The organism is Candidatus Enterococcus moelleringii, from assembly GCF_017377575.1.
Classification (GTDB): domain Bacteria; phylum Bacillota; class Bacilli; order Lactobacillales; family Enterococcaceae; genus Enterococcus_A; species Enterococcus_A moelleringii.
In genome coordinates this window covers 115344-170116 of record NZ_JAFREM010000015.1, presented here as the reverse complement: position 1 = coordinate 170116, position 54773 = coordinate 115344, and the positions used below count along the sequence as shown (strand labels likewise).

Sequence of the window (54773 nt, the reverse complement as noted above, 5' to 3'; positions counted from 1 at the left end):
ATGAAGCGAGCAGGAGCCCTACCTACATAGAAAAATAACCCGAGCGCCAAAAATCTCTACTAGATTTCTGACGCTCGGGCTATTTAATGCTGTTTTGAGACGTGACTTATGTCACAGCCTCATCTTTATTTACGTTTATAACCTATTGATTCCCTGACCCATCATCCGACGCTGCTTGGACGCGATCGTAATTGGCAACTAGTTCTTCTTTGTTAAGACCGGTATCCTGAGCGACTAAGCCTAACAAGTAAGAATAGTCCGCACCTAATTGGGCGCATTGATCGTAGTAATTGTACAATTGATCTTCGGTAAATTGTGACTCATCTGCTCCACTCATGCTGATGGTCATTCTGGCAATGTGGGCACACTCTTCACGGGAGTACACGCCGACTTGTGATTGATCTTCTGCTGGTGCCGCTGGTTCAGCAACTGGTTCAGTCACTGCCGGTGCCGGTTGAACCGGAGTGGTCCCAGCATTTGTTGGCGTATTGACGGCTTGCTGATTATTTACAGGCTGCTGTGGATTGCCAGCCGTTTGATTTTGATTTGGTTGTGCTTGGGCACTAGGCTGTGTAACTGCTGCAGCCTGGCTTGATTGGGTTTCAGATGTTTTGCTGGTTTCTGTTTTCTTTTTCGTCTTTGTTGTTTGTTCAACTTTTTTCTCTGTGTTTTTAGCTGTTTCCTTCTCTTTGTTCTGACATGCTCCTAAAACAACCACCATTGATAGAATAACTGCAACCTTCGCGAATTTTTTCATCTTTCCTTGCTCCTGTCTTATTAGTAATTTAGCGTAATGTAATTGTAACATAAGAGAAATATTTGTAAACAGTTTTTTGAATAAATCTACAATTTTTTTTAGCCTCTTTTACATCCGCTGCTGGCAGCTTGCGAAAACATTATTTACTAGATGAAAATAATCTATTTATATACAAAAAATCTTCCTCCCTCCTCTCGTCGATGATTTAACTGATTCAAATAAAAATAACACAGTTATTTAAAGCGAGATAAAAGTTAATTTTTTCTTTAAACTAACACAAAATGTTTTATTTTGCTGAGTATTTCAGATAGAATCAAACCTATCAAAAAATCATACTCATTTAAAAACTATTCCACTGTGTGATTTAAGGGGGTGCGGTGTGAAAAAAGCTACAAAATTGTTCATTGCTACTTTTTTACTGTTTCATACTTTTTATGTTCCAGCATGGGCGGAGGAAACGACCACCAGCAGCACTTCTTCAGCCACCGAAACTTCTTCCAGCCAGAGCGCCCTTGCCGAAACCGAAAGCACCAGCGAAATTCCTGCACTATCTCAAGAAGCATCCACTTCCGCTAGCAGCGAGGAATCGACGATAGCTGCAACTGATGAACCCACTACAGAATCCAGCGAATCCCTTAGCGAAAATGAACCACCAGCAGCCGTTCTGATTGAGCGGGCGGCCGATATTGGCACCGAAGAGAATCCCTATCCGGTAACCACCTTTCAAGAATTGAAGGATGCTCTCAGCGCGCCTTTAGCCAGCGGTCAGACTACCAAATATATTCAGCTGCAAAACGATATTGTCTATAACACGACCTACACCTACATTACTCAAAGTACGGTGATTGATGGAAATGGTCATGCTCTTTTGTATAGCGGTGCCTCTTATGGAACGGCTCATTTCAGTACCAATGCCAATAACATCAGCGTTACCTATAAAAACCTGACCTTTGGCAACGACGCCTATCCCAACAGCACCTATTACGGGATTTTGTTTGTGCAAAACACCAATGTCAATTTTACGGTAGAAAATGTGAACTACACGATCCAAACCGGCAGCCAGCCCTTTTGGGGAAACAACTATGCAGGCAACACTTTGACCTTTAAGGGAACAAATAATTTTTCCTCCTCTGGCAGCTCCTACGGTGGGGAATTTGTGGAAGGATATCAAAACATCATCTTTGCTGAGGATAGTGATACGACGGTTTACAATGACACAACCGGAGCGACGGCTGTTTTCTGGGGGACTAATCTAGTCGTTTCGATGGAAAAAGGCGCGGCGCTCTCAATCGAAGCCAGCAAACAGTATCTTTTTTACGGTGGGGGCACGATGAATATTCAGGAGCAGGGGAATTTTTCTTACAAGGCGATTTATGGCCCAAACGTTAAATCCAACACCGCTTCTTTCGGCAACGTGGGGGTAACCTTGAATTTCGCCCAGGATTCCATCGGGCATTTCACGACGGATGTAAACAGCTTTAGCGGCAGCAACCCTGCCATCAATCTAAATTCGCCAGATTATGTGATTTTCGATGCCACGGATTCGTCAAAACGGGTACTAGGCACCATGAACCCGATCTTTCGACGAACAGATGCCGATGCGTTTACTTATGGCATTGAATACTTAACCGCTAGCGGTCAGAACGTTTATCAGTCGAATGTTAGTCCCAATGCCAGCTGGACAGTTTCGTCAGGCAATATTAGCAACGGTTATTCCGTAGTTTATGCTCGCTATCCTAGTATTACCGACCTTTCGGCAACGCCGGCCACCGATACCGATGTCAGCAGTATCACCGGACAAATCGCAAACGTGGCGCCGGCAACAACTTTAAGCCGCAACGTTCAGTACAAATTGGCGACGCAGCCTTTGTACTCCGGCACAGATATTACTACAACTGCAGCGCAAAGCAGCATTGAACAATCCGGAACTACAAACGGCGTCGTGGAAGCAACGACTGTGACATTGCCGGAAAATGCCGGAGCGACGGGTGAGGTGACGCAATATGCCTTTCAACACTTGCCGGCCGGAAATTACTATTTGTATGCCAAGCTGGATGACCAGCAAATCACCGGCTATACCTTGCAAAGTCCGTGGCAGGAAACCAGCGCTGAGGTTCCCCGGTTTATTCAGGTACAGTTCAATAGCAGCGACCTAGCCTTCGACAGTCCGATCCCGGGGGAATTTGGCAAGTCGCAAAACGCCGAGGCCTATACGATGCGCAACTCGGGAAATGTTCCGGTGGCAGTAACGCTGGATAAGCTTAGCCTGAATCCAGAAAGTTCAGCGAAGATTTCGCTAGTAAATCAATTTATCACCAACGATCAGGAGCTGATCCTGTCTCTGGTGGCTGAAAAAAGCGACAGCGGACAACAAACCAAGCTAGGTCCACTGACAGAAAACGAACCAGTCAGCGGAGACGCTGTGTCATTGAACCCATTTTGGCAAAGTGATGCCCAGGCGAATTTATATCTGACCGGCAACTATTCCGGACCCATGATCGGTCCGCAAAAGGTCAGCTATCAATCAACCTTTTCTGTCGCAGCAACAAATTAAAAGGAGGCACCTCATGGAAGAAAAAAAGAAACGTAAAAAGTGGCTGCTGCTTTTAGCCCTTTTACTCTTACTTATCGGCGGCTACAGTGTCTATCATTACTTTTTCGCAACTGAGCCGCAGGCAATGTCGGTGATCAGCGGGGATTTTTTACCGGAAGGAAAAGATGCCAAGCAAATGTCGGAGGAAGAAATTGCTGATCTGGCCCAGCAAAAAGCTGACGCCAGTAATTTTAATATGATGATTGCCTCAGAAGCCACCATCAGCGGCAGCACCCAGCAAGGCCAGCTGCCGATTAAAAATCCTGAAAGCAATGTTTATCCCATCAACGTCGAAATCAAAGACGACGAAAGCGGCGAGATCATTTACACCTCCGGAGCCATTTTGCCGGGAGAAGAAATCGACCAAATTCAGCTGGATCAACCGCTGGAAAAAGGGACCCATAAAACCACCGCGCTATTTAGCCTGTACGATCCGCAAACCAAGAAAAAACAAGGGGAAGTATCCGCAGGCGTCACGATTTCAGTCAACTAATTTTGGTAACACATTTTATGTTTATATATAGGAGGAAACACACATGAAAAAATTATTAGCTATTTTGTTAACAGCAGGCGTGGCCCTAGGTGCCGCACCTTTCGCCCTAGCAGCAGACGGAACCGAAGCAGGCAGCCAACAAACCATTAACGGCGAATCATCTGCCGATATCCAAATCAACGGAACTCTTGGTGCAGACAATACCGATCCAGAAGCAAAAATCCCTGAAGGCGACGTAAACTGGGTCAACGTCACCGTACCAACCAGCACTATTTTCTATAACACAGCAGATGCGCAAGATATCAAAGCACCAACCTATAACATCGTCAATAACTCAGGTCGTCCAGTGAATGTGACGGCTAACGGCTTCACTGCCGGCAGCTCAAACCCAACACTGCCAAGCGACTTCAACTTGAACCTGGCAGTAACTGGTACTCAAGGCAATGCCGCAACTACGGCTACTACCAGCTTGGTGACGAACGGTGCTTTGGCAGCCTCTGTCAATTCACCATTGATTACACTGGCTAACAAAGATAACCAAATCCAAGCTGGCGATTCAACCGCAGCACCCGTGAACAACAAAGCAACCTTCACTTATACCGGTAGCGCAACAACGGACTCACAGCTGCAATTGAACTACACCTTGAACCTTAAATTCGATGCCGTGCAATGGAACTAAACCATCTTAACGAAGTGTGAGGTTACAAGATGGATAATGAAATTCAAATCTACGGCCGCTTAGGAATCCCGGCTGACGACACCCCGCAAAATACGCCGACCGAACCAGCTGCTCCTTCTGAAGAAACGACGGCGGGGCAGTTGGTGCCTCGGTATACGGTGGAGCAACAACAGACTTATCCTAAGACTGGTGAGACTAATCAAGCTTTCTTTTTCTCGTTGTTGGGGATTTTGATGGTTGTGATTGTGGTTTGGGTGAGTCGGGGGAAAAGAAGAGAGCAAAATCAGGGATGATTTTGCTCTTTTTTGTTTGGGATGATTATGGGTTGTCAACTAAACTGTGGAAGTTAGTCAGCTGAGAGTTTGCTACACATAGAAAATATTGGTGTTTTAAATGAAAAGAAGTATATTCTCATTCTCATTAGAAAATCCCCCTTTTCTGTGGCCTTCTTAAAATATCACGAACTTTTTTAGTAGCAGCTTCTCAACTTTCTGCAAACTTCCTAGTAGTTTTTACTTAGGAGGTAACTTATTTCGAATAAGATTGTAGCTATTACTCTAGTTATTCCATTCTATGTGCGAATTGACCAGAAACTGGTATAAACAAATCATAAATCTTATTCATTTTCTTGTGAATTTTCCATCAACATTGTTTTAGCAATCTTTTTCTTAATGACTTGTTCATAGTCGTTTGAGAATTCATTATAGTACTTACTCTTATTGCGCATGATATAAACAAGAAAGATTACTAAAAAGAAGACTCCGAAAACTATTATTCGAATGAATCCTTTAAAAAAGAATCGTTCAAGTGGAGATATATCCCCAGTAACTGCTTTATTGAAGAATATTTTACTTATCCAACCAAGGGCACCGAAATCTTCTAAAATATCTGAAAAAGTAATTGCAGGATAAAGTAGCAAGGACGTCATTAATATCATAAATCTTGCATTCACCCATTTTTTCTTCAAGTAAAATGGAATATCTTCATCCATGATTTCAATATTTGAAATAATCATAAACCATTCTTTTGAAAACACGAATGATAACACTGCTGCTGCTAAAGGAATAAGCGTCCACCATGACTGCTCAAATAATCCAATAATAATTATAAGTATACCTGTATTTATAAATGTTATTACTGTCCCCAATATATTCTTTTGAACCATCTGCATGAATCCATAAAACATTATAGCTAATCCTGTAAAAGACAACCACAGTGTCAAAATAGAACTAACATTTGGTATTTCTGCCAATTGAAGAATTTGTCCGATAAATAAGGAACTCTCAATACATAAAAGCATTAAAGAGACAGGAAGTTGAATGCTCGATAATTTTTTACGATTTACAAAGAATAAGACTAAGCAAATTATCGGTAAAGCTAGAGTCAAGAATAATCCAAATGACTTATTAACAATAGGTGACATCAAATTGTTACTGACTGCATACCACATATATACTTGGAATCCAAAAATACCAAACAGTATCCATGAGTAATTTTTTTTGATCCATTGTTTCAATTTTATCACCGCCTTTTTAGTTTTTTTCTTTTAGTATAAACGGATCAAAAGCTCTTTATTTCATTAAATAAGAAACCATAGTTACGGTTAAATCTTAGAGCACATCGGTTATTCATTTAAAAATTTCTATGGCTCTAGAGAGCAGATATACTTGTACAGAGATGCATCTTCTAAAAGTTCAAAATTAGAAACCCACAAAATACCACTACAGACGAACAAGCAGCTAGAAAATAAAACTTTCCTAGCCGCTTGTATAATTCTACTAATCTCGCTTAACAACACGATTTAAAATTGAGCTCTTCTCCTGTACCCAAAAATCATTACCCACGAGGATTCACATAAAAGTACAATCAAAAGATACCTATTCTCAGTATTGAAAACTTAAAGAACTAACTAGTATTGATTTCTCACAATTTTTTATAGTATTGTCTAATCTTCAAAGCCATCAAATTCTGCCGTTCTTTTAAGAAATTAGGATAAAAAGCTACTTCACCTTCAGTCAAATCTAAAGGAATATCATTTTCCATCAGATTATTTCCCAATTCTTCAGCTGACTTCATTTCATTACTATAAGCATTATCGTATTTTTGAATCTCGCTAAAATACTCTCTTGGTGAACGATCACTAATCTTATTATTGATCTGATCATGTAAATAAACATAATTTGCCAATTTATTATACATGCTCTTATGGCTATAGCCATGCTTAACTAAGTATGCTTTTGGGAACACATGATGAATCTGAGCTGTTTTCATATCTCGAACAAGTGTCTTAGATAAGAAGCTTTGATTGCCAAGATATTTTTGAGCAAGTGTGTAAAGTGCCCAATCCGGGCTTGTCAATACTGTATTGTCAAACCTACTTGGTAATGTATCTGTCCAAAATACATCAGTTAAGTTCTGTCGCTCAAGTGTTGCAACAAAATCAACTAAGTCTTCTGTTGCTCTAATCCTTTGAAAGTCGGCTGTCCAACGACTTTCGAAACTACCACTGTGACGTTGCGTCAGCAAACTAATAACCAGCAACCGACGAATTAAACTTTTTAAATTTCCATCTTCAACACCAACATCTTTACCACGCAGGTACATTGCATATGCATAGTTGATAGCATTTTGAGAGATAGATATACCGGAATCTTTAAATCCAAGATTCCAAAGAATATCCTGTACAAAATGTTCAAAATTTATTTTTTTAGTATATTTGTCAATACCAACTTCTAGCTTTGCAAAAGAGTCCTCAGCAATCGAAGCTTTGTAATTGCGCTCTTCAAAATCTCGACCAGAAAGTAATGCCACTAAATCTCCTAGCTTCCCACGATTAAACTCAACTAAAGAAACTACTCTCAAAATATCATTGTACGTAGGAATATATGATTCGTTATTATCCGAAGCTATCCACTCAACTTTCTTCCAGTAAGGAGATGAGGAAAAAGCTTTGTCATTTTTTTTGATTTGAGTTAGCCTATCTGATGAGGTAGCTAATTCACAAAAATAATCAATAAATTTACGGAGATACATCCCATATTCATCACCAGAAGTTTTTTCATAAATAGCAATTTTACTCATCGTAAAGTCTGCTTGAGACAGTTTAACACCTGCGTCATTAATACGAATAAATATTTCTGTTACAACATCTATTGGTAAACTCGCATCTAAAGTAATATTTCCGACATCTGAATTCTTGATTTGTTTAAGCTTTTCAATTCGATCGCTAATCAAATCTGCCTCTTCATCCGTTTCAATTCCATTATTATCCAAGTATTTATTTATAAATTTTCGACCAGCATCCATAGCATCCGCAATATCAGTTATCCATTCTTTCCCACGTTCGGTTCCTCTATCACGAACTTTAAACTCTTCAGTTTTAGGATTAAACGAAATGACAATTCGTTCTTTCTTATATTTACTATTAACGATTTCAATCTTATTTAGAGAAGTTGATAAAGCAGTAATCCTCTGTTGTCCATCAATCAAAATCAGACGCCCGTTTGAGCTTATCCCGTCCTTTATTTTCACATCTGGAGATTTCCATGTAATGATATATCCGACAGGATAATTTTTATATAGCGAGTCAATCAAATCGCGAACTTTTGATTTTTTCCAAACAAAGGGGCGCTGAATCTCAGGAATTGCAATATTTCCTATTTGTGCGTCACTCAGAAGATTACCAACCTTGATATTCGTCACAGTGTACTTGTCCACAGTGCTCTCACCTCCTATTCCCTTAACATTTTACATCTCAAATTTCTCATTAATCAACTCTTGCATGGTTCCGTCCTTGGCGTAAGGCACCGTATCTTCTTGGACGAAGTTCTTCCTACTAATTTCTTCATCAAGATTCCCGAAAATAAAGTTTGTTGCGATTTTATAGATTATTTCTGTTGGAGCAAATCCATAAACTTGGTTTTCCAAGATATGTTTAATACGGATTTTGTCGTCAGGAAATTGAGATTTGATTTTCGGACTATTGTACAACTTCTTAACAACTTCTGTGATATATAGCCCTGATTTCATATATAAGTCAGCAAAGGTTTTCGTAGCATCATCATAAATTCCTGGATTTTCTTTTTCTAAGTCTTCCACCATCATTTTTACAACCCATTTTGGTGTATAAATTTGATTGGTTTTTTGGGGTGGGATGTAGTCAAAAATATCTTCGCCTTTTTCATCTTCTACAAAGTAATCCGATAAATCTTCTTTCTTACGCAGAAATTCTTGCACAGATTCATCGAACACTACTTCATCAAAGAGTTGTCCAGCAAAATGATGTGTTTGCCCGTTTTCTTCGTACTCTCCACCATCCCGCAAGAAAATGAATTGATCTACAGTAATACCTGTCACCTCTTGGAATACATGTTCAGGTGTATAATGATCAAAGTTGGCTAACGCTAAATTATTGTCGCCGTAGGCCATAATAAAACTTGGAATCGTACGTGCGAATCCTCGTAATCTTCCTCGCACATCTTCTTCAACTTGTGTTTTAACCCGTTCTTTAAGCTTCTTCTCTTGGGTTTCGACGATTTCTTTTCCAATCTCTGCGACTTTTTTTATTACTTTTTCTTGGATTTCTTTCGTATGTGTCTCGACTGCATCCTTGATTTTTTGCTCATACGTTTCTTGAATTTCTTCTTTTTCCTCGTTTGTTTCAGCTATTATGACTTTTTCTTTGAGTTCCTTTTCTAAACGGGATTTTGCAATTGTATAATCTATATTTGCTCGTTCAACCGTTTCCTTAACTTCATCCTCCATTTTTTTCTCGTTCCGCTTACTCATAGAAGACGTCAACTTATATTCAGATTTTACTTTGTCTAATTCTGGTTTAAAACTTTCTACAACAGCTTTACCAATGCTTGTTGCTAATTTTTCGACTTCTTTTGGTTTTTCAAGCATTTCTTCTGTTGGTGGAAATACTCCGTCTATGACATCAGTGAATTCCGGCGCGTATACTTTTTCTCCGAAAATTGCATCGGTTTTATTAATCACAATTTCTGAATCTACCCTAACAGTACCATCTTCATCTGTTTCGATCTCTTGTGTATCGATTTTTTTAGTATTATCTGCAGTCACTTTCTTCCCAGGTGCAACATAGTCCATATTGTCTAAAATATCTAATGCAGCTTGTGGTGCTTGGAAAATACCTGAGATGTTAGCAAATAACAAATTGCTCATAAAACCACGTTTGACAACTTCGCTTGCTTTAATCGCTTTTGGTATCGTCAATACTTCTGTTGCATCAAGTTCTGTCATTCTGCCTTCACTATCTTCCCCAATAACTGGGAAGAAGTTTAACAAACGTTCAATATTATCTTTACGAACTTCTGTTGTCCCGCCGCCAGAAGCAGTACGAGTAGACAAGTTGTTGGCAAATTCATCAAATATAATCAAGGTACGTTCAGGTGCAAAATCAAATACATAAGCATTTTGTTTTTGATAACGGATTTCTTCACCATTTGTTTTATCAGTCCATACGTAAGGATTTTGAGCACGAAATGCTGCCTGCATGTATAGTGCTGGAGATTTCATATTGCTTAACATCATCACTGCAGTCCATTCAGGAATAGTGACGCCAGTCGTTAATTGTCCAACAGATAAGGTGATCGTTTTATCGTGATTCTTGATTGCATCTTTTACGCGTTTGTAGGAACTATCATTTTTAATTTCGTCGACTGCTTCATTTTTTCCATCCCCTGCAGCTAAAATCACCTCGTAGTTTTCAAAAACAGGATGTTGCTTTAATAGTCTCTGTAATGCCTTCGCGCTGGCAACACGATTCAAAATCCAAAAAGTATGTTTTAACTCATTCCTCAACTTAGGTGTAGAAAACGGGTATTTTTCATTGCAGGTCAACATGTTTAGCCACTTTACTATGTCCGCTTCATGAATAAACCTGCCATCATCTTTTGTGGCAAAAAATTCATTTAGATCAAAAGCGAAATCCACATTCGTTTCATTCTCAAGCTCAAGACCTTGATTAACTTCGTCAGTAATCATTTTAGACATTTGATAAGTAAACATATTTAGTTGCGGTAGATTTTCATAAGGATTGCTTTCTTCACCATTCCAATTTTCTTTCGCCTCTTGCTCATCTTCATAGGACCAGTTAAAAATTTGATTTTCGCTGAAAGATCCTTTTGCAATCGCTTTGAAAGGTGTTCCAGATAAATGTAAAGTGAATTTACGCTTGATTTTGTCAAAAGCCACGTCTGTTTTTAACGTATCTACGCCTTCATGAGCTTCATCAATAATTAGAATATCCCAATCCGTATCAGCCACCCATTTTAACTTGTCGTAACCTCCACCAAAATACATTGACCCCTTTAAGTCCTGCAAGCTTAAAAATGAAATTTGTTTTGCATCATCATGTTTAATCACATATTCAACAAACTCATCACGTGACAAAGGTTCTCTAGTTTTTAATGAGTCTGACTCACTGACAAATTTATAGGTTGTTTGCCAAGCAATAAACTTCGTGAAATCATCAAACCATGAATTCGCAATTGCCGGGCGATTTGTAACAATCAATACATTAATTGCGTCTAGCTTTCGAACTAGATCATAAGATGTTAGGGTTTTTCCAAATCGAGGCTTAGCATTCCACAAAAATTCCCCACTAGGATTTTGCGTCACATATTCTAATGTTTTTTCAACGGCTTTTTGCTGTTCTGAACGTAACTGGTAACTCAGTTTTTGTTCTTTTTGAACTTTTGAATAGTCTTTAAAAACAAATTCTCGATACAAAGCTTCTGCTTTTTCTGGTTCACCATTAAAATAAAACCATTCCGTCCCTTTATTTCTACGAATTCCATTTTTAGATAAATAAGCATGGAAGTCTCTATCTGAAAAATATCCACCACCATTAAAACGAGCTTCATGGTCCCACAATTTCTCTGGCTCAACTCCTGCTGTATGAGTTTGCTCATAGATTCGTTTATCTGCATCACGGTCGGTATAACCAATTTTAATCCAACCATTTAAAGCCGTATTGGTTGGTGTGATATATGCATAGATGGTAGGTTTAATCTCACGTTTCGGTGCGATTTTTGTTTGGATATCCATACTACTCCATCTCCTTCACTTTTGTTTCAATGAAGTTAATTTCTTCTTCTGACAAGCCATACTTAGCATATAGTTGTTGATCAATTTCTGGAATAGATTTTGACCAGTCAATATCGGAAGATTCGGTGAAATCTTGGAGTGGAACATATTTCCAAACACCTCTAGGGTTATCTTGAGTAACTTTTAAAACTCCCAACATGGCTCTAGAAAATTTAGTTTTTAAATACTTTAGTAGACTATTAGCTTGATATTCATCAGAAAAATTCCCAATGTCCATGAATGTATCGGTATGTCCTACAAAAGGCTCTCCAACTAGTGGCGAAGTTAAAACTTCCCCAAAAATACCATTTTGATTTGCTTTAGGCACGAATACGGTCCAATTTTCAAAAGCTTCTGGTGGACTAACTAATTTTTTATTTATCCATTTAAACTCTCGTTTCCCATCTACTCGTCCTAAAAACCGAACATCGTCCTCACTTTGCTTTTCTGTAGAAAAAGCAAAGTCCATCAAAGCAAAAGACTTCGAAATGATTTTACTTTTTGTTCCTTTTCCTTGCATTGACTCAGCTTGCGGAAAAATATCAAAGAAGTCTTTTGAAAATCTATAATTTCCCGTTGGATACACTACTGATGAAAGAGAATCGGGGTTAAGTTTTACTACCTTATGAATAATCGAATTCAATAATTCATAATCTGTAAATACTCCAACACTACCAAATTTTTTATCAGTGTCTCGATAAGTAATCGCTACACCACCTTTTATGACAGTATTGGGAAATACTTCTGAACTTTTTTTATAAAAAGATTCAACTTTAAAATATTCGTCACTAAGCATTTTTCGATTCCATTGTTTAGGGGTTTGTCCAGCATTAAATAAAAATCTAGCTGGTGTTATTAGTAACACTTTGTCAGCGATTCTGTAGGATTCATCCATGAACAAATGATAGATGGGTTCATCTCTAGACTTCCCCTCCTCCTGATACGGCGGATTTCCAATTACTACGTCAAATTTCATTTCATCATCTCCATATACACCTTTTAATTTTTCTTCTATCGAGCTATCCTTATCCTTAATTATTTGGTAACTTGTTAGTTTATCAATGCCAGCTAAGTGATCTAAATTCCATCCAAATTCTTCAAATACTACACGAGTGAATTCGTATGTCATTGGCGAAGTAGCAATAGCAAAGAGGTTCTCTTTCAGTACTTCTTCTGTTATTCCTGCTTGTTTCAATTTACGATACACACAAATTAAGAGCACTCCTGACTTAGAAGTCATATCAAGAATTCTTTTAGGCTGCTTTTTATAATCTTCAATAAAATCTTTTGTAACGAGACTATCTACCATTTTTTGAGCAATCCATACTGGTGTAATTACTTCATTTGCCGATATATTCCCTAATCTTGCCAATTTTTCAGTAATTTCTTCACTTTGCGTTTCACTTCGTAAATCTCCAATATTTTCAATTTTATTATCTAAGGTAGATCGAACAGCAAAGTTCATTTTCTCTTTCATTAACTCTAGAAAATCTTTCTCTATTTCAAGGTGGCGTGCTAACCGCTTGTTCTTATCAAGAGATTCAATAACCTCAGTTAAATTACGTTCATTGGTTGCTGAAAGGAATGCATATAATAAAATGCGTGCATAATACGTCTGCATCTTCTTCTCAATGTCTTTTCGTTCATTCTCCTCATCTGAATCATTATCAGAAGTATCTTGATCATTTGATTGATTCGGTTGCGAAGTTCCCCCTCCATTTACTTTTAAGTCAGTATCCTCTTCATTGTTAGGAGGTATATTGAACCCTTTTTTCCCTCCCAATATCGGCTGTTTAGAAATCACATTAAATATCTCTGGAATATCTAGCACTTCGTAATCTATTAATAAGCTTTTGGCCTCATCAACAATACTTCGATTTGCTGCATATTCACGGATTTGCGCAATAATATCTGTTGGGGTTGCTTGTGTCAGTTTATCTTTGTTTATATAAATGATTGGTGAGTACTGGAAATTTCTTCCTATTGCTTTTTCCTGTTCATCATTACCAGACTTTCCTTTAGAAGCATTAACAACAAGTGCTCGGTCAGATTCAATTTTGAACATTCGACTCGGTGAAAAATCTATTAATAGCGTCTGCGGCTTCATATCTTCTTTCCCGTAAACTTTTTCAGTATTAACTTCCTTAATCTCTTTAATCCACGGTGACTGCAATCGGTAAATAGCCTGATCATATTCTTGAGGACTACTTGTATCTTTCATAAACACCATCGTATCCCATTGTGGAACTGTTGATCCTGTCAGCATTTTATTCACTGTTAACGTAATAGTTTTGCGATTTTCTTTAGCAGCATCGCTGATTTTGTTTTTAATATCAAGAGGGGTTAACTTGGACCTATGACTCGCTACATTTAATATTTCATACGTGTTTAGATTTTTAAAACTCTCTTTCTCACGACGGATTAATCGTTCCAGCGCGTCTGTCGAGTTTTTAAATGGTAGAACAAATACCATATGCTGCGCTAAATTCCCCTGTTTAATCTTGTCGTAATTTAAAAAAGGAAAAATATTTTCATCTTCTTTAGAACCATCAATGGCTTTTAATAGTTCTAGGACTTCATTTTCATGAACAAAATTAGTTGTTCTAGCATAACTCTTAGCCTTACTTTTGGTTCGAAATAATTCATTTAATTCTGCTGATTTACCTTCAAGTTTTAATTTCTCTAGTGTTTTAAGTGAGGACTTGTTAGGAGTGAAAGCGAAACGGATCATTTCTGGGAATCCAAAATAATCATTTTCCCAAGGCTCTTTATCCTCTGTGACAGGATTATCATCAATCCATTTTTGTTTTTCTGCTAGGATATCAGAAAACTGAATTTGTCCGACAATATCCTCTTTATCAAATTCATTACTTAATAAAATTCTATAAGGAGTACCCGATAAATGTAGCTGTATTTTAGATTTTAGCTTTGACACATTTTCAATTGATTCATTTGCCTCATCCACTTCAGGTATCTCAAAATCTGGGTCTTCATTAGGAGCCAACTCGAATGTTTGACCGTAAATTTTGGCCCTTGCCGCGAAATGAGTTTCATCAACAATTAAAAAATCAACTATTTGAGAAAAGAGATATTCATGTTTGGCTTTTACTTCAACTAAACTACCTGCTAAATCTTGAAGAGTTGTAAAAACAACACAGTTTTTATTTGGAGATTTTTTTACGGCTACTTCATTAAACTCGCTAATTTTGAAAAACTTAAAATCTTCGAAGTCCTCATGTGATTCAACTGTTTTTTTCCATTCATCTAAAACATCAGCTTTGCCAGTAACTATTACAGTTAATTTACTCTTTAGTCTTTTCGCCGCCCACATCGCCACATTAGATTTTCCAAAACGCATAACTGCATATAATAATAAATTTTTACGACCGTTTTTTACCGCTTCTTCTATATTTTTAAGCGCTTCTTCTTGGTTTGGTCGAGGTAAGTAATTTTTATCTCTTTTATAATGCTGCTCATACTGGGAGTTATGTTCGTTAGCTTTATAGAAGTTATACTTTTCGCTACTCTCACGATGGTATTCAGCTTCAATATCTTGAGTCCCATCGATTAGATCATTCTTTGAAGCATTCTTGAAAAATTCGTGCTCGTACAAATTATCCGACAGTCTTTGCTTGCTGCGATCTTCTTCAAGAAATTTATGCAAGGCATAATCTCGGAAAAATATTGTTTTTCTTTTCAGTGTATCTGCTTTATCTTCCAGCATAGCAGATGCTTCATAAATCTTTTTTAGATCCTCATAAACTCGTCGCCATTCATTTAGTCGTACTTCTACGCTTCTGTTTGTATCTCCAACTTTTAAATAGTTAGGATGCGTGTTAGTTTCAAAAGCATAGATTGAATGGGGTAAATACCCGTGAATTATTTCATCTAGCACCGCTGTGTCGTGTAACATATTGATGCATCACCTCCCACAAGTGATTAATTTTCTTGCAACGATTGAAATTCAATCATTTTCTTTTTTTTCCAGTCCTTTATTAATACTGGTATACCAATGCTAATTTCTTTAGTTTCTTCCTCTATTTCATCTTCAAAATCAAAGAGAGCAATCTGTTCAACCGTAGGCTCTTCTACTTTTGTTACATCTCCAGTTAGCGGAATTGTATATTTTAGACCATCCATCTGAAAGATATTAAAGCTGATAATATTCGCAAATTCTTTTAAACTCTTCGCTTTCGGTTTTTCGTTAAACTTATATTCATAATATTCAATAAAACTGTACAGTAGATTTTCTCTGGCAATCAGCAGCGAGTCACCTTGAAATTCATATCCGTAAGTGGCTTTATAGGCTTTTTTTGCAAAACGAAGCCATTTTTTTGGATCGTCAATCTCACGAGTAATACGTTGTAATTTTTTATCGAGAAATCCCACACGTTCCATTACGGGAATACTTTTACCAGTTACCGCATCATAGCGACTGACAATATACGGGGCTTCACCACAAGTTATTTCAATCCACATTTTTTCAACATACCTAGTCAAAGACAATTCTTGAAATTCAGAATCGACAGTGTCGACCATTTTCTTTACAATCCAAGTCGGTGTAAATACTTCGGCACGCCCTTTGGTTCGCTCTTTTTGTTCCTCTATCATCTTTTTAATTCTCGGTTTGATGAACTGTGCTTCAGCCAGCTCGATTGGCTTTTTAATTAGTCTCTCGTTGTCGACAAAAGTACTGCCGCTAAGTTCTTTATTTGTTGTGGCCCATATTATATTTTTCCCTGTTGTTTGATCTTTCAACAAAATTTTTAATAACTCAGGATGATTGCGCAGAATATTTACTTTATGCTCTTCATCAACGCTTCCTAAATAGGAATTAACTGTCACGATCATTCTCCTTCTTTTTCAACTAAATACACTTCATAAAAAATACAAGTGACTTACCCGACCTATTCTATTACTAAACTTAATTTTTCTCAAAATAAAAATCATCATCCAGCACATAAGTAGTAACAGGTGTCACATATAGCTCATGTTGTGCAACAAGATCGGCTATCTTATCTCCATTAATCAGTGTGATAACTCTTGTACCTTCCCGAGAAGCAGCAATTGCGTCTCTAGTAAAAGCAGAAGTTGTAATAAAGATGCCAAATTCTGCATTGAACTTATCCATCGCTCCGCGGAATTTGTCTATCTCAGGTGAGGAAACTTTCCCTTCCCATCGTTTGGCTTGGATAGCTACTCGGGTTGTTCTAAAATCATCCGATGTAATATAGCCAAAACCATCTAATCCACCATCCGCAATATATTTAATGCCAATCTTCTCATCAATATCGACACCCATAGCATTGACTAGACTTCTAGCAAAGAGTTCAAATTTCTGAGGCGAGAACCCTTTCAATGCATTAATCAATTTTTCTTTCCACTGATCTTCTTGAGACACTGAGTCATCATCTTCATTAATTTCTTCTAGTTCTGAGCTTGTTGAAACCTTTTTTGATTTCTTTTGAGATTTTTCTTGAAAGATAGGCTCAGATATTTTTCGAACCATCTCCTCACTATCGAAACTTTCCAAATCAACACTTCTGCCTTTTTCAGTTAATTTGATCGTTCCGCGTTTCGGGAGCTCGACAAATCCAGCGTAAGCCAAGTGTTTTACTGCGTAGTTATATTGAAAATTGAATGGTTTATAACTGTTTCCTGTGTGTTTGGACTCTCTATAGAAATCAATATAGTCTTCAGGAATAATATCCGCTGCCTCTTTTAACTCATTTACTACTTGATTTCTTGAAGCGATACCGCCCAAGTTTCTTAGGCAGCGAATAACTTCTGGCATTAATAGATTTTCTCGTTCCATTGAAGGAACGTCCATAAACTCTGGTTTCTGTGAATTTTCCAAGTTAGTTCCCCTCCGTCCATTTATCTCATACCTAATTATATCAATCTGAATAGTTAATCGCTTGTGTGTATTTAAGAAAATTGAGATTCCTTACATCGTGAACGATTATCCCCCACCAAATAACTTCTAACCAACCCCAACAGCGCCTCCTCCAACTCCACCTCATCCTCACTATCATAATAAGGACTGGTCACCTGGTACCAGCTGTAGGTCAGATGGGAGACCAGCGTTGCTAAGTTTTCATAGTCTGCGTCGGCAAGATCGCTGCGCATGATGCCGGTCTTTTTTAAGGTCAAAAAGATTTTACGGTAGAAAGCGACCAGGCGCTTTCGGAATTCCAGCAGTTCGGTCTTCATTGAAGGGAATTCTTCGTGAATGTTCACGATGTATTTGTAGTAGAACATATTGGTGCTGCGGATTTCCTGGATTTCTTTGATAGAGGACTTTAACAGGTCACAGGCATTGTCATCGGTGATTTCGGCATCGACGAAATGAAAGAAGGTGCTGTACAGCTCTTCCTGCAGCCGCAGCATCAGATCCTCCTTCTTAGGAAAATGATAGGTTAGATTGCCGATAGTGGTGCCGGCATGTTCGGCGATATCCCGTAAGGAAACCTCGCTGTAGCCTCGTTCCTTGAATAATTCTTTGGCACTTAAATAGATTTTGGTTTTTGTATCGGTCATGTAAAACACCTCTTTTTTTCTTTTATCGCTGGCTTTAGTCATCGCAAGTTTTCTTCTAATTCAGTATACACCAGAAAAATAAGTATTGACATCCTTTCCAGTACAGTGTACTATGAAAGCGTAAACAGTACAGCGTACTAAAGAAAAGGAGCGATTTACATGGAAATTAGAAAAAGACCCCCTGCACAGGATGTTGGACGTATTTTAGGTGGCGGCATGTCGCCAGAGGATTTCATCAAAATGATGGCGGAAACTGAGTTGAACCTGGAGACCTTCAAAGCGGTTGCCCCAGAGGATGCCAAAGATTTCGTGGAGGTTTGTGAGCGTTTAGGTGACGAAGCCTATGCTTATGCCAAGAAGAACGAGGAAGCCGGCCACACTGAGACGGCCAGCGAGTACTATTTCAATGCCAATGCCATGTATCGTTTAGGCGATTACGGGATCAAGGATTTTGGTGAAGAAAAGCATCGCATTTACGGCAAATTGGTAGACAGCTTTAAGCTGCATAAAAAATTAGCACAAAATGAAAACGTTCACTACATTGAGATTCCCTTTGAAGGCAAAATGATGCCGGCTTATCTGGCTTTACCCAACAATGCTACCAAAGATGTACCAGTGGTGATTTGTGTGGTTGGTGCCACCGGCTTTAAGGAAGAAAACTTCGTCATTGCAAAAACGGTGGTGGATCGCGGCTGTGCGGCGCTGATCTTTGATGGTCCAGGTCAAGGGGAATGCAACTTGAACCGCGAGCTGTACTTAACCGAAAGCAATTACGACGAGGCAGTCTTGGCGGTGGTGGATTACATTTTAGAAAATCCAAACGTTGGCGACAACATCGGTATCATGGGGGTAAGCTTTGGCGGTTACCTAGCTACTAGTGCCGTCTGCAAATACCCGGATAAATTTGCCGGCTTAGTGGTTCGCGGCGGTTGTTCCCAGCTGGATCAGTTGACGATGCATACCTTCGCTGGGATTGAGCGTTTCTATATGTATAACTTCCTAACCAAATTTAATGTGGAAACCTTGGATGAAGCGGCGGAAATTTCTCATAAAATGAATTTGGATGAAGTGATTAAAAATATTACTTGTCCATTGCTGGTGGAGCATACCGAAGAAGATCCGGTGATCGGCGTAGAAGGCGCGAAGACCATCTATCGCAATGCTTCCAGTGAAGACAAAGAATACTACGAAGTTCCCGGCAACGTCCACTGCGGCAATAACGAAGCGCAAAAGACCTGTACCTATGGTGTGGACTGGTTGTTGGATCGGATGATGCAGTAAAAACTCTTCCTAAGTAAAATTGAAACCAAAAAGAAGCATCGATTCCCGAACTCCGCGAATCGATGCTTCTTAAACTTATTGTTCAGCCGGTAAACTCCTCAACCAACGAAAGCAGAACCTCCAACAGCTTATCCAAATCAGCTGCAGCAATACTTTCATCCACCGAATGAATATTTTTCATGTTCGTGGATAGATTCACTGCATTTATGCCTCGCATCTGATACACATTGGCGTTGCTTCCACCACCGCAGGCCGCACCTTGATAGCTGATGCCGTTTTTCTCGCAGGCTCTTTTGAAAGGTAGAATGATCTCATCTTGGTCATCGATTGTATAACCAGGGGTGCCATAGCTCAGCGTCTCTTCGAAAATTGCCTCGTGCTTTTTGCAGACCGTCTGGAATTCCGTCTTCACCTGATCAATCAGTTGTTCTAATTTGAGCCGATCAAAGCTGCGTGCTTCAAATTGCATCTCGATCTCGCCCATCACGACATTGGTGGCACTGCCGCCCTTCACCACGCCAATATTACAAGTGGTTTCTTCATCCACTCGTCCCAGCGGTAATCGGGTGATCGCTTCGGCTGCGACAGCCAAGGCATTGATTCCTTTTTCCGGACAAACACCGGCATGGGCTTCTTTTCCGATAATCCGCAGAGTTCCTTTACAGCCATGCGGTGTTTTGACCACCGCCGTACCCAGCGGTCCTTCGCCATCCAGCACATAAGCAAAATCAATTTCCTGCAAATAGCTGGGGTCTAGCTGTTTAGCTCCCTGCAAACTTTGTTCCTCACAGACAGTAAACAAGAAAGTGATCGTCGGATACGAATCCGCCAGCAATAAATGGTCGATCAGCGACAACATCAAGGCCACACCGCTTTTGTCATCTGCACCTAAAACGGTCGTTCCATCGCTGCGGATAATCCCATTTTCAATCTGTGGGTTCACCTGCTGACAAGGACTAACTGTATCCATATGCGCATCGAACAAGAGCTTTGGTCCTTTGCCTTGAAGCTGAACAATTATATTCCCACTAGTACCGCCAATTTTTTCTCCGGTTTCATCTTCTACAATCACCAGTTCTGAATAGCTTGATAAATAGTCCTTAATGTAATCCGCAACTGCCCGTTCTTGTTTCGAGGGAGAAGAAATTTTGACTAAATCTAAAAATAGTTCGGTAACATCCTTCATGCTGGTCATCCTCTTACTTTTCTACAAAACGAATAAATTCATCATAGCTTTCGATCGTCGCCAGCTGTTCTTCATGCTCCTGTAAATAGCGATACAGGAATTTGAAGATGTTAATGGACTTGTTCACATTAGGATTCATCATGGTCAACAGGACATGGGAAACCATCGTTGTTTCCACCATCACTGGTTTGTCTAAATGGACGTAGATACAGATCACAAAATTTTCTCGTTTACTGATGCAATGAGGGACGGAATAATTATTGATCAGTAACGGATTGCCGGATTTTTCCCGCTCAATAATTTTCGTGGCTTCCTCCCGAGAAATGACTAGGGATTCCTCTAAACGAGAGCATATCCGATCCAGTATCTCGAACCAGCCTTCATTCTCCTGCACATGATACGTAAAGCTGTATTCTTTCGGAAAAATCGTTTGAACATTGCAGCCAATACTAATATTTTCCACCATCGCTTTTAGATCGGCCAAGTCATTTTCACTAAGAATGTATTCGGTCTTAAAAACCGGCAGCTGGACATCTAGCGTCTCGCCGGAGCTGTTCACAATCAGTGAATAGTCCTTCAGCGTTACCTCCTGCAGCGAATCAACAATCTCCACCTGACAATTGGAAATCGTCGCCTCAATCAGCTGACGATTGATATTGGCAATCGAATTGACCAATGAATAAATCAAGATGTGGTGGTTTTTCTTCATCATTTCTTCCATGCCCACAGTAAAATACAAGCCAACTAAATCGCCGTTGGTGATCCGATATTCGTAGAACTTCTTCATATAATTGATAAAAACTATGCCAAGATCAAAGGCAAAAGGATAGAGCGCCTTAATATTCGAGATATTATGAATTTCTTTGTTCTTCAAAAAAGTCGGATAGCACAAAATTCGCTTCAAATGGTGGTACAGCTGCTTGGACAGCTCAACATTCGGGAAGGTAATGCTGTTTTCCTGCTCAATTACCTGCAGCACCCGCTGAATTTGATTAATTGTTAGATTCAAATTGGTTTCGACACAATAATCAGAAAGCATACTGAGACTGCCAATCGTTTGCGGTGTGTAAGCCAACCCGCAAGCTTCATAAAGGTATTCAAAATCTTCATTCTCTTCTGCCGCAGAATTTGGATACAGCATACAGGCAATAAACAGATTGGCTAACTGGCTTTCCATCACATTAGGAAAATAATCCCCCACATGCTTGGAATGCTTTAGCTGGGACAAAAGCAGCTCATACTTTTCCGGGGTAACGTTAGCCAGCTCCAGATAATATTTCAGATTCGTTCCCACCAAATTGCTTAACAAAAAGCATTTTGTGACATCCGATTCTGCTAGGTGATGGCCTTTATGGGACACCACGATATTTAAAACCGAAGAATACATTTCCTTGATTACGCCCATTTTTTCCGAAGCAGTGATTCGGGAAACAAACAGCAAATCGGCTAAATATTCGATCGTCACATAGTCATTCATAATCAGCTGATACAAAATGACTTGTTCATCGTTAATATTTTTCATCATCAGTTCTTCATAACGATCATAGTTGGTAATCGTGATCGTGTAGCCCTGCTGCTCGGGACGAACGATCAGTTCGCCGACATTATTGGTTTCCAAAAACAATTTAATGCTGGAAAGATCCCGCATAATGGTTCGTTTTGATTTCACCACGATTTTGGCAATTTCATCGGCGCGAATCGGCGACGGTGCTTTCGTCAGCAATTCGATTATGATGTATTGTCTTTCATTTAACATAGCTTTCATCCTTCAAGTAGTCCAACGACTGCTTCATGCGTTCTAAGCCTTCAATCATTTTTGCTCGGGGACAGCCAAGGTTCATTCGTAGAAATCCTCGGCCATTTTCACCATATACTTCGCCTCGCATGATCCCTACTTTACCGACATTTACCAAGCCTTCCTGAAGTTTCTCGGAAGAATAGCCTAACCCGCGGACATCCAGCCAAGCCAGATAAGTCGCCTGGGGCAGCTGGAAAGCAATTTCTGGCAGCTCACACTCAAGATAATTGGCTAAATAAGTCATGTTTCCTTCAATATAAGACACTAAGGCAGCCGTATAGTCCTGACAATGATTGTATGCTGTCATAGTCGCAGTCATGCCCATAATACTTGGCGAATTGACAAAATCCCGCTCTTTGGTCTGAACTAAAAAAGCCTCTCTTAATTCTTTGGAAGGAATCAGCGCATAGGATCCCCCCAATCCTGGGATATTAAAGGTCTTGGAAGCCGAGCTGACAATGATTAAGTGCTCATACTTATTGTACCAATTCAGCAATGGGTAATGGGTGTTTCTGAATAAAATCACATCACTGTGAATCTCGTCACTAATGATAGTTACTTGATACTTTTGGCAAATCCTGATCAGCTCGTCCATTTCCCCCTTAGAAAAAACTTTTCCGGTAGGATTGTGAGGAGAACATAGTAAAAACACCTGACATTGGGCCGCTTTTTCCTCAAACAGGGCAAAATCGATTTCGTAATTGGTTTCCCGATTCAAAGGTACGGTAACCAGCTTCCGATTATTTTTCTCAACGACATTAATAAAAGCGTCGTACATAGGATCAAAGACTAACACATTCTCCTGTTCCTTCGTCAGCTGACGCAATAGTACCGAAATGCTGTACAGCACACTTGGGCTGTAAACTACCCAATCACTTTGAACTTCTGTTTGATGGGCGTTCTTATAGTATCTGCTGATGGTCTGCTTATAATCCTCGTGATTCCAGCGGCTATAGCCAAACACTCCATGATCTACTACTCTTCTCAGTTCTTCCAGAATTTCATTCGGTGCTTGAAAATCAGTATCTGAAATGGAAAAAGGCAGTAAATCCGACCGGCCGAACCGATCTTCAATATAATCCCACTGGGTACTGTAGGTATTTTTGCGTTCAATCATCCGATCAAAATCATAACTCATCCGTCTTACCTCCACCTAAGTATAGCAGCGTGAGAAAAGATGGACTCTTCGCTCACGCTGCCTTGGGTTATTTTTCTTCGATAATTTCCCCTTGAATGATTTCTTGGGATGGCTGTTTGTTCGCTAGTTTCTTCGCAGTATGCTTCATGCGCATTTTCTTGAAGACAACAATGAACAGAATGTTGGTGCCGACACCAAAAGCGTAAGCCAGATAGAAAGCCCAACCTGGAGTCATCAAACCAAGCAATGGATCAAAGATACCGATACCTGGTGCTAGTCGTTCAATCCCCAATAGAATCGTCACCACACCAGTCAAACCGCCGGACAAGGTATTGGCTGCAATCATAGGAATTGGATCAGCCATGGCAAAAGGAATCGCTGGCTCAGTCGCCACGGTTGCCCCAACGACAATCGCTGAAGCGGCTGTGTCCCGGACTTCTTTTGGAAACATTTTTGGCCAAACTAATGAAGCGATTCCGGCTGCAACGGGTGGTACAGAAGCAACTACCCCAACAATGGCATACCAGATATATACTTTTTCGGCCACTAGTGAGAAGCAGAAGAACCAAGCAATTTTATTAATCGGGCCACCCATATCAAAGGCCAGCATCGCACCGATTAAGAAGGCCAACGGAATCTTGAATTCAGCTGGTACGCCATTCAAGAAGTTCAACATGCCGCTCATTAAACCACCTAAGAACGGTCCCACTAAATAGAAGGTTAAGGTACCAAATATCAAGATCGTCAGAAACGGAATAACCGTCAAATTCATTAATGATTTCACCGCTTGCGGATACTTGAAGCTCTTAATCCATTTAACAAAGTAACCAATCGTTAAACCAAAGAAGATCGCTCCAAGGAAGCCACAGCCGGATTCAGTTCCCAGCATGGTGTTGTCATTAGCAAAATAAGTCACAATAAATGCCGGTGCCAAAGCTGGCTTGTCGCCAATGCTGTTAGCGATATATGCACCCATGATCGGGATCATAAATTTAAAGCCAAGATACCCCACCTGCTCCATGATCCAAGCAAATGATGCGCCGCCATCTTCAAATCCTGTATACGCAAAGCCAAAACGCATTAACACGTTGGCCATTGCTACTAATACCCCGCCGCCGATTACGAATGGTAAGGCAGCCGAGATCCCAGCCATCAAGTGAGACATGATGGAGCCTTGCGGTGTATTTTGTTTGCCTAGCTTCACATTTGGTTTTTCACCTTCGAAAAGTACCGAACGTTCTTCTAAATGATCAAAAATTGTTTTGGCTTCCTTCAAAGCATCACTTACCTTCAAGTTAACCACTTTTTTACCATTAAATCGTGCCCGATCGGAATCGGTCAGTGACTTACCCATCGCCAAAATGACATAATCCGCTTCCGCAATCTGTTGTTCGGTCAGTTGATCTTCTACCCCGCTGGCCCCTTGCGTTTCTACATGAATTTCGTGCCCTAATTCCCGTGCCCGTTTTTCAAAGGCTTCGGCTACCATGTAGGTATGCGCAATTCCGGCTGGACAGTTCGTGATCGCAACAATTTTGTACTTTCCCATTTTTATTTCCTCCTATACTATGATTTGGTTTATGGCTTCCAATACTTCTGGCTGCGAAGCATGTTTTAACGTGTCGATAAAATCGTCGTGAATCAAACGTCGTGAAATCTTTGATAAGGTCTTTAAGTGGAAATCATTTTGATCATCCGGTGCAATCAAACAAATGAATACGTTGACTGGCTCATCGTCCATCGCCTTCCATTCAATCTCGTTCTGCGTGCGGGCCACTAAGACTCCAGCTTCTTTTACGATACTGTGACGAGCGTGGGGGATTGCTACTCCGTTCCCAAATCCAGTCGTACTTTCTTCTTCTCTGTTGCACAGCTCTTGATAAAAGGTTTCGGCATCTGCTACCTTACCTCGTTCAAAGGCCAGCTCAGCTAACTGCTGTAAAACTTCCTTTTGCGTATTCGCTTCCAATTGAAAATTTGCGTCTTTTTCGGTTAATTTATCCATAATGTGCTCCTTTTGTTTTACGTTTGTTTTCTTTCTTATGTACCCATCTTAACTTGTTCCCCTAAAATCAAAAACAACTTCTTTGTCATCCGGAGATGGACAAAGAAGTATCGTTGTCTAGCTTTTGTCATAGGTTGATGGACAAATGGTTAGAAATATAAAAATAGCAGCCGCTGATTGTGTAACTCGAATCAGCGGCTGCTTTATTCATTTATTGCATCGCTTCTTGACTATAAAACTGCACCAGCTTCGGTGACAGCTTGTAGCCATAGCCCCAGACGGTTTCGATCATGCCGTTTTGGAAGCCGGCTTCCTCCAATTTATACTTCAAGCGTTTGATCAACACCGAAATTTGAGTTAGCCGCGAATTGTTCGAGTCACCCTTCCAGATATAGTGACAGAGACCGTCACGGGAAACCTGTCCTGTTTCGCTTTCCATCAAGCATTCAAAGGCAAGGCGTTCTTTTTTAGTTAAGCCGCTTTTGAATTCCATCAAGCTTTTCGGTGAATCATCCTTTTGATAGAGGAAGAACACATTGTTCAGGGTTCTGCTTTGACAGCGGGATAAGCGAGTAGCCAACAGTTCCCGCAGAATGTCTAAGGATTGATCTTCATAAATCCAAGTATCAATCGCTAGATCCGCCAGCACTTCTTTTTCTTTTATCGTTGGTTCTTCATTAAATTTGCGCACCAGCAGGTTGTTCTCATGATCAACTGAGTCCTGCAGTTCGCGGATTTCCTGATTGGTCAACGTTTCACTGAAAATAATTGCTTGATAATTTTCGATCATTTTCGGCCGGTTGGGGTTGAGCTGCAGGTGTTTAAGCATGGTTACTGAGCAAAAGACTTCATAATTCAATAATTGCAGCTGCTCCTGAAGCCAACGCTCTGTCAGCAGGTTCTTGGTTAAGATTAAAATGGGGCGCATAGAAACACTTCCTTTCATTTCTCTCACTAAATAAGTGAGGTCGAGGTCCATATCGGGCGCTGCTTTTTTCCGAAGCTCAGCTGCTCCTTTGACTGATTTTTATCTTTCATTAGGTTGGATTTGTTAAGACTTTAAAGCGGCCTACTTGTCTGGCATCTTCACATATCTCCGCATCACTGCTGTAAATCAAGAAGAAATAATCTGCTAAGCGATACCCTTTGCGCCAAACTGTTTGGACTGTATCAGCTGGCAGTCCTTCTTGTTGAAACTTCCTGCGCATGCCATTAATAGAGGAGGACAAGCTCACCATCGTTGAATTGTTGCTTTCACCATTCCATAGATGTTTGCACATTTCCTCTCTAGAAACCAGTTCGCCTTTGGACTGGTACAAACGATCCAGGATCGCTCGCTCCACTGGTTTTAGCGGGATAGTGGACATAGAACGTTTTTTTCCATTTTCGGCTTCTTGAATCAGCAGGGTTAGTCTTTGTTCCTTCCATTCTTGATTGGCTTCTAGGATTTCCGCGTCGTTCATTTCTAAGACTGAATCAATCATGATTTCTCGCAGCTCTTCAAAGGAGGAGTCATTGGAGACCCAGTATCTTACCCCCTGCTCATACCAGCTGTCTCGTTCTGGGGATTCGTCCTTATGATCACACTTGCGAATAATGACCGTCGATGATTGCTTCAAGCGTGGCAATACTTGCTTCAGCTCCACATCCGAAACTGTTTCACTAATGATCGTGTAGTGAAATAGGTCGAGAAAGTTCCCTAACGGTTCTTCGGTTTTCAGTTTGGTCAGTATTCTGCTGGAGCAAAACACTTCATAATTCAAACGCTGCAGCTTGTCCGGTAAACTGGTTTCTGCCAAGACATTTTTGGTTAGTAATAATATCGTGATCTCCATCTTCCTTCACACCCTTTTCATTCGTAAAACGATGAGTTTATTCTTGTTTCTTTTTTCTGCGTCTTTTGATTAGCCAAATGATTAGCAATAAGCCGATCAAACTAGCTGCACCGATCATGATATAGTGATTCCGCTGCTGTTTCTTCGTACTCTTTTGGGCTGCAACTTTTTCCTCTGAATAAGGTACCCGGTGACCCCGCACATACAGCCGATGACTGTTCACCATATAGGGTGTACAGGTGATCAGGGTGGCATAGTCTTGATTGGGTTCGATGCGCAGGGCTTCGGTATCCTCGGGTTTTACCGTCAGGATCTGGTCGACTTCATAGGCCAATTTTTCATCTAAATATGTAATCACAAATTGGTCGCCTTTTTTTAATTCTGGTAAATCGGTGAACAATTCAGCGGTTGGCAATCCGCGATGACCAGTTAACACGGTATGGGTACTTTCACCGCCAGATGGCAAGGAGCTTCCTTCCAACCAGCCAATTCCTTTTTGCAAAATATCTTCGGTGGTTCCCTTGTAAATAGGTGAGGTCAGACCGATTTTGGGAATTTCAATCGTACCTAGTGATTCCCCCAGCATCGCCTGCATCACGTCAAAAATTTGATTGCCCTCATCATCGACAGCATTGCCTTTAGTGTCTTGCACTTTTTCTTCACTAAAGGCATTGCCTAAGGAGGGTGTCGATTCAACGCGGGACTTGTTGTATTCCGCGGTCCCTTTTTTCAATTCATCTTTTTTTGCTTCCGGCAGCTGCTCCACCTGGGATTCATAGTGCTCTACCACCATGGTTTGCGACCGGACAAGCAGGTAGTTGCTGATGGTCGGATAAAGAAGAATCCCCAAGCCAATTAGAAAAATCAGCGGCACAATGACTCTTGAAATGATTTTTTGTCCTGTCGTCTTCTCCATCGTTCCTCTTCCTTTTAAGCAAAAACGGCGTAATTACGTTTTACGCCGTTTTCACTCGATTCTAGTTTCTTTTTATCAAGCAGTAAAACGATATTTTTTCAAGTACCAGCCAAGTCCTACGACAACTACAATTGCCACAATCGCTAGCAAGTTAATGACTACACCCGAACCACCTGTAAATGGCAGAGTGAATTTCCTGCGGTTGTAGACGGTTAGCGTGATCGTGTTGTCCTTGTAGTTGTATTTCCAATAGGTCGAGTCTTTTTGATGTGTGATTGTCCTATCCTGATTGACTGTGAATTCATATGTTTCGGTTAGGATTTCATAACCAAGCTTAGTAGATTTCTCTCGCAGCTTATACTTCCCTGGCTCTAGATCAGTCACTTTGATTTGCCCTTGACCGCTAGTTGTATGATCTTTTTTCGTCCCGTCAGGATATTCGACTTCGAATGTTACGCCGTTTAGTTTGGTTGAAGGTTTATCCATGTCTTGTTTCACAATGATCAGATCAGGGTTTCTGATTAATTCAAATTCCGTATAGGTTCCTTCAGTCAGCGCATCATTAGTTATTCCCGAAACTACCTTACTGGCAGATAACCACGGCACATTGTATGCTTTAGGCAATGATGGGAAATTATCCGGCATATTCATCTTGATTGTTACGTTAATATAGTCATTGGCGGTAAATCGACAAGGTAATCCAGTTTTCAATTTCCTTAAATCAATTGCAATGCTTTTCGTTGCTGCTATCTGCTGTGGTGTAGCTGTAGCAAGTGGTATCCATGTTGGATAGTTTGCAAAGTCATACGGATGATTTGGTCCAAACATTGGTGCGTAGATTGAACTAGATATATAGACTTTTGCATCGATTCCTCGACTCTGCACGTAACTTAAATCGACACTATTTAAGGTGCCCTTCCACCCTTGTGTATAGCCTTGACTGTCTACATGTTCAAGCCTGTCAAAAAGAATAACATTTTCGATATAATTATTGTCATCCCCCTCTGAAGTGAAATCTAGTCGGTAATCATAAGTTCCATCCGGTTTGTGTACACCAACATCCGATTGATTAAATCCTGCACCCGGCATATTTCCTTTAACCAATTTTGTCAGACCCGTTTGGACTGAAGTAACTCCTGAAAGTTCGATCTCTCCAAAGCTAGTCATATTATTTTTTATTTTATCGTTAGCCCCACTTATATGGCCGAGATAGGCTAATCTAATATTACCTAAACCACGCATGACGACAGCATTCGCCTCGTTACGACCTAATCCATCAGCTAACATTTCCTGAGCGATATCCTTATCGTCAAACAATGAAATAGTTACCGAATTTCGATTGGTCGTATTGTAATTTTCATTTGCTAAACGTCGATCACCCCAAGTAACATTAGATTGAAGTTCCCAACTTACATTGTTCCCCCGAAGCTTCAAGTCCGCATCCCTAAAATAGGAACTTCCAGATTTTTCACTAACAGAATCTCCATCGATGGTCAGCTCTACTAATTGTCGGCCGCTATCTTTATAATTCGGATCTACCACTTCAACAGTATATTGCGAGCTATTCAGAACGACCTCACGATAACTGACCGATGTCGTATCTGCATAGGTATGTCCGGCGGGCAGTAAATCTGTTAGTACAACCTTAGGACGGATCGGAACAGTTAAGGACCCATCATCAAACAAATCTTTTATTACATAATCGCCATTATTAGTAGTTTCGTACCCTTCAGCCCAATTTACAGACCATTTTACTTTGTTTCTTTTTTCAGCAACCTCATTGGTTTGGGATGCCTTTTTAGTCAGTATTGCTTTCGGCTTAGCATTGCCGATAGTAGCATTTGCTTCTCTTCGTTCGAGATAATTTCCATACTCACCTGGATCTGTTGGAATACGACTATTATTAGGGTTTAAATCTGGATTCAAAACAGTCCAACTAACCCCAGCAGAACCTTCACTTTTTGCTTCTACTTTAAATCCCGAAAAATTATGATAGGTCATAGAAGAGGTATCTACTTTGCTATCAGCAAACCATTTTTCCAGCTGTGTTTCTTTTCCATCTTTTGGATTCACACCTTTAAAACACATTATTCCCTCAATTGATACATTGACTTGACCCAGAACGCCGGCTTTTTTTCCATTCTCGTCAACTGTGACTAAACGATAGCGGTGGGCTTTGATCCCTAAAGCTTCTAGGTCAATCGTCCTATACCCATGCTTGCTAGTACCCCAAAAATACAGATCATACTTAGTTCCATCAGGATTGGTACCTCCATTTTTTTCAACTGTTGGAGCAATAATGGGTCCTTCTTTCCAACCACTCAAAAGATTATCTTGATACTCAACTCTCAAATTACTCAAAACAACACCATTAGGCTGGTTATATTTTTTGCTTTCATTGGGCATGAGGGTATCCGAATTAATCTGTATTTTTGAAAAGTAGAAATCATCCGGACCCATTAAAACTGAATTTGTATTGGTCATTTTCCATCGAGTATGATCATCATACATTTCCATTGAATAGGGTACGGTATTCCCTTGCGCGTGGTTTATGCCAAAATTCACCCAAGCTGCGCGCATCTTGACATCGACTCCTGATTTCAAGACATTCAATACCATATCTCGATCGATTGTATCACGATTACCCCTTTCTTCTTTTACGTAATACACTTCAGGATTCATTACAGGGTCACTTGTATTATAGTAAGAGATTCTCTTTGATGAATAGGTGGTATCTCCTGGAGGATATATAAATCGATATTCCTCCATCCGAACACTTGCCTCGGCGCTGTTTCGATCCAAAAGAGTGTTGTTTTTATCAAGATCATGATAAGTTGTCTCGATATTGTTCCGCATCGAGTCTCCAGCATTGATCCGTGTTTTAGGTATTCCCACTAAGTAATGAAAATTAATTGTTTTAGGATCCTTATTATCGTAAAAAGCCGAAGCATTTCGGTTATATTTGAAAGACCAATTAATGGAATTCCCGTTGACAGTCCGATTACTGAATCCCCCATCAGGTTCGACCATCATATCTTTATCAGAATTCCCTGAAGAAGGCCAAATTATTTTCACTGCATTACCTGGGACTGGTGTAACAGCACCATCTTTGTAAACACTAACTGAGTCTTTTACTCTTACCTCCATTACTTTTTGATTATCATCAGAAATTGTCTCTTTATAGGTAAATGATCCCCAGCGATAATTTTCAAAATCACTTGGCCTTTCGCCATACATGTTTACATCCCAATTTTGATAAGGATTAAACGCGTTATACCATTTTTGAGTTTGATTTTTTACATAATTTGTTCTAAGCGTTACCTTTAATTCATTTGTTGAAAAATTGCGTTGGTTTGCAGCTGTTTTTGTCTTATCAGTAACATTAAACTTAATCTTGGCACTTGTTCCATCCACCACTTGCCTTCCGAAAACACCTACATTCTGCCCATTGTATTTACGATCGGTCGTTTTGAATACTGCACCAATTTCAAATGAGTTGCCCCCTGCTCCGCTAACTGTGTACTTATTGGTAATCGTTAGTGTCTTTCCGTCTGCCGATACTTTATAGCCATAGATATCCGTCGGACCAGCTTCATCATATGGTCTGAGTGAAATATGATCTTTGTGAAAACCAAGTGCTGCTGTTAATCCGGTTGTGTTAGAAAAGACAAATTGACTAGCAGGTAAAGTTATTTCCAACTCTCCTGGCTGGTAGACTGTCCCGCCTGTATCGATGTTTAGTCGATAATTGATCACAGTTGTTCTTGTCTTTCCAATTGAAAAATCTCGTGTTTCTTTCTCACCTGCAACATCAGTTACCCACTCCAATGACACATCCACACTACCATTACTTATGAACAACCCAATACTCGTTTGACTAACAGCTTCGTTTGTTTTTTCTTCAATGGCTTCATATTGAATGAAGTAGGTGTTATCTGCTTCAGGTTTAAAGGTATTCTTTTTCAATTTTAATTCTTTGTCATTTTGATAAACCTTTGCTTTTACTTCGTAGCTTTCTGAACCATCCTCAGCTTTTGCTTCGATATTTTTGGTAGGGTTAAAAGATTTTCCTTCTTCAACCGTTAACTTTTTTTTAGCGTCTAATGTCTCGCCGTCTTTGTAGAAGATGACTTTTTTTTCTTCACTAGAGCTTTCTGTTGTCTCCTCAGCTATCGATTCTTCTGTTGCTTCCGAAGTCTGCCCAGCTTCCTCTTCCTGACTTTCACTTACCTCAGGCTCTGGTTGAGCTGGCTGTACTAAATGAATTATACCCACTTTTGTTTCAGGCAAATTAACATCTTCAAAGCTTGCCGTTCCTTCTAATAAAGCTGCTTCAGCTAACAGATTAACTTTGAAATAAGCCTTCATGCCTTTTTCCAGTTGTAGTTGATAGTCTGATTCGCCAGCAGTTACATCAAAGGAAAGCTTATCGGTTTCTTTTGCATTATTTTTAAGTTCTTGCTGCTCTTCCTCTGTCAGCAAACCTATTTCATAGCTTTCGCTTTGGGGAATCTTCAAGGTGAAGTTTCCGGTAGCTTGAATCTGAATAATATTATTATCACTGGCTTCAATCTCTTGGTCGGCCTTAATTTCTGCCCCATTATGGCTGACTGTAAATAGCTGCGGCTGTTTATCCTCGGCCACTGCGGTCAAAACTGGTTGGAACATGGGAAAGAGTAGGCACGTTAAGTAGATGATCGTTCCTATGATCGAAAACTTCTTCTTCATCATTTCTCCCCCTTGGTTTGATATCGTTTAATTAGGATGCCTGCGACTGTGACAAGAATCAGCACACCTAGAAGGGCTAAGCCGATTGCTTGCTGCGTCCCAGTCTGCGGTAATTTTCTAGTACTAGCTGGTGTCGTTGTTCCGCCAGCTGTTGAAGGCAATCTAGGACTTGGTCCGTCTGGCACACCTGGTTGACCGGGTTCTCCCGGCTCATTTGGTTCATTTGGTTCTTCTGGTGGTATATTTGGTGTCTTGATATTGATCACTTTTGACTCATTCATCGAGCTGGTAGTACTGCCCACGGTTACGGTGATTGGCTGATTAAAGTTCGCTGGGATCTCAACTTGGACTCTTCTTGATTCATTAGTGATTTCGTAGCCTGCCGGGGCTTTGGTTTCTTCAAAATAGTAGATTCCTGCTGGTAAAATATAATCCCCTAATTCCACCAAACCATTTTGATCTGAAATGACCGTTAGGATTCCTGCGTCGTTTTCGTCTTCTACCCAAGCGTTATTGTTGTTGTACATATCTTTGTGCAGATAATAGGTTTTCCCATTCATTTCTTTTGAAACCCGAAATTCTGCGCCAGCTAGTTTCTTGTCTTCTGCTGGATTTGTGCTTTCCCGTCCGTATTTGTAGAAAAATGGTCTGCGAATTTGCAGCTGATTTTTGGGATACAGATGCAGAATATTATCGCTGCCTATGTCGGCATAAGGTAAGCCCACTACTATATTGCTGGATTTATAAGGTACGTGGTCAGGTACGCCAGTTTCCATAAACAAATAAACTTTTCCTGTTGTACCAGAATGATACGTGGCTAACTCAAAAGTGACGATGCCGTCTTTTCCGGTTTTATCCTCTGCAACCTTTTTATACTGACTGATCTCGTTTTTTTCTACAGCTTGATCAGCTTCTTCACTGATTTTCTTTTGTGCTTCCTGTGGAGCCGTTCCTGCTTCGGTCAATTCATAAAAGCGGGCACTGACATCATAAACACAAAAGGTGGCTCCCTCCAGCGGGCGTCCGCCCATTAAATCTTCTTCCTTTATCGCTTGACCATTATTGTTGAAGGAGACATCTGAGGCACTTTCCCCGGAAAACGCAATTCGGTGAATCATCACCTTTGTCGTTTCTTCCGCTGCTTCCGCTCCATTAGATACCATGAATCCAACGAAACATAGTATCAATGAAAACAACCCTAACCAACTACCCTTTTTCATTTTTCCTTTCAACCTGCTCACCTCCAACTTGTTGTTTTTTCCTTCTTCGATATCTTAAATACGCAATGATTAAAATCATTAAAATGATGATCGCGGCAAAGACGATGTATTCCTTCACCCGATCCCACTTGAAGCTGCGTTGTGCTTTTTTATCATCCGCTACCTTTTTCGTTTCCTTAAAGGGAACCCGGTGCCCGCGAACAAATAGCCGATGACTATTGACTGAAATCGGCACACAAGTAATCAAGGTCGCGTATTCCTTATCGGTCTCTGCTCTTAGGGCATCGGTTTCTTCCGGGGTCACGGTTAATAGCTGATCCACTTGATAGGCCAATTTCTCATCCAGCGATTGAATGTAAAATCGGTCGCCGACTTTAATCTTTGGTAAATCGGTAAATATCTTGGCACTGGGCAATCCGCTGTGACCAGTAATGACCGCGTGTGTTCCCATGCCGCCAATCGGAATGGCGCTGCCTTCTAATAATCCTGTACCTTTTTGCAGCACTTCCTCGCTGGTTCCTTGATAGACGGGGATGGTGATGTGGATTTTGGGAATGGTCAAAGTAGCGACTTCTTCTCCCAGCATCGCCTGCATCACATCAAAAACTTCATTGCCTTCTTCGTCTTTGTTATTTCCTTTTATTTCCTGAACAGCCGGTCCTACGCCACTTTGCTGCTGGTTATAGCTTTTGATTTTTTCCTTTAAGTCTTCTTTTTTCTCTTTTGGTATTTCTTCGATGGTTTGTTCGTAATGCTCTACCACCATGGTTTGGGAGCGCACCATTATGTAGTTGCTGATGGTGGGGTACAAGAAGAGCCCCAATCCCAGCAAGAATAAAATGACCGCGACGGCGTTTTGAAATTTATTGTTTGTGCGTCTTTGGTTTCTTTTTCGTAGTTGTTTTCGTTTCGCCATATGCCCTCCCTCCAATTAGATATGTAAGTTAAAAATGTGTGACTATGTAAGACTGAATGAGAAGCCAAAGCTTCTCATTCAGAGGAGAAATTATGCTGCTTTACGACGGTTTTTCACTGTGTAAAGAACTGCAGCACCCATTACTGTTAAACCTAAAACAGTAAAGATCATTGTACCCATGCCACCAGTGATTGGTAGCTCAGGTTTTTCCTTATTTTCGATTCTGTGTTGGTAAATACCGCCAACAAGGCTGTCAGTCCAACTTGTGCTAGTTACTTCAAAATCGATTGGATTTACTAGTTTTTGGTAAGTATTTGGTGCTTTCGTTTCTTTCAATTGGTACTTGCCATATTCCAAGCCGCCAACTGCAATAACACCCTTCACACCATCAACAGTTTTCGAAGTGAATTTGAAAGCAGTCGATTCTGCTCCCCATTTAACTTCGCCGCTAACCATCGGATCTGATTGCAAGTATTTTCCGTTGTCAGGATCCCCAGTGATATTGTTCATTACGATGAATTCTGCACCATCTAAACCATCTTGGTCTGCTGCTTCTTCACCATATTTTTGCCATTTGTATCCGCCAGTATAAACTTTTTCAGTATCATGTTCATTATCTGTTACTGGTCCATTGCTGTAATCTAGATCAACAGTATTTAATTGTTCTTTGTCGATAACTGCCTCTTCGTTAATTGTCATTGAGTATTTCACAATGATTTCTTTGCCAGCAAAATTTTTGATATTTCCGCCTGCTTTAAAAGCTAGCTCAAAAAAGTCAACAGTGTAACCAGGAGCAGTAGGATCTGAAACATCAAAGTCAAGATCAGTTGGTTCTGTAAAGACGATTGGTGTTGTTCCATCCGCTTCGAAGAATTTCACATCTGTTAAAGCTGTGACGTTTGAAGTCAATCCTTTAACAGCCGTATCCTTAAACACAAATTTAGTATAAGGTTTACTGATTGTGCCATCTGGTAAAATTTTTCCGCCATTAATATCTGTTGGAACTGTAATTTTTGATACGTAGTTGATAGTATCGCCAACGTTGAAGTTATGATTTCCGCTAGATGCGCCATTTTCAACATCTTTTTCTACGTCAGGTTTGATAAAGTTGACAAATTTGATTTCTTTTTTGCCAGTATCGCCAGCTGCAATTGTGAAGCCTAATTTGTTGTCTGCATCGTTTAATGCATTTGGACTCTTCAAGTTGCCGTTACCATCTTTATCTTGAATTACGCCGCTTACATCAAAACCAATTTCGACTAGGTAATAAGAGCCGACTTCTAAACCAGTAATAGATGGCGTCAATTTACCATCAGTACCTGTTTTAAATTGTTTTGCTTTATTTGCAGGAGTTTCTGCTCCCCAAGTTCCATCATTTAGTAATGTTTGGCCGCTTCCTGCTGTTCCTTTGTACAGGTTGAAGACAGCATTTGATAATTCAGAACCAGCATCCATATTTTCTGAATACTTCGTGAAGTCTAATTCACCTTGGGTAATTTGGTTCTTTCCATATAGATGAATATCATCTAAGTAGCCGTCACCTGCTGCATTCGTGAATGGCAGATGCACGATCATTGGAATTGTACGTTGTGTCACGTAAGGACCTGCTGCAGTCTCTAAAATCATGTAGATTTTACCAGCTGCTCCACCAGTCGCAACATTAGTAAATGAAGCTGGTGTATTAACTGTATTAATTACTTTTTTGTCAGGAGTAGTTCCAGCAGTAACATTATTAGTTATGAAATTTGCATATAGCGTTGGATCGTATTTACCTGAAGTTTTTAGTGTATCTAGAATATCTTTTTCTGTTTTGTTCTTTGCGTAGTCTGTGATATCCACCAATGTAAATTCAACATTTCCTAAGGTAGTTGTTCCTCCACCTGGCAAGTTAATTACTTTCGCTGGATCAAACGGTTTTAAATCAGATGCTCCCGTTCCCTTCGGTGTTTGTACCGTTCCATCATTCTCGAAATACGCACCCTCTTTTGTTACCTCACCGGTAGTCGGATCATACTTGACTGTTCCATCTTCGTACATATACTTATGTACATTGATGGTTACCGGATCGCCGGCATCTGCTGCTGAGGCTGTTCCAGTACCAAAAGCTAATGCTACAGGTGCAAGAGTTACCGCCGCCATCAACCCTGTTAAAAGACGTTTCCAATTTTTGCTTTTAACCATTTTTTTCACTCCTCTTTTTTTATTTTAGTTTTCCATTTATACGCACATTTGTACGGTATAAACCTTAACCTTAATTTATTGTAAGACATCCGAATGATAACTTTAGATTTTGCAACTAACATGTCGAAAATGATAGTTAACCTGCATTTTTTAATCTTTAATCGTAATTCTGATTAATAATAACCTTCTAATTCGCCGTATATGATGCCGATTCGCTCCATGAATAATAAAAAAAAAGCCAATGAACGAATTCATTGGCTTTTGCTTCCTTGATTCAGTTATATACATTTAGTTCTCCTAATCAACTTGAAAAAGCTGATCCTGCAGTGCCTTTTTTTCTTTACGCTGGAGCTTCAGCTTTGTTTGATCCGTCAGCAGCAAGTAATTCTCCCCTAACGTCAGCACATGCTTGAGATTCACCAGTTGATATGGATTCATTCGATAGAAGGTACTTCCTGCTACTTGTTCTTCCACTTGATCCAAGGAAGCCTTTACTGTACATTCCCGATCCGTCATTTTTAAATGAACCGTTTGCCCACGTTGGAATCGTTTAGTATAGAAGGCTAAAATAGTTTGGGCCAAAACAGTAATTTCTGCACCCTCCACTGTTACAAAAGAAAATTCCTGCTGATCCTGTGCCAGCTTCTGTAAGATCGGCTTTAGCTGCTGGGCAAAAGTTGAATACTCAGCCGACTTTTCTAATACAAGATTTTCGCATCGTTCTTCACTGGTTAACAGCTGCCTTTCGTGATTGGTTAAAAAGATGATTAACCCACGATAGCCCTGCTGCTCTCTTAAACGTTTCGCCGTTGCTAAGCCATCCAGCCCCTTCATTTCGATATCCAAAATAATCAGTGAGCTGCTATTGGGTTGATAGCTTGCCAGCAAGTCTTCCCCTGACAAAAAAGTGTCTATGGTCAGCTCCAAAGAAAGCTCCTTAGCCACTTGTAATAAATACTGTTTTGCCTGTTGGATAATGTGTTCCTCGTCGTCGCAGATAATTAACTTGATCATTTTTTCTCCTAATTACTCAAATTTCTGTTGGCCAAGATCAGTACAACTTCATACTGATTCTCTTCTCGCTGATACTTTACCATACCACCAATTTTTTTGACGGTCTGTTCCACAAGCGTAGTTCCAATATGCTTTGGCAAAAGACGCTTCATGCCTTGGCGATTATTCTTTTCTAGCTGGTTGCAGGAATTCTTAATCACTGTATGAACTCTGGCTCCATCAGGTCGAATCGTGACGTTAATCCACCGCTGGTCTTCTGGCATCAATTCACAGGCCTCCACGGCATTTTCAAATAAGTTTCCCAAAATGGTCGTCAAACTCAACGGGGCAATTTCGATTGAACCAGTCAATGCCGGATCTAAATCCAAGGTTAACTCAATGCCCTTTTCTGAGCACTGGTTCACTAAATGATAGATCAAGGCATCCAGCGTCTCGTTCCCGGTCTCTTGAAAGGCCGGACGCAGCCGCAGGGTTTCGAAGGCCGAATCGCAAAATTCCGCTAAATACTCATAATTTTTTTCTTTAAGCGCATATTGAATCACACTGTTGTACTTGTTAATGTCGTGAGACAGCTTGCGAATTTCCGCGGCATGCCGCTTTTGGTCTTGATACTGAGCCAGCTGATGATCAAAGCGCAATTCCAGCTGCAGCATCTGATTTCTAGTGATGACCAAATTGTAAATCAAACGGCTGGAGAGGGCCACAATTCCCAGAAAAAGGAAAAAGACAAATACTGGCATTCCTACTAAATTAGGTGCCGCAAAAGCCATGTAGAGGGCAAACAAGACAAAAAACCAGCTGACACTTAAGGCTGAGAACCAGCGCTCGTCTTGTTCTGAGATGTGATCGATCATATAAGAATACTTTGGAATAAAATAGCTGTAATAATAATAAAAGGTTAGTGCGTAAAGCAGTGTCTGGGTGGCTGCAAAAATTGTCATTTGTCTGCCCGCAGTAAAAAACAAGCTAGTAAAATAGCTGATGGAGTACAGCGAGAATGTATATGTCCACAGGAAGAAAAAGATATTTACCAGCTTCAAAATCCGGGTTTCATAAAGAAAGAAAATCGGAATAATGTACAAAAATCCCGACAAAATGACCAGCGGACCACTTTCATAAGGTGTCCCAACAATCGATTTTAACACGTTTCCCACAAAAATCAGGAACAGTCGAAAAAGTACATAGCACAAAACCGTAGCAGCTACAGAATGCCGTCTTTTAGCACAGCGGTCCCAAAGAAAAAGATTCGCCAACAGCATTTCTGTTGAAATAAGCACTAACTCAACCAAACATATCCCCCCAATATTCCCCAGTTCATCTGAAAACAGAAAGCAGTAAATCCATCCATAACCTTTTGCAGCTAACATATCCTCAAAAAAGCTTTGCAAAGCAATTATATCACGAAAGCTAAAAGTTTTTTAACTTAATTAATATTTTCATAATCTATTTCGTAAATCTACACATTTTTACCTTCCAATTCAAACAAAATTAATTTAAACAGACATACATCCGATGTTTTATTGGCATAGAAGAGAATGTTTACTAATCTTTTGTTAAAGACTATAAAATTTAAAAAGTCCCTTCAATTAGTCTCAGATCGATTATCCCAGACTAATTGAAAGGACCCTTGTGCAACTAATTATCGTGTTCATACCACAAACGGTTTTTAGCCTTTTTAGTTCAACACACCTTATTCTTAATACTAGTTATAAAGCCATAAATAGCGCTGCAATCTTTAATCAGCAAAACTATGTTTTAAAAAGCTCGCAAAAAAACCGCTTATTTCTTTATCAAAAGCGTATGCTGCGTACGATTTTTAGAAATTTCGCAGTAATAAATCCTTCAGCTCTCGTTTTTTGTTCCGACTCACCTTGTACCGCTGTTGATCGACAGTGGTGGCTTCAACACCATCAAACTGAGTAATCTTGTCCAAATTGATAATCGTTTGCTTATGAATCCGGAAAAATTTACGCTTCTCCAGCATATTTTCAAAATCAGCCATTTTCCCAAAGGCTTCAATCAGTTCCCGCGTGGTTTGAATGATCACGCCGCCTTTTCGTCCTTGGGATTTCGCCTGGATAGTGGTGATGTCCTTCATAGGGATGATTTGCAGTCCGCCTGCCACCAGCTCCACCGTAATGCGTTTGTCATTGTCGATAATTTTCTTAATGATCGGTCGCAGCTTGGCCTCAAATTCCTTATACTCAATCGGCTTCACTAAGTATTGATTCGTTCCAATCTCAAAGCTGTCTTGCATCAACTCAGCATGACTAGTCAAATACACCAGCTGTCCATCATATTGGTACTGCTCACGAATAATTTTCCCTGCCTGAAGTCCATCACAGCCAGGCATTTCGATATCAAATATCATCAGTTCATAGCTTTTCTCACGATTTTCGTAGGCTGCCAGCATTTCTTCGGCGGAACAATAGCATTCCGTCTGAATCTCAATGTCGAGGGAAAAGGCCATTTTCACCAGCATTTCCTTCACTTGGTCGCGATAGCATTTTTCATCTTCGCATATGATAATATTAATCATTTTTCTCCCCCTGCCAATAAACTGTCTTGAAGGGGCAGCATCACTCTGATCTGGCATTCACCTTCAGACCAGTCTGCTTCGTAAACCCCAGAAATTTTTTCAACCATCTGCATAATCGCCGCCAACCTTTCATCCGCAGGGATATCGAGTTTGTTGATCAGCCGTTTTTCTTCAGGGTAATTCAGCTCAATCAGTAAAAATTGTGCACTGGTTTTTATCACTAAATCAATGCTTTTGATCTTCTCTTGCTTAACCAATGAAATTGTACGATCAAACAAATTCCCTAGTAGGCTGGCCAATAAGGTTTCATCGATTTGAATCCGCTGCTTAATCACGATTTGATGATTCAGCTGAATATCTTCTTGCTGGCACTTGTTGTATAAGGAGTAGAGCATGCTGTCCACCAGATCGTTGCCGGTGAATCCCAGTAAATCCGGAAAGGTCAGATTCTCGCTTGCTTCTTTGAGACACAGCTTCGCCTGTTCGGTTTCGCCGTTGTCTAATGCACTACTGATCGCTCGATAATTCTTTTTGGTATCATGAATGATTTTTCTGGAAGCCTGCAAATAGCTGCTCATCTGCTCCAGCTTGTCCTTTTGAAATTCCATTTGCTTTGTTGTCAGCATATTTTCCTCACGAATTTTGTAGGTCTTCTCTAAATAGAAAGAAAAATAGTAGGCAAGCAAGGTAGACAGCATAATTAAGGTCGCAAAAACAATTTTTAGATTGTTAGGAAAAACCCCGCTGAAATAAATCAATGCCAGGCCAACAAAATTTGTCAGCGTCAGCAGCCAAAGCATCAGATGCTTAACCCCCACCTGCTGAATCAGCCGCGGTTTCTTACGTCGCCAAATATTCAGGAGAAGTAAAACAATGATCAAGATATCCGACGTACCAAAAAGACCTACTTTGCCAATTTCCATGGAAATTAGACCATTGATAAAATCAACGATCAGCCCCAACTGCAAATACAAAGCCGGGACAAAAACTTTTAAAAGCTTCGTTCCTTGAAAAAAGTATAGAATGACAAAAATAAGTAAAACAGTCGTCAACAATGGAATACTTTCAGAATATACATGAATTAGGCTGCAGACGAAACTAAACACCAAGAACACAACATAAGAATAGCCGGCTCGTCTACGGGGCACTAAAAAGAGATTATAAAAAAGTGCTAAAGTAATCAATTGGTTGACTGTGGATACAAAAGCGACAAAAACTTCACTCATACTTTTTTCCTCTCCGCTTTCTCTCTAAAGTATTTATCCTTACAATTTATTGCTTTTCCATGGAATTAAACAAGATGAATCCATTATAACTTTAATCGCTTGATCGAATAAAAATTGTGACGCAATATACCGTTTTTTTAAAACTTATTACACTAAATAATAAAGAAAATAATTACAATACTATAATTTGAGAATACCACACAATTATGCAAAGGAAAATACCTGATTTTCAATGACTTTGTATTTTATCGAAAATCGACAACCATCCTTCACTAAACACCACGATCTTCACTTGAATATCTTCATTCTCCTCCCGGGTTGCCACCTCATACAGAATCCTCGCTGCTTCTGCTTTCGGGTAATGATAGACACCGGCACTTATAATCGGGGTCGCCAACGACTGAATCCCCTGCTTATGAGCCAGCGCAAATACTGCCTCATACGCCGAATAAAGCTGTTTTTCTTCTCCATGCTTGCCATCCTTGTATCGCGGTCCTACTGCATGGATGACATATTCCGCATTCAAATTATAGGCCGGCGTGATAACCGCGGTGCCAGTAGGTGTGCCACCGAAGGCCCTCATCGCTTTCCCCAATTCAGGGCCAGCAGCCTGGTTAATCGCTCCGTCCACGCCGCCACCTGGGACAAGATGCGCATTCGCCGCATTGACGATGGCGTCTACGTGAAAATCCAGCTTTGTAATGTCGCCAAGAATTACTTCAACCATAAAAATCGCTCCCTTCTTTCCTATAGGGTATCACGTTAACGCCTAGGATTCGATCCTTTCGCCTATCCTTCCCTGAAGTTGAAGAACTGATTTTTGTAGTGGTGAGAAAGGTTCAGCATCCATGAAAACCTCTTTTCACTCATCGTTTTCTAATGTTATCTAAGTGAAAAATACAATGATTTTTACCTTATTTTTTATGACGAAATGAACTCTCTTACTCATCTCGTACTTACAGGATTAGTTCTCATTTTTTATCTACTCAGTAAAAAGATTCCCTCGGACAAAAAATGGATTCATGTTTTTTCGATTTTAAAGAATGGTTTTTCCTTGTTATTTTATTTTTATCTGATTTTGAAAACATTGTCATATCAAGGTAAATCAGCTAGAAAATCCAAAAAAACGCTGCTAAATTTATTTTTATTCTTAAAAAAACACAAAAATTCTGCGTTGTTTTCCCAGCAAATTATTTTTGACCAGCGAACCCCGCTCCTAGCAACGACTCTCCCATTAAATTTGCGTTGTTTAATCTATTTTAAAGTTACAGTTAAATAAAACAGATAATTAAGCGGTCTTATTTTGTTTCAAAAACCCTCTTGTCTACTCGCTAAAATTAGATTATGATGATAACGAATCGAAACTTGTAATGACTATCAATAGCCAAAAATTAGACACCGCAGAAGGAGCATATGAAAATGAAAACGAAGCCAACTACTCTGAACCAGCCCCAAATCTTCAACCTTAAAAGAAGAGGTCTTGAAACGAGAATTAAAAATAATTTTGAGACCGTTAACAATCCAGCCTACTTAGTCGAAAGCGCTGTGGCCATTATGGTACGCAACGCCCTTAGCAGCGAGGACTATTCCGGTATTGCACGCGATACTATGCGTGAGGTATTTTTAACCAGCGATCCGCAGAAATTAGTTTCCGTGCGCCATCTTTGCGTATATTTCGAAGAATATTTTTCCCAAGATGAGTGGAACACCGTGATTGGCCGCTTATTTAAAAATCAGCAGGAATATCTAGAGCTTACCGCCGCTGCTCGCTCAAACCATCACCTACATAGAATGCTGCATTCAGGCAGCCGCGAAGCAACGGAACTGATGAATATTGCCACCGTCTACAGAGACGCCAACGGCAAAAAACACCGTTTTACTATCAAGGACACTGATCCTTGCTATTCCGTTGAGGAAACCACCGAACTTCTATCCATTTTCACTAACTTAACCATCTTTGAAAAGGACGGCGTACGCCGCTTCACGGAATTAGTCCGCTATATTTACCAGTCGACTACCCCAGTTTACGACAGCGAGCAAGAGGCCGAGCCCGAAATCCAGCAAAAATCAGAACCAACGGCTGATATAGTGAAAGTGCTCCAACCACGAATCGTTGAAGCCCAAAGAATCTTGTCACACATGGAAATCGTTGAAGAAGATGGTACGGAGGATTCTGTGTTGTTCATTGAATCCAGTGAGTATTTGAAACATAATGTTTATGCCGGGAAAACCCAGGAAGAGACGATCGCCTATCTGTTGGATGGCTTTACCGAAGTGCCATCCCCAGAAGACGACGAAATCGAAACCCTCAGCCGGATACTGACCGCCTTCGCCCGCGGAATCAAGCTGAAGGATGCCAAACCGGAATTCCTGCTGGACGACGACCCGGAGGACGACCCTGAAACCGATCCTGACAATGATCCAAGCAAAAATAAGGATAAAAACGCGAAGTCAGCAGATACACCGGTGAAGAATAAAGACAAGCAAAAATCCAAAAAAGGCAAAGAGAAACAATCCACCTATCGAACACAAGATGAGCTTCGCAAACTAGAAAAACAGCGAGAACAGGAACAACTGCAACGAAAGCTAAATAAAAAGCTAGGCAAGAGCGGCAAAGGTGGCAAAGGGAAAGGCGGTAAGGGAAAAGGCAAGGGGAAAGGGAAGAAGCGGTAGGCGGCTTTTGGTTTTTCGGTGTATAAAAAAGTCGATAAGCACGTAAGGTTTGTGCTTATCGACCTGATCAAACTACATTCCTTCAGTAGTTCGCAAGACAATATGAAAATCTATTTATCCAACAAATGGCAAGATATCATCGGTTAATTGCTCAAAATCCAGCTGATTCACTTCTTCGATCTGTTGGATCATTTCCTTTGGTAAAGTGGGATTCATCCCGCCGCAAATTGCGGCACTGATAGCACCAATTGTATCAGTATCCCAACCAATTGATGCACTTAATTGTGCTGCTTTCAGCGGATCGCCTTGAGCTAATTCTACTACGGCAAAGGAGCTGGGAATGGTTTCGATGGATTCCATACCCGTGCCGATTTCTTCATACAGGCGCTGTAAGATAATTTGCTCATCCGTGTCTTCCTGCAGAATTTTTCGTGCTTGATTCATTCGAAAAGTTAAAGAAGCTGCGGGAAAATCATGTCCGTAGTCTTTTGCTGCATCAATTGCTGCAAAAGCCAGCTGCCAAATCTCTTCAATTGATTGTCCGCCGCGAACGCTATAGCTGACCGCCGCTGCTATCGCGCTAGCTCCAGCGATGGCAATTTTGGTATTGTGAGTTGGCAGGCAAATTTCGGCAACGTTTTTTACTAATTCAGGAAGATTCCGATAATCACTAATCAAGCCAATAGGCGCAATCTTCATTGATGCACCATTGGTTGTTCCTGTTACACCGGTTTCTTCGATCGGCACACCTTGAGCAATTTTATCTAGCGCTTTTAGTGTCGATGGACCAGAGACAAAGGCTGAAACTCCAGAATTTTCATTCCAGTCTCTTAATTCTGCTACATAATCAGCTACCCGAATTCTTCCTTGATTTTTTTTGATCATGGATAGAATCATCAATACATTAAGGGTATCATCGGTAATCGCTCCTGCCGCTAATTTACGTCCGAAGACATCATTTTCATTTGAAGCGACTAATTCAGTCACACCATTTGGAAATTGCTGGCGGATTTTTTCTTGTGTCCAGCATTCTGTCGGCATTCCTAGAGCATCACCTAATGCTCCGCCAGCTAAAACTCCCCAGATTTTTTCTCTCATTTAATTGACCTCCGCTAAAGTAGTTAATTCTGTTTGATTGTTGAAGGGAATCACTGTCAAAATTTTCTCGCCAGCTTTAATTCTTCCTTCCTGTTCACTAATGACATCTAAAAATTGATCTGTATTGGTTACCGTTACTAAGGATTCAGTGGAATAACCAGCTTCTTTTACTTTTTCCAAATCGACTTCTAGAATTTTTTCTCCTTGAGCCACTGTTTGGCCTTTTTTCACCAACGGCGTAAACCCTTCACCTTCTAATTCAACGGTATCAATCCCAATGTGAATCAAAAGCTCAATCCCTGTATCGCTGACAATCCCAATCGCATGACCACTAGGAAAGACGGTCTCCACTGTTCCGTTTACCGGGGAGACAACTTCTCCGCTTTCAGGAACAATCAAAATGCCATTTCCTAGTGCTTTCGAAGAAAATGTTGCGTCAGTTGAGCTTTCAATCGGTTTTAATTGTCCAGCTAAAGGAGAAACGATTACTTCCGTTTTCACCAATTCCTTTTCTTCAGCATCTTTCACATCGTCCTCTGCTTTAAAGGTGGTGTAGGTCAAAACAAAGGCTACTACTGAAGTTGCAACCGTTGCGACAATTGCCATAATTACCCCGTTCATACTACCTGATTCAGGATTAATAAACGCCGCGAAGCCTAAAATACCAAAGGACATTGCATACATTTTCGTAGCAGAAAAAGCTAAAATCAAGGAGCCCACAGCTCCACCGATCATTGAAAATGCAAAACGTTTCTTCACTGGTAAGCTAAAGCCGTAAATAGCTGGCTCAATAATACAGAACAGTCCAGACACCATCGCTGGAATCGCCAAAGCTTTCTGATCTTTTGAACGTGTCCGTAAGAAAACAGCTAAAACGACAGCGGTTTGTGCAAAATTTGCTGTGAATGACATCGGGAAAATGTAGTCAACACCTGACTGGGCCAGATTCGTAATCCCAATCGCAGAAATCGGCCAGTGCAATCCGAAGATAACTAACGGCTGATACAATAGAGCAACTAACAATGAAGTTGCTATTGGCGAAATCGCATAAAGCCCAGAAACACCGGCACTGATCAATGAACTCAATACGTTAGTTACCGGACCAACAATCAAAATAGCCAAAGGAACAGTAATCAAAATCGTTAGAAAAGAATTGACGTTGTGAGCAATCACTGCAGGTACAACCTTCTTCAACCATTTTTCTACCTTGGAACCAACATATACGATAAAGATAATCGGAATAACCGTGTACTGATAACCGTTTGCTGGAAACAGGATCGGTATACCAAAGAATGTGTTATAAACCGGCGTTTGGAACAACGAACCTTCAAATAATGTGTACAAAGCATCTCCACTGGTCAGTCCAGTCATTAATTCCGGAATAACCAAGGTAGCTCCTAGCATCATCCCGACAAAAGGATTCATTTTAAATGCTTTCGCACTGGTATATCCCAACGTCACTGGCAAAAAGTAGAAAACAGCTTGACCCATCGCATGTAAAATAATGTAGGCGCCATCGGTTACTGACAAAACATTTGTTGCTGTAAGCAGCGCTAAAATTCCCTGCAGCAAACCAGAAGCGGTCAAAATACCCAGAACCGGCGTAATCACTTTAGTAATTGTATCCACTAAAGTACTAACTATCCCCTTCTTCTCTTCCACCGCTGCAACTGCTTTGCCGTTTAAATTTTCTTGAACCACCTGAAAAACTTCTGCAACTTGCGTTCCGACTACAACTTGAAAACGCCCGCTGGCAAACTGGGCACTCATTACATCTGGTGATTTAACAACCTCCTCTTTTTGAACCAAGGAGTCATCCTTTAAGGTGAATCTTAGTCTTGTCATACAGTGAGTGACACTTAAAACATTGTCCTTGCCTCCCACATTTTTCAAAATGAACTCTACAAGTGCTTGATACTTTTCCATGCTGCCTCTTCCTTTCTTATTTTGAAATATAAAAAAGGCAACACTCAAACAAGAGACGCTGAACATCTCCTGTTTGGGTGTTGCCTGCATAATCAGTTACAATCCCGTTTATTTAATTAGCCGTTGGACATGTAGAATTAAATACATTTCTTCCTCCGGGTAGATCTGACAATGTAATTTGTCCTGTAGATAGTTCTTGATGATACCGACACTTTCAGTTGCCTTTGGATAAAACTGCACCACTTGGTCAAACATTTCCGGTACAGCTTCACGTCTCGGTTCATTAATTATGACACGTTGGATAAAGAATTTCAAGTGGGTAACGAAACGAACATAATTTAACGAATCGACATCCAACTCAATGCCTAAACAATCCTCTACAATCAGCACAATTTTTTGCAGCATCTCAGCTGTTAATAAGGTCTGGGTCGTATCATTGCCTAAGCCGCCATTAATAAAATGCAACGCAATAAATCCTACTTCATCTTCGTTCAACTCAATGCCTTCATAATAAGCGATTGTTTCCAACGCCTGTAAACCAGCAGCATACTCCTTAGGATAAAATTTCTTAATTTCTAACAGCAGAGCATTGCGAATCGTTTCACCTTTTCTAAACCGATTCACTGCATAATTAATATGGTCGGCTAAACCAATATATGTGTTCCCATCAAAATTCTTTTTCAGCTGGACTTCAGCATTCTTAATGATCAAGGTCACCATCTCAAGGCGATTAACCGGCACTTCTTCAATCAGCTGCACAAAGCGGTCAGCTACATTAGGCGAGTCCACCACAAAGGTCTTTTCAATCTTATCCTTCTGGACTGTCTCGCCAACTCTTTTCTGAAAAGCAATTCCTTTTCCAATCAAGATACGCTCTAAGCCTTTAGAATCAATTACCAACACTACATTGTTGTTGAAAATCTTTTTTATTCTAAGCACCTGACATCACCATCCCCCGGTCGCGCTTTCACCATTCATAGTAACGTTTATTTATTTTTTGTCAAGATGACACAAGCTCAATTCGGGTTTTCACTTTGATCCAGAAATACATATTCCTTACTAATCAATTTTGACCAGCTCGTATTTCCAACCATTGAAAAGTTCCCTCTCAACTAAGCAAACTTAAAAAAGCCAACTCTCAACAAGTTGACTTTCACAAATATAAGTAAGCCAGCTTCCCACTAAAGCTCACTGGATATCTTAAGCACTTCTTCTTCCACTACTGCCTTTAAATACAGCTCTTCCATTTCATCCTGCAATTCGCATTCGATCAGGGCTTCGATCAGATCCTTTTTCCGTGTAAGGGACAGGAAATGCATATCTTGGATACGTAAAATGTATTTCTCTAACAGCTGGAAAAGTCCGCTTTGGATGGAATAGAGCTGCTCTTCCCCCACCGAGATGACATCGACTAAATCCTTCAGCTCACTTTCGGTTTTGCATTCGTTTAAGCGGTAGAGATAGGCATTTTTCGTCATTTCATTGGAAAAGTCGAGGGCTTCGATTTTCGATTGGATCAGGGTTTTATCTAAAGTTTTCTTGGCAGCAGTAATCGCCGGTCGCTTCTTTAGTTTACCGCCGCTCATTGTGAATACTTCGCCATCGGCCAATTGAATTTCTAATGAAGACATAAAAAGCATCCTTTCTTTACTATGTATAGAAGAAACGCACTAAAAGACACTCTTTCAGTGCGTTTCTTTGTTTTAAAAATTATACGCGGTATTTTTTGCGTAGGATTGCAGCACCGGAGGCAGAAACTAAACCTAAACCGATTAATGAAGCTGCTAAAGTATCCGCTGAACCAGTTTGCGGGAATTGTTTTTCAGTAGTTCCGCTAGTAGTTGTTGGAGTTACTTTAGCTGTAGTAGTAGTTTTAACAACAGCTTTGTCTGCTACTTTATCAACTGCTTTGTCAGCAACTTTGTCTGCTTCTTTTTCTGCTTCAACTACATCCACTTTTTCAGGAGTAACGATTGAAGCGTAGCCGTCAGCGTAACCTAACTGGTAGCTTTCGCTTTCGCCAGATACGTCAGCTTTGTCTTTACCAGCTTTAGCATCAGCAGCACCAGCGCGTAAACCTGCTAAGCGATCTTCAGCAGCTTTAACAGCAGCTTCAGCAGCTTTCACATCGTTTTCAGCGTTAGTAATTGCTGCAGTTATTGATTTAACTAAATCTTCGTATGCTTGTTTCGCAGCTGCGATTTCAGCTTTCAAAGTATCAACAGCAGCTTGTGCTTCAGCTTCAGCAGCTTCAGCAGCAGCTAATGCGTCTTTTTGAACTTGTAATTCAGCATCGCCTTCAGCAATTGTTTCATTTGCGAAATCGATTACTGGTTGTTGTTCTGCGATAACAGTATCAAGTTCTGCTTGCGCAGCTTCTAAAGCTACGTTTGCTTCTTGTAATGCCAATTCAGCTTCGTCGATTGCTGGTAATTTAGCATCGATAGCAGCTTGTGCTTCAGCAATTACTGCTTCTGCTTGAACAGTTACTTCGTCCAAATCAATTTGAGCACCTTGCAAGTCAGCTAATGCAGCTTCTTGAGCTAAGTTTGCTTCTTGAACAGCTTGTTCAGCAGCAGCCATCAATTGATTTGTTTGTTGAATAATCGCTTGCGCTTCAGCAATTGCTGCATCAGCAGCAGCATTTGTTTCTTCTTGAGCTACAAGTGCATTTTGGTATGCAGCTTCTGTTGCATCAATGTTAGCTTGAGCAGCAACAACCGCATCGTTAGCGGCAGCTAAAGCAGCTTCTGCATTAGTTACAGCATCTTCATAGCTAATTCTTTCGTTTACAAGAGTAGATTTAGTACCTTGCAGACTTTGCATTTCAGCGTATGCAGCATCGATTACTTCCTGATTATCAGGATTTTGCTGAATAACTAGCGCTAGTGTAGCGATTTGGCTGTCGATGATAGCAACTTGTTCATCGTAGAATGGAGCTACTGCTTGCAATTCTGAAACTGCAACATCGTAAGCAACTTGTGCTTCAGGTACTGCATCTTGTGCAACAGTAAGATTAAACTGTGCATCGCCTACAGCGATTTCAGCATCTTCAACTGCTGTTTGTGCTGCAATTTTGTCAGCATTCGCTTGATCGATTACGCCAGGTTGGCTGACAATCAATGCAATTGTTTCTTCAAGTGCAATGTTTTTAGCTTGTAAGTCAGCTTCTGAAGCGTCAAAAGCTGCTTGTGCTGCTTCAACTTTCGCAGCAGCATCAGCCACTGCTTGGTTAGCTGCATCAATTTCAGGTTGTTGAGCTGCTTGTTCAGCATTCCAGTCAGCAATTGCTTCGTCAAGTACAACTTGTGCTGCATCTACTGCTTCTTGAGCTTCGTCAGCTAAAACTTGTTTTTCGTCGATTAATGCTTGCGCGTTAGCGATTTCGTTTTGAGCCATTGCTACAAGATCATCGTATTTTTGTTGAGCATCAGCCATTTTTTCTTCTTCGACTGCTACTGCAGCTTGTGCTGCTTCCAATGCTTCTTGAAGAGCTGGCATTTCAGCTTTTTTGTCTTCGATTGCTTGTTTGCCTGCTTCTAATTGTGCAGGTGTTTCAGCTTCTAATTTGGCTAAAGCTTCTTGGGCTTGAGATAAAGCTGTTTTAGCATTTTCAAGTCTTGTTTTAGCTGCTGCTTCTAATTCAACGAATTTTGTTTCGTCAAATGTTTTTTGTGTTGTTTCTGTGTTGTTTGTAGCTTCTGCTGCCTGGCTTACTACTGGCGCTGCTGCTACTGAACCCAATGTTGCTGATACTACTAGTGAACTAATCAATTTTGTCTTTTTCAATTATTTCTCTCCTTTTTTTTCGATGATACTTTGATGCTTCTAAAATCTTTAGCGAAGACCGCTAACTTCCCCCATTTTTGGTGCCAACAGTTCCTTCATTAATCAGACCCTTTCATTTTGTATTTAGATTTATAAACAATCCGCTGGCAGTGGGAACCGCGAATGTTATCTAGCAGACCTCGATCTGGCAGCCGGATCCCCCATCCGACCGCCAGGCGTTCAAAGCTTTTAAATAACGCTCATTTATAATAAAATAGTAAAATGAATCGGCAGATTTCCTTTACCCGCATCTTGGTATGAAAAAAACCAAGGAGGGGCTGAAAATCCTTGATAAGACTGGATTTTTTTGCGACTGTGACCATTTTTGACGGCGCATAGGTTTAAGGAACTGAAAATAAGAAGGGATTTGAAGGGTGATATGGGAGATTTTTCCCATTACGAGGTTTACATAATTATGTAAGCGTTCACTAAACAAAAAGTAAAAAAAGGGAGAGTAAGGTACGGGGAAAAGTATTTTTGAAAACGCTTTACTAGGCGGCGTTCAAAAGTTTAATTACCTGGATTCGTTGATCTATCGTAGCATCTGTGTAAATATCCAGGGTCATTTTAGCTGAAGCATGGCCCAATAAGGCACTCACCGAAGCAATATCTGCACGGGTCTCAATGCAACGAGTCGCAAAAGTATGACGCAGCTGGTGGAAATGCACGTCCTCGATGTTGGCGGCCTTCCGCAATTTATGGAAATAACTAGTTAACAAACGCGGCTCACAGGGATGCCCATTCACTGAGAACACAAATGGCTGATTGCTTTGTTTTTGCTTTTTCAACAGCACTTTTTTGAGTTCATTTGTAATAGGGATCACGCGATTGGAAGAGCGTGTCTTAACTTCGCCATAAATCAACAGCGTTTTTTCCTCCATAGAAACTGGTGCTGTCACTCGTTGATAGGTGTGACTGACATGGATTAAGTTGCTGTCAAAATCAATATCCTTCCATTGTAATGCCGCAATTTCACCAATACGCATCCCAGTTTGCAAAGCTAACAAAATTGGCAGCCCTTTGTTCAGCGGCACTTCTTTCGCCTTATCTTCTAAGTTCTTCTGCTCCTTCTTCGTTAATGCCCGAATCTTCGTTTGCGGCTTGCGCGGCAGCTTCAACTGCTCGCAGGGGTTGCTTTTCAATAATTCTTTGCGGACCGCTTGACTGAGACAATTACTCAGGATACGAAAAACTACTTCTATAGTAGAAGGACTTAATGGATCACCTAACAGCTGCGCTGCCAGCTCCTCTAATCCAGCCTTGGTTAATTTATTTAAGGCTTGATCTCCAATAGCTGGCAAAATATATTTCTTTAATTTGTGATGGTAATTGGCATAAGTAGCTGGTTTCCATTCAGATTGGAACTCCGCCAGCCAGACACCTACCCATTCTGCTAAGGGAACACTGCAGCTGCCTTGGGTCTCCATAATTGTTTGATACTTTATCTTGTAAGGATAAAGTTTCTGCTTCACTTCATTATACGTATCACCATAAATGGAACCGTAGCGGATTTTTCCTTCTAAAGTTCTTCCCTTGTGGTAACGTCCTTCCCAGCGTTTATCACGACGCTTGTAAATGTTTTCTCCCCGTTTGCTCATTTCTGATCTTCCTTTCTTTTGACGGCGCAATTGACGGTTTATAAACCAGCTGCCCCTCTTATAGACTATCTAATTCGGTTACGTTTTTTCAACAAATATAAAATATTTTGTTTTTTATGAATAAAAGTGTTGACCTAGCCGAAGAAACATACTACAATTTAGATGACTTTATTCTGCTCTTCTAAAAAAAACCGTAAATAAAGGCTGAATCAGTCCTGGTTTTTTTCATACCAAGGCCAACCTTAACAAAATTATCCAACACAAACCGCATCAAGTCAACGTTTGTTGGTTTACATCAAAATTCACATAAAATTTAATTATAGAAGCAAAAATTAATATACAGATTAAAAAACAACAAGAAACCCCTCTTTAGACTTCGAAATCTAAAGAGGGGTTTCTTCATTATGATGATTTTCAGAAAGAGAGGTAACAATCGTTCCCTGTTAATTCTCTAACTATTACTGTTACTTATTCCATCATTACTATTATTTCTTCCACTCTGCCACTTGCTCCGGATGAGCTTCAATCCAGTCTTTAGCTGCATCGGTTGGATCTTGTCCTTCATTGATGGCTAGCATGACTGTTTCCATGTCATCCTTAGTCCAATTGAAGTTGTCTAATACATTATAAACCTCAGGCATATCATCCTCTAGGCCATGACGAGCCATTGTATGAATCGATTCGGCTTCTCCCATGGCATTTTTTGGATCTTCCAAATATTTCAAGCCATATTTAGCAAACATCCAGTGAGGCGACCAGCCGGTAATAACGATCGGCTGTTTGTTCTTCACGGCTTGACCTAGTGCCACGGTCATTGCGCCAGAGGAAGAAGTCGAAATATTCCAGTCGGCCAAGTTAGGGTATTCTTTAAGGGTGTTTTCCGCAGCATTGACTACGCCGGCACCCGGTTCGATCCCGGTGATGGTTTTATTGGCTTGATCACTTAAATCTTCAATTGAATTAACATCCATATAGTCAGGAACAACTAGTCCGACTTTGGCCCCTTCAAGGTTGACACCAAGATCGTCAATTTGGTCCTTGTATTGCGCGTATTGGGCCTTATGGGTGCTTGGCAGCCAAGCGGCCACCATCCCATCGGTTTCCCCGCTAGCGACTGATTCCCACATGATGGCATTGTCTAAAGGTGTCAAGGTCACTTGATAACCCATCTCCTTCAAGACTTCACCCACCACATTGGTGGAAGCTACTTCAGTATCCCATTCCACATAAGATAAATTCACGGTGCCTTTGTTGGTTTCTTGGGTTCCCCCAAGAGCAACTGAGCCGATTACTACCACTACAGCAGCCGCAGCAACTATGATGCCTGCTTTTTTCTTGCTGGTGGAAGCTTGTTGGACTTTTTGTTGTTTTGGTTTGTTGATGTATTGGGTGAAACGGTCAATGATAATCGCTAGAATTACTAAAGCTAGACCATTAACAAAGCCGTTCCCTACTTGTGCCCGTTGCAAGGCCGACAAGACGCCGCGACCTAGAC

The 54773-nt window shown here is 40.4% G+C and carries 38 protein-coding genes (1 of these 38 only partly in view); 6 read left to right on the top strand and 32 right to left on the bottom strand.

Annotated elements, in window-relative coordinates:
- Positions 1–142 precede the first annotated feature (142 nt).
- Positions 143–757, bottom strand: coding sequence for a RodZ family helix-turn-helix domain-containing protein (locus tag JZO70_RS09950; protein WP_207673411.1), 615 nt, complete (start codon positions 755–757; stop codon positions 143–145).
- Positions 758–1136: 379 nt separating this feature from the next.
- Between JZO70_RS09950 and JZO70_RS09945 the strand changes: the two genes are divergently transcribed.
- Genes JZO70_RS09945 through JZO70_RS09930 form a run of 4 tightly spaced genes read left to right on the top strand, consistent with a single transcriptional unit; the run spans position 1137 to position 4815 of the window.
- The gene (locus JZO70_RS09945) at positions 1137–3311 is read left to right on the top strand and encodes a pectate lyase-like adhesive domain-containing protein (protein WP_207673410.1); all 2175 of its coding nucleotides are present in this window, start codon (positions 1137–1139) and stop codon (positions 3309–3311) included.
- A 13-nt stretch (positions 3312–3324) separates the two neighbouring features.
- Positions 3325–3843, top strand: coding sequence for a hypothetical protein (locus JZO70_RS09940; RefSeq protein ID WP_207673409.1), 519 nt, complete (start codon positions 3325–3327; stop codon positions 3841–3843).
- Positions 3844–3886: 43 nt separating this feature from the next.
- A complete protein-coding gene (locus tag JZO70_RS09935) occupies positions 3887–4522 on the top strand; it encodes a hypothetical protein (protein WP_207673408.1) in 636 nt (211 codons plus the stop codon).
- Positions 4523–4551: 29 nt separating this feature from the next.
- On the top strand, positions 4552–4815 hold the full coding sequence (locus tag JZO70_RS09930; protein ID WP_207673407.1) for an LPXTG cell wall anchor domain-containing protein: 264 nt from the start codon (positions 4552–4554) through the stop codon (positions 4813–4815).
- Positions 4816–5138: 323 nt separating this feature from the next.
- On the opposite strand, the gene JZO70_RS09925 is transcribed toward JZO70_RS09930, so the two are convergent.
- From JZO70_RS09925 to JZO70_RS09895, 7 genes are all read right to left on the bottom strand, one after another.
- Positions 5139–6038, bottom strand: a complete 900-nt coding sequence (locus JZO70_RS09925) for a hypothetical protein (RefSeq protein ID WP_207673406.1) — start codon at positions 6036–6038, stop codon at positions 5139–5141.
- Positions 6039–6445: 407 nt separating this feature from the next.
- Entirely contained in the window at positions 6446–8239 is a 1794-nt protein-coding gene (locus JZO70_RS09920) for a GmrSD restriction endonuclease domain-containing protein (protein ID WP_207673405.1), read from the bottom strand.
- 30 nt (positions 8240–8269) lie between these two features.
- A complete protein-coding gene (locus tag JZO70_RS09915) occupies positions 8270–11593 on the bottom strand; it encodes a DEAD/DEAH box helicase family protein (protein WP_207673404.1) in 3324 nt (1107 codons plus the stop codon).
- Position 11594: 1 nt separating this feature from the next.
- Positions 11595–15545, bottom strand: coding sequence for an Eco57I restriction-modification methylase domain-containing protein (locus JZO70_RS09910; protein ID WP_207673403.1), 3951 nt, complete (start codon positions 15543–15545; stop codon positions 11595–11597).
- Between the two features lie 26 nt (positions 15546–15571).
- Positions 15572–16477 carry a hypothetical protein gene (locus tag JZO70_RS09905; RefSeq protein ID WP_207673402.1) on the bottom strand — a complete coding sequence of 302 codons (906 nt, stop codon included), beginning with the start codon at positions 16475–16477 and terminating at the stop codon, positions 15572–15574.
- A 79-nt stretch (positions 16478–16556) separates the two neighbouring features.
- Positions 16557–17489 carry a restriction endonuclease gene (locus JZO70_RS09900; protein WP_430748893.1) on the bottom strand — a complete coding sequence of 311 codons (933 nt, stop codon included), beginning with the start codon at positions 17487–17489 and terminating at the stop codon, positions 16557–16559.
- A gap of 71 nt (positions 17490–17560) precedes the next feature.
- The gene (locus JZO70_RS09895) at positions 17561–18172 is read right to left on the bottom strand and encodes a TetR/AcrR family transcriptional regulator (protein ID WP_207673401.1); all 612 of its coding nucleotides are present in this window, start codon (positions 18170–18172) and stop codon (positions 17561–17563) included.
- Between the two features lie 159 nt (positions 18173–18331).
- Here JZO70_RS09895 and JZO70_RS09890 point away from each other — a divergent pair, with 159 nt between their 5' ends.
- The gene (locus JZO70_RS09890) at positions 18332–19453 is read left to right on the top strand and encodes an alpha/beta hydrolase family protein (protein WP_207673400.1); all 1122 of its coding nucleotides are present in this window, start codon (positions 18332–18334) and stop codon (positions 19451–19453) included.
- A gap of 82 nt (positions 19454–19535) precedes the next feature.
- On the opposite strand, the gene JZO70_RS09885 is transcribed toward JZO70_RS09890, so the two are convergent.
- From JZO70_RS09885 to JZO70_RS09805, 17 genes are all read right to left on the bottom strand, one after another.
- Entirely contained in the window at positions 19536–20639 is a 1104-nt protein-coding gene (locus JZO70_RS09885; RefSeq protein WP_207673399.1) for a M20/M25/M40 family metallo-hydrolase, read from the bottom strand.
- A 13-nt stretch (positions 20640–20652) separates the two neighbouring features.
- Complete coding sequence (locus JZO70_RS09880) at positions 20653–22395, bottom strand: PTS sugar transporter subunit IIA (protein WP_207673398.1); 1743 nt, start codon at positions 22393–22395, stop codon at positions 20653–20655.
- Positions 22385–23575, bottom strand: coding sequence for a MalY/PatB family protein (locus JZO70_RS09875; RefSeq protein ID WP_207673397.1), 1191 nt, complete (start codon positions 23573–23575; stop codon positions 22385–22387). The genes JZO70_RS09880 and JZO70_RS09875 overlap by 11 nt, the downstream gene beginning before the upstream one ends.
- A gap of 67 nt (positions 23576–23642) precedes the next feature.
- Entirely contained in the window at positions 23643–25124 is a 1482-nt protein-coding gene (locus JZO70_RS09870; RefSeq protein ID WP_207673396.1) for a fructose-specific PTS transporter subunit EIIC, read from the bottom strand.
- A gap of 12 nt (positions 25125–25136) precedes the next feature.
- A complete protein-coding gene (locus JZO70_RS09865) occupies positions 25137–25580 on the bottom strand; it encodes a PTS fructose transporter subunit IIA (RefSeq protein WP_207673395.1) in 444 nt (147 codons plus the stop codon).
- Positions 25581–25791: 211 nt separating this feature from the next.
- On the bottom strand, positions 25792–26508 hold the full coding sequence (locus JZO70_RS09860) for a winged helix-turn-helix domain-containing protein (protein ID WP_207673394.1): 717 nt from the start codon (positions 26506–26508) through the stop codon (positions 25792–25794).
- A 109-nt stretch (positions 26509–26617) separates the two neighbouring features.
- Positions 26618–27415, bottom strand: coding sequence for a helix-turn-helix domain-containing protein (locus tag JZO70_RS09855; protein WP_207673393.1), 798 nt, complete (start codon positions 27413–27415; stop codon positions 26618–26620).
- Positions 27416–27452: 37 nt separating this feature from the next.
- Positions 27453–28331, bottom strand: coding sequence for a class C sortase (locus JZO70_RS09850; protein WP_207673392.1), 879 nt, complete (start codon positions 28329–28331; stop codon positions 27453–27455).
- Between the two features lie 75 nt (positions 28332–28406).
- Entirely contained in the window at positions 28407–33059 is a 4653-nt protein-coding gene (locus tag JZO70_RS09845) for a prealbumin-like fold domain-containing protein (protein ID WP_207673391.1), read from the bottom strand.
- The gene (locus JZO70_RS09840) at positions 33059–34291 is read right to left on the bottom strand and encodes a pilin N-terminal domain-containing protein (RefSeq protein ID WP_207673390.1); all 1233 of its coding nucleotides are present in this window, start codon (positions 34289–34291) and stop codon (positions 33059–33061) included. The genes JZO70_RS09845 and JZO70_RS09840 overlap by 1 nt, the downstream gene beginning before the upstream one ends.
- On the bottom strand, positions 34266–35195 hold the full coding sequence (locus JZO70_RS09835) for a class C sortase (RefSeq protein WP_207673389.1): 930 nt from the start codon (positions 35193–35195) through the stop codon (positions 34266–34268). Before JZO70_RS09835 ends, JZO70_RS09840 begins: the two co-directional genes overlap by 26 nt.
- Before the next feature lie 90 nt (positions 35196–35285).
- Positions 35286–37376 carry a SpaH/EbpB family LPXTG-anchored major pilin gene (locus tag JZO70_RS09830; protein ID WP_207673388.1) on the bottom strand — a complete coding sequence of 697 codons (2091 nt, stop codon included), beginning with the start codon at positions 37374–37376 and terminating at the stop codon, positions 35286–35288.
- A gap of 297 nt (positions 37377–37673) precedes the next feature.
- On the bottom strand, positions 37674–38390 hold the full coding sequence (locus JZO70_RS09825; protein WP_207673387.1) for a LytR/AlgR family response regulator transcription factor: 717 nt from the start codon (positions 38388–38390) through the stop codon (positions 37674–37676).
- A gap of 8 nt (positions 38391–38398) precedes the next feature.
- Positions 38399–39679, bottom strand: a complete 1281-nt coding sequence (locus JZO70_RS09820) for a sensor histidine kinase (protein ID WP_207673386.1) — start codon at positions 39677–39679, stop codon at positions 38399–38401.
- A gap of 527 nt (positions 39680–40206) precedes the next feature.
- Positions 40207–40929: a LytR/AlgR family response regulator transcription factor gene (locus JZO70_RS09815; protein ID WP_207673385.1), complete on the bottom strand. Its 723-nt coding sequence runs from the start codon at positions 40927–40929 to the stop codon at positions 40207–40209.
- Complete coding sequence (locus JZO70_RS09810) at positions 40926–42155, bottom strand: ATP-binding protein (protein WP_207673384.1); 1230 nt, start codon at positions 42153–42155, stop codon at positions 40926–40928. Before JZO70_RS09810 ends, JZO70_RS09815 begins: the two co-directional genes overlap by 4 nt.
- A gap of 229 nt (positions 42156–42384) precedes the next feature.
- Positions 42385–42882, bottom strand: a complete 498-nt coding sequence (locus tag JZO70_RS09805; protein WP_207673383.1) for a macro domain-containing protein — start codon at positions 42880–42882, stop codon at positions 42385–42387.
- Between the two features lie 692 nt (positions 42883–43574).
- On the opposite strand from JZO70_RS09805, the gene JZO70_RS09800 reads away from it, so the two are divergent.
- The gene (locus JZO70_RS09800) at positions 43575–44828 is read left to right on the top strand and encodes a hypothetical protein (RefSeq protein ID WP_207673382.1); all 1254 of its coding nucleotides are present in this window, start codon (positions 43575–43577) and stop codon (positions 44826–44828) included.
- 114 nt (positions 44829–44942) lie between these two features.
- Here JZO70_RS09800 and JZO70_RS09795 read toward each other — a convergent pair whose 3' ends face one another.
- The 7 genes from JZO70_RS09795 to JZO70_RS09765 form a co-directional block, all read right to left on the bottom strand.
- Positions 44943–45926 (bottom strand): ADP-ribosylglycohydrolase family protein, encoded by a 984-nt coding sequence (locus tag JZO70_RS09795; protein WP_207673381.1) that lies wholly within the window; start codon positions 45924–45926, stop codon positions 44943–44945.
- Positions 45927–47852, bottom strand: a complete 1926-nt coding sequence (locus tag JZO70_RS09790) for a beta-glucoside-specific PTS transporter subunit IIABC (protein ID WP_207673380.1) — start codon at positions 47850–47852, stop codon at positions 45927–45929.
- A gap of 108 nt (positions 47853–47960) precedes the next feature.
- A complete protein-coding gene (locus tag JZO70_RS22685; RefSeq protein WP_207673379.1) occupies positions 47961–48791 on the bottom strand; it encodes a PRD domain-containing protein in 831 nt (276 codons plus the stop codon).
- Between the two features lie 242 nt (positions 48792–49033).
- A complete protein-coding gene (locus JZO70_RS09780; RefSeq protein WP_207673378.1) occupies positions 49034–49483 on the bottom strand; it encodes a hypothetical protein in 450 nt (149 codons plus the stop codon).
- Positions 49484–49562: 79 nt separating this feature from the next.
- Entirely contained in the window at positions 49563–51641 is a 2079-nt protein-coding gene (locus JZO70_RS09775; protein ID WP_207673377.1) for an LPXTG cell wall anchor domain-containing protein, read from the bottom strand.
- Positions 51642–52171: 530 nt separating this feature from the next.
- On the bottom strand, positions 52172–53278 hold the full coding sequence (locus tag JZO70_RS09770) for a tyrosine-type recombinase/integrase (RefSeq protein ID WP_207673376.1): 1107 nt from the start codon (positions 53276–53278) through the stop codon (positions 52172–52174).
- 485 nt (positions 53279–53763) lie between these two features.
- On the bottom strand, positions 53764–54773 hold the 3' portion of the coding sequence (locus JZO70_RS09765; RefSeq protein WP_207673375.1) for an ABC transporter permease/substrate binding protein. 712 nt of this gene lie beyond the right edge of the window; only the last 1010 of its 1722 coding nucleotides appear in the window; its start codon lies off the right edge, out of view; the stop codon is at positions 53764–53766.

Coding starts and splice junctions, on each gene's coding strand:
- JZO70_RS09800 (WP_207673382.1), top strand. CDS start 43,575: ATGAAAACGAAGCCAACTACTCTGAACCAGCCCCAAATCTTCAACCTT.
- JZO70_RS09870 (WP_207673396.1), bottom strand. CDS start 25,124: ATGGGAAAGTACAAAATTGTTGCGATCACGAACTGTCCAGCCGGAATT.
- JZO70_RS09770 (WP_207673376.1), bottom strand. CDS start 53,278: ATGAGCAAACGGGGAGAAAACATTTACAAGCGTCGTGATAAACGCTGG.
- JZO70_RS09855 (WP_207673393.1), bottom strand. CDS start 27,415: ATGGAGATCACGATATTATTACTAACCAAAAATGTCTTGGCAGAAACC.
- JZO70_RS09780 (WP_207673378.1), bottom strand. CDS start 49,483: ATGTCTTCATTAGAAATTCAATTGGCCGATGGCGAAGTATTCACAATG.
- JZO70_RS09935 (WP_207673408.1), top strand. CDS start 3,887: ATGAAAAAATTATTAGCTATTTTGTTAACAGCAGGCGTGGCCCTAGGT.
- JZO70_RS09815 (WP_207673385.1), bottom strand. CDS start 40,929: ATGATTAATATTATCATATGCGAAGATGAAAAATGCTATCGCGACCAA.
- JZO70_RS09845 (WP_207673391.1), bottom strand. CDS start 33,059: ATGAAGAAGAAGTTTTCGATCATAGGAACGATCATCTACTTAACGTGC.
- JZO70_RS09790 (WP_207673380.1), bottom strand. CDS start 47,852: ATGGAAAAGTATCAAGCACTTGTAGAGTTCATTTTGAAAAATGTGGGA.
- JZO70_RS09850 (WP_207673392.1), bottom strand. CDS start 28,331: ATGGAGAAGACGACAGGACAAAAAATCATTTCAAGAGTCATTGTGCCG.
- JZO70_RS09795 (WP_207673381.1), bottom strand. CDS start 45,926: ATGAGAGAAAAAATCTGGGGAGTTTTAGCTGGCGGAGCATTAGGTGAT.
- JZO70_RS09860 (WP_207673394.1), bottom strand. CDS start 26,508: ATGCGCCCCATTTTAATCTTAACCAAGAACCTGCTGACAGAGCGTTGG.
- JZO70_RS09830 (WP_207673388.1), bottom strand. CDS start 37,376: ATGGTTAAAAGCAAAAATTGGAAACGTCTTTTAACAGGGTTGATGGCG.
- JZO70_RS09825 (WP_207673387.1), bottom strand. CDS start 38,390: ATGATCAAGTTAATTATCTGCGACGACGAGGAACACATTATCCAACAG.
- JZO70_RS09865 (WP_207673395.1), bottom strand. CDS start 25,580: ATGGATAAATTAACCGAAAAAGACGCAAATTTTCAATTGGAAGCGAAT.
- JZO70_RS09805 (WP_207673383.1), bottom strand. CDS start 42,882: ATGGTTGAAGTAATTCTTGGCGACATTACAAAGCTGGATTTTCACGTA.
- JZO70_RS09930 (WP_207673407.1), top strand. CDS start 4,552: ATGGATAATGAAATTCAAATCTACGGCCGCTTAGGAATCCCGGCTGAC.
- JZO70_RS09835 (WP_207673389.1), bottom strand. CDS start 35,195: ATGGCGAAACGAAAACAACTACGAAAAAGAAACCAAAGACGCACAAAC.
- JZO70_RS09880 (WP_207673398.1), bottom strand. CDS start 22,395: ATGTTAAATGAAAGACAATACATCATAATCGAATTGCTGACGAAAGCA.
- JZO70_RS09940 (WP_207673409.1), top strand. CDS start 3,325: ATGGAAGAAAAAAAGAAACGTAAAAAGTGGCTGCTGCTTTTAGCCCTT.
- JZO70_RS09885 (WP_207673399.1), bottom strand. CDS start 20,639: ATGAAGGATGTTACCGAACTATTTTTAGATTTAGTCAAAATTTCTTCT.
- JZO70_RS09915 (WP_207673404.1), bottom strand. CDS start 11,593: ATGGATATCCAAACAAAAATCGCACCGAAACGTGAGATTAAACCTACC.
- JZO70_RS09895 (WP_207673401.1), bottom strand. CDS start 18,172: ATGACCGATACAAAAACCAAAATCTATTTAAGTGCCAAAGAATTATTC.
- JZO70_RS09875 (WP_207673397.1), bottom strand. CDS start 23,575: ATGAGTTATGATTTTGATCGGATGATTGAACGCAAAAATACCTACAGT.
- JZO70_RS09810 (WP_207673384.1), bottom strand. CDS start 42,155: ATGAGTGAAGTTTTTGTCGCTTTTGTATCCACAGTCAACCAATTGATT.
- JZO70_RS09950 (WP_207673411.1), bottom strand. CDS start 757: ATGAAAAAATTCGCGAAGGTTGCAGTTATTCTATCAATGGTGGTTGTT.
- JZO70_RS09890 (WP_207673400.1), top strand. CDS start 18,332: ATGGAAATTAGAAAAAGACCCCCTGCACAGGATGTTGGACGTATTTTA.
- JZO70_RS09910 (WP_207673403.1), bottom strand. CDS start 15,545: ATGTTACACGACACAGCGGTGCTAGATGAAATAATTCACGGGTATTTA.